Below are 57,671 nucleotides of genomic sequence, written 5' to 3' on the forward strand. Positions count from 1 at the left end.
TCTCGGTCTCCAGGGCAGCCAGCTTCGGTGCCCAGAAGTGGCGGAACTGGTCCAGCCAACTGTCCACCGAGCGCAGGGATTCGACGTCCACCGAGTACAGGCGCCGCGTACTCTCGGCGCGTACGTTCGCCAGCCCGCTCTCCCTCAGTACACGCAGGTGTTGGGAGACGGCGGGTTGGCTGATCCCGAACTCCTCGCGTACCACCGAGGTCAGCTCACCCGAGGTGATCTCTCCCGATGACATCAGCTCCAGGAGGCGCCGTCTGACCGGGTCGCCGAGAACGTCGAAGGCATGCATTCCTTCACTGTATCGCTTTCTGTTTATATAAGACTTACCGCATTCGACGCGGAGTCGGAGCTCGCGTGTCGCGCGGAGCGGGATCGGCAAGCACGGAGCGGACCACCTCTCCCGGCTGCGCGGGCGGTACGGACGAAGACGAGGCGGACCTGCTCGTACTGTGCCGGGGCCAGGTGGACACCAGTGTGGCTCGACGTCATCGAACGCGCCCAGGACGGCGGATCCCATGACTGCGGCGTGGAACTCCGCACCAGGCCGGGCCGCCTGTTCCCCGGCGTTCCACGGCCGCGCTGTCTCGCGCGGGGCCGTCGGAGGCTCCGAACTGGTCGGGGGTGTGGCCGGGGAGTCCGTTGAGGGGCCCGGTCCGCTGGTGCCGCCCCTTCGATGGCGGTTCCGTCTGACCCGGGTCGCGGACGGAGGGCATGCGACAGATCGCCGCGACCTTCGCTCCTGGAGACACCGATGCCCCGGGGCTCCGGAACAGAAGTTGCCCCGTGGGCGGTGAGACGCTCTTGCCGTTCCGCCGATCCATCTGGGTCGACGGTGGCTTCTGGCGGTTCCCCCTTCCTGCTCTCGTCTGGTTGGGAGATATAATTCTCTGTCGCTGTGCTCAGATAGGCGTGTTTTCCGGGGTGCCTCTGCAGACGGAGCGCATGCGGCTCCGGGCCCGGATCTTGAGTCTTCCCTGGATTGGCCTAAAATGTGAATCAAGTTAACTATGTGATCAGTGTTGTTGTCCTGTTTGATAATTCACAGGGTTGCGCGGAAAACCACGGATCAAGGAGATGAGAGGTTTTCCCGACCGTATCCGCGTGAACACGCCGGCCGAGTAGTATCGGCGACATGTCCCACACACGGCGGCACGGACGCGACCAGAACGCACGGAGTCCCTTCGACAACGCTGCGCGGGACTGGCTGCGGTGGCAGGAGACGCCTTGGGGGCGTCTGCGCTACCGGCTCGTGGAGCACTCGCTCGCCACGGCGGCGGAAGGCATCGGTCCCCGATGCCGCGTCCTCGACGTCGGCGGCGGCGACGGCGGCGACAGCCTCCCCCTGGCCGCACGCGGCCACGAGGTCACCATCCTCGACAACGCCCCCGCCCTGTTGTCCCTGGCCGAGCGGAAAGCGGCCGCGGCGGGGCTCGAACACAGGGTGAGGACGATCCGCGCCGACCTGGGCGACCTGGTCGCGGGCGCATCGCCCGCCGGGCTGGGCGCCGACTACGACCTGGTGCTGTGTCACAACGTGGTGCAGTACACCCCCGACACCGCGGACACCATGGGCGCGGTGTCGCGCACCGCGCGCAAGGGGGGGACCGTCTCCCTGCTGGCACCCAACCCGGCCATGGACGTCCTGGCGGCTGCGGTTCGCGACGGCGACCCGGCCGGAGCTCTCGCCCTGCTCGGCGCCGACACGGTACGCTCCCAGACCTTCGGCCGCGACATGCGCAGGGTGGAGCGACGGGAAGCGGAGTCCGCCCTGCTCGAACACGGGTGCGTGGTGACCCGGAGGTTCGGTGTCCGCTGCGTCATCGACCTCCTGCCCGACGACGGGCGCAAACACGACGAGGACTTTCTGGCCGAGTTGGAGCGCCTGGAGCTGGCGCTGTGCGGCCAGGAGGCCTTCCAGCGCACCGCACGCTTCTGGCACCTCCTCGCGGTCCGGGGCTGACCCCGGGTCAGCGGCCTGCGGGTGCCCCGCCCCCACGCCCTGCCGGAGAGGCGGCAAGGAACGCCTCCAACTCGTCGGCGGCGTGTGCGGGGCCGCCTGCGCGGATCTCGTCGCGCAGGGTTTGGACCCTTGCGAGGACCCCCTCGTCACCGGCGGTCCGTTCCGCTTGTTCCCGGACGTCCCCGGCCGCGGCTCCCCCCATCGGGAGCACCGTCCCAAGCGAGAGTTCGTCCACGCGCCGGACCATCGGCAGGACGTCCGGCGAGTGCGGTACGCAGACGACGGGGCACCCCCGGGAAAAGGACTCCATGAGTGTTCCCATCCCGCCGTGGGTCACGCAGATCCGGGCGTGCTCCAGAACGGCCGAGTGGGGCACCCAGGAGTGGACCTCGACGTTGTGCGGCAGCGGGCCGATCTCCTCCGGCGACATGAGGCCCCCCAGGGTGATGACGACGTGCCAGGGAGAACCCTCGAACGACCTCACGCACGCGCGGAAGAACTCCGGGCCGAGGTTGAAGGTCCTGCCCAGGGAGACGAGCGCGACCGGGGGGTCGCCCTCGGGAGGACTCCAGCCTCCGGTGGACGGTCCCGCGCCGAGGCAGGGGCCGACGAAGGAGAACCGTTGGTCGAAACCCTCGCCGTGGGCCTGGAAGGACCTCGGCAGGAACACCAGGTTGAAGTCCTCCACCCGGTTCCAGCACGCGTCCACCGAGAGGCCGGTGCCCGCTTGGGACAGCAGGTCGGCCAGGCGGGCACGGAAACGGGGCATCGTCAGCGGGTCGTCGAACCCCGCCGCGTCGACCAGGTCGCGCGAGAACGAGTACCGCTCGTCGGAGGCGAAGGCCGCACTCGTCCTGACGGTCGGCACCCCCCATCGCTCCGCCAGGATCCGACCGGTGACGACGGGGAAGTCCCCGTAGACGACGGCCTCCGGCCGCTCCCGGCTGTAGGCGGCCTCGACACCCGTGAGCAGGGCGAGGTTCTCCTCCAGGTACAACAGGTGCGCCGCGGCGCCGTCCTCGTCGCGGGCGAAGACCTCGGCGGTGTCCACCGACGCGATCGGCGACTTGTAGGGCACCACTTCGGCGCCCGCGGCCGTGATTCGCCCGGCGGAGTCCGGTGTGCCGGTGTGGGTGACCCGGTGTCCGCGCCGCACCAGCTCCGCGACCAGGGGAAGGGACGGGTTGACGTGACCGTCTTCGGCGACGTTGACAAACAGGATGTGGCTCATGGGTCCTCGCTCTCGGAGCGGTCAGGGGCGGATCGGGGTCATTCGAGCCAGGCGTCGGGGGCCGGGCCGCCGCGCCCGACCGGGGGGAAGAGTTCGTCGAGCCGCTCCAGCACGTCGGCCCCCAGGGGGTCGGCGAGGGCGTTCAGGGCGCCGTCCACGTGTCCGGGCGTGCGCGGACCGATCACCACGGACGTCACACCGGGCCTTGACAGGGTCCATGCCAGCCCCACCTCCGCGGGGTCGCGCCCCAGCTCCGCGCAGAGGTCCTCGAACTCCTCGACCGCGGCGCGGTGCGAGGGCAGCGCGGCCTCGGCCCGGCCCTGGGCCGACTTGACCGCGGTTCCCTCGGCCCTCTTGCGCAGGGCCCCGCTGAGCAGACCGCCGTGCAGCGGTGACCAGACAAGGACGCCGATCCCGTATGCCGACGCGGCGGGAACCGTCTCCAGTTCCGGGTGGCGCACGAGGAGGTTGTACAGGCACTGCTCCGAGGCCAGGCCGAGGTAACCCCGCCGCCGCGCGGCCTCCTGGGCCGAGACCAGGCCCCACCCGCTGAAGTTGGACGCCCCTACGTAGCGGATCTTTCCCTGCGCGGTGAGCGTCTCCATCGCCTGCCAGACCTCGTCCCAGGGGACGCCCGGGTCCATCCGGTGCATCTGGTAGAGGTCGATCCAGTCGGTGCGCAGGCGGCGGAGCGAGGCGTCGCAGGCGGAGATGATGTGGCGGGCGGACAGGCCCCGGTCGTTCGGCCCCGTGCCCAGGGGGTTGCCAACCTTCGTGGCCAACACGACCGCGTCCCGGCGGGAGGGGCTTGCGCCCAGCCAGCGGCCGATCACCTCCTCGGTGGAGCCCTTGTACAGGCGCCAGCCGTACATGTCGGCGGTGTCGATGAAGTCGACGCCTTGGGCGAGGGCGTGGTCCATCAGCGCTCTGGCCTCGGGCTCCTCGACCCTGCCGCCGAAGTTGACCGTGCCGAGGCAGAGGCGGCTGATCCTCAGGCCGGTCCGTCCTAGGCGGGTGCGCGAAGTGTCCGGGTGCGGCATCCCTGTGCTCCTCGGGTCGTGGTCCCTGGCCCGGGCGTGTGGGCTCTGCGAGCAAGGCCAAGATTCCATAGCGCTGTCTTATATTCAAGCGCCGTGCTCGTATGTCCAGTAACTCTTGCGGCAATCGCTCCATTAGCTTTAAAATAATATTTCGAAATTAGGATCCTTGGGTAGGTGCTGGCGCCGTGTGGACGGCCGTGGAGGGGAGCCGGGATGATTCCGTTGTTCAAGGTCGCGATGTCGGAGGAGGCTCCCGACCGCGTCGCGGAGGTGCTGCGCTGCGGCCAGCTCGAACACGGGCCGCGCGTGGCGGAGTTCGAGGCCGCCCTGGCCGAACGCCTGGGGAACCCGCTGGTCACCGCAGTGAACTGCGGGACCTCCGGACTCCACCTCGCCCTGAGCCTGGTCACCGGGCAGGGCGGCGGCGGTGGCGCGCACGACGACACCGGTGAGGTCCTTGCCAGCCCGCTGACCTTCGAGGGCACGAACTGGCCGATCCTCGCCAACGGCCTGCGCATCCGCTGGGTCGACGTCGACCCGGACACGCTGAACATGGACCTGGACGACCTGGAGCGCAAGATCTCCCCCGACACCAGGGCGATCATGGTCGTGCACTGGCTCGGCTACCCGGTGGACCTCGACCGGCTTCGCGGGGTCGTGGACCGGGCCGAGCAGCGCCTGGGCTTCCGCCCCCCGGTGATCGAGGACTGTGCCCAAGCCTGGGGCGCGACCTACCGCGGACTTCCGCTGGGCAACCACGGGAACACGTGCGTCTACAGCTTCCAGGCGATCAAACTCCTCACCTGCGGCGGCGGCGGACTCGTGGTCCTCTCGGAAGAGGAGCTGCACCGCCGCGCCGTGCTCCGCCGGTGGTTCGGCATCGACCGCGCCGCCGATCGCGTTCGCGGGGACTACGACGTACCGGAGTGGGGGTTCAGGTTCCCCATGAACGACACCGCGGCGGCGGTGGGTATGTCCAACCTGGACATCGTCGACCCCCTCCTGGCCAGGCACCGGGAGAACGCCGCCCACTTCGACAAGGAACTCGCGGGCGTCCCCGGAGTGGAACTCACCGAACGCGCCGACGACCGCGAACCCTCGTTCTGGGCCTACCCCCTCAAGGTCGACGACCGTGACGCGTTCACCTCCAAGATGACCGAGAGCGGGATCATGACCAGCCTGATCTCCCGCCGCAACGACGAACACACCTGCGTGGCCCCCTACCGGAGCGAACTCCCCGGTCTGGAGAGCGTCCACGACCGGATCATCTACGTTCCGGTCGGCTGGTGGCTCACCGAAGAGGACCGGGACCACATCGTGGACACCATCCGGTCGGGCTGGTGAGCCCCGCCTCCGCTGCGCCACCACCCTCCCCCACGAGCAAAGGAACCGGCTGTATGCGCGTGCTCTTCTCCTCCTCACCCGGCCTCGGTCACTTCTTCCCCCTCGTCCAGTTGGCCTGGGCCTTCCGAGCGGAGGGCCACGAGGTGATCGTGGCCATCGCGGAGCACGCGGAGAGGGCGGCGGCCGCAGGGCTCGAGGTGGTCGACGTGGCCCCCGACTACAGCGCCGTGGCGGTCTTCGAACAGGTGGCCGCCGAGCATCCGGACTTCGCTGCCCGGATGGCCGCGCGGACCGAGGCCCCGATCGAGGACTGGGCGATCCAGATCGCCGCGGTCAACCGGCCCATGGTCGAACGCACCATGGCGCTCGCGGACCAGTGGCGTCCCGACCTGGTGGTGTACGACCAGGGAGCGACGGTGGGCCTGCTCGCCGCCGCGCGCCGCGGTGTCCCGGCCGTCCAGCGCAACCAGAGCGCCTGGCGCACCGGCGGCATGCACGAGGCGATCGGTGCTGAACTGGCGGACCTGTGCGACAGGTACGACGTGCGGGTGCCCCGACCCGACATCACCGTGGAGTCCTTCCCTCCGAGCATGCTCAAGGGCGTGCCCGAGGAGGGCTGGCCCATGCGCTGGGTCCCCTACGGCGGTGGCGGTGTCCTCGGCGACCGGCTGCCGACGGCCCCCGAGCGCCCGCGTGTCGCGATCACCATGGGCACCATCGAGCTCCAGACCTTCGGCCTCGGCATGCTCGAGCCGCTGGTCAGCGCGGCCGCGGAGGTGCCGGCCGACTTCGTGCTCGCTCTCGGCGACATCGATGTCACCGCGCTCGGAGCCCTGCCGCCCAACGTCGCCTCCGTGGGGTGGACCCCCCTGCACGCCCTCCTGCGGGACTGCTCCGCGGTCGTCCAGCACGGCGGCGGCGGCACCACGCTCACCGCCATCGACGCCGGCGTCCCGCAGCTGCTGGCCCCCGACCCCAGGGACCGCCTGCAGTACACCGCCTGCAACGCGGTGCGGGACCGGGGTATCGGCCTGGTCAGCACGCCCGAGGAGGTCAGCCCGGGCCTGCTCCGCCAGCTCGTCGACGACGCTTCGCTGCGCACCGCCACGGCCGAGGTCCGGGACGAGGTCCGTTCCCTGCCGACCCCGGCGGCCGTCCAGCGCAGAATCGTCGAGTCCTTGTTCTAGACGTATCCGGTTGACCAGAAACAGAGCGAGGCGGAAGGCGGCCCATGCGGTTCTTGCCCGAATACCGTAGTCCAAGGGTGGCGGTGGTGGGATTCGGCTACGTCGGTTGCTGTCTCGGCGTGGCTCTCGCCGGGAACGGGATCCCCGTCGTGGGAATCGAGAGCTCCCCAGCGCTCGTCGACGGACTCAGAGCGGGCCGTTGCCCCGTGCCCGAACCCGGCGTCATCGACGCCTTCACCGAGCTCGCCGGGTCACCGGACCTGACCTTCACCAGCGACTACGACGCCCTCTTGGACGTCGACGTGGTGGTGATCACCGTCGGGACCCCCATCGACGAGCACGGGGCGCTCGTGACCGAACAGCTGGAACGCGTGTGCGAACAGATCGCGCCCAGGCTCCGGCCAGGGCGGCTGGTGATCGTCAAGAGCACGGTGGTACCCGGAACCACCAGGACCCTGGTGGCACCACTGCTGGAACAGGACGGCCTCGCCCAGGAACGTGACTTCGGCCTGGTCTGCTGCCCGGAACGGCTCGCCGAGGGCGAGGCCCTGGTCCAACTGGGCGAACTACCGGTCGTGGTCGGGGGCGGAGGCCCGGAGGGCGTGGCCGCCGCGGCCCGGTTCTGGGAGGACGCCCTGTCGGTGCCCACACGGATCCTGCCCAGCAGTGACGCCGCCGAGACCGTCAAACTCGCCACCAACTGGTGGATCGACGCCAACGTGGCGATGGCCAACGAACTGGCGCGCTTCTGCGCCGCCTTCGGCATCGACGTCACCGACGTCATCGGAGCCTCGAACTCCCTGCCCAAGGGCCAGGGCAACGTGAACATCCTCCAGCCCGGAATCGGTGTGGGCGGGTCGTGCCTGACCAAGGACCCGTGGATGGCCTGGCGCGCGGCGATGGACCGGGGCGTACGGCTGCGGACCATCGACACCGCCCGAGGGGTGAACGACGAGATGCCCGCCTACGCCGCCGAGACCATCCTCGAGGAGATCGTCAAACTGGGCCGGGACCCCGCGGCGGCTGAGATCGCCGTACTCGGTGTCGCCTTCAAGGGCGGTACGGGCGACCTGCGCGGCACCCCCGTCAAGGGGGTGGTGCACCACCTGCGCAGCGCGGGTGCGCGGGTGCGGATGTACGACCCCCTGGCCGACCCGCGCCAGGTGCGCGCCGAACTCGGCGGGACGGTGGCCGACTCACTGGAGGAGGCGGTCCGCGGCACCGACGCGGTGGCCTTCCTCGCCGGGCACCCCCAGGTCCGCGCAGTCTCCCCGGAGCAGCTGGGCCAGCTGGTCCCGGCTCCCGCCCTGGTCTTCGACGGGCGCTCCCACTTCACGGCGGAGGAGGTCGCGAGGCTCCGCGAACTCGGGTTCCGCTACCGGGGGGTGGGCAGGTGAGCCGGCGCACGACCCTGGTGACCGGCGGGTTCGGTTTCATCGGCGGGCACCTGGTGGAGCGGCTGCTCCGGCGGGGGGACGACGTCGTGGTGGTCGACCCGGCACCCGCACCTCCGGATCTGGGTGGCCGAAGGGCCGCCGTACGCCACGTCAGGGCCGACGTCCGCGCCGCGGACGCCCTCCGAGGCATCGACGTCCGGGGGGTCGCCGAGGTCTACCACCTCTCCTCGGTGGTGGGTGTGGACCAGTACCTCACGGACCCGCTCGACGTCATCGACACCTCTGTCCTGGGTACCCGCAACGCGCTCGACCTGGCCAGGAGAGCCGGCGCCAAGTTGGTCCTGGCCAGCACCAGCGAGGTCTACGGCAGGAACCCGGCCACCCCCTGGGACGAGAACGCCGACCGGGTGCTGGGCAGTACCTCCGCGGACCGGTGGTGCTACTCCTCCAGCAAGGCGGTGGCCGAACACCTCGCCGTGGCCTACGCGCGCCGGTACGGCTCCCGCCTGTCGATCGTCCGCTACTTCAACGTCTACGGACCCCGACAGCGCCCCGCCTACGTGATCAGCAGGACCGTGCACCGCCTGACGCGCGGACTGCGGCCGATCCTCTACGACGGCGGTGCGCAGACCAGGTGTTTCACCTACGTCGACGACGCCGTGGAGGCGACCCTGCTGGCCGGGGAGAGCCGGGCCGCCGACGGGCACACCCTCAACATCGGAAGCGACCAGGAGCTGACCATGGCCGAGGCCGTCCGAGCCGTCGCCGCAGCGATGGGGAGCGACGCGGAGCCGCGTGTACTCGACACCCGGGCCCGTGTCGGTGCCGTCTACGAGGACGTCGGACGCCGGGTGCCGGACGTGTCCGAGGCACGGCGGATCCTGGGGTGGCGCTGGAGCGTCCCCTTCGAGGAGGGGGTCGCCAGGACGGTCGCGTGGGCGCGCGCCAACCCGTGGTGGTCGCGGCTGCCCGAGGGCGGTATCGCCCTGGAGCCGGCGTCCGCCCCGACCGGGGAAAGGCGGGTGGGTTAGATGGGCGCCGCACCGGTCCGCGGCGGTACGCTGCGCTACTTCGGGCCCGGGGGCATGGACCACGTGGACCCCGCCTGCGCTTACTACGCCTTCTCCCACCAGATCATCCGGCTGTTCGCCCGGCAGTTGTTCAGCTACCCCACGGCGCTGGACGAGTCCGCCCTCTCCCCGGCGCCCGACGTGGCACGGGAGATGCCCACGGTGGGGAACGGGGGCGTGAGCGAGGACGGGCTCACGTACACCATTCGACTGCGCCCGGGGGTGCTCTGGGACACCGAACCGGCGCGGGAGGTGACGGCGGCCGACTTCGTGCGCGGTCTGAAGAGACTCTGCAACCCCGTCACGGGGGCGGGCGCCCTCACCTACTTCACCAGCACCGTCGACGGTATGGCGGAGTTCGCTCAGGGGTACCGCGAGGCGGTGGCCGACGCACCGGCCAGCGCGGCCCCGCTCGCCCGCTACCAGGAAGGGCACGACATCCGCGGTCTGCGCGCGGTAGACGCCAGGACCCTGGTCATCGAGCTCCGTCAGCCCGCGAACGACCTCGTCAACATCCTGGCGACGACCTTCGCCTCCGCGGCCCCCGCCGAGTACGACGCCTTTCTCCCCGACAGCCCCGAGTTCATCGCGGGGATCCGCTCCAACGGCCCCTACCGGCTGGCTTCCTACCTCGGGGGGGACCACCTCCTGATGGAGCGCAACCCGGCCTGGAGGCAGGAGGCCGACCCCATCAGGCACCAGTACGTCGACGGTATCGACGTACGCATCCGCAGGGTGTCCGACGACGAGGTGCGCCGGGCGGTCCGGGCGGGCCGCGCAGACCTCTCCTGGGGCGCCCCCGTGATCAACCCCGACCGCGTGGTACCCGACGCCGACCGCCGCGTGGGATACGCCATGAACCCCTACCTGGTCTTCAACATGCGCGGCTCGAACGCGGGGGGCGCCCTGCGCGACCCCCTGGTACGCCGGGCCATCGCGCACGCGATCAACAAGGCGGCCCTGGTGCGCCTGTTCGACGACATGGACCTGGGCACGGTCACCCAGACCGCCCACACCGCGATTCCCCCGGGCAACATCGGGCACCGCGCCCACGAGCCCCACGAGGCCCCCGACGACCGGGGCTCACCCGACCGGGCCCGCGCACTGCTCGCGGAGTCCGGTCGCGGCCGGTTCACCCTGCGCCTCCTCTACCGTGAGGAGACTCCCCACCGGGACATCGGGGAACACCTCGCCGCCGATCTCGCCGCCGTGGGGATCGACACCGAGCTCCGGATGATCCGCCACGCCGACGAGTACTACCGCATCCTCCAGGACCCGTCCCGCGCGGAGGCGGGGGAGTGGGACCTGACCGCGCCGGCCTGGACGCCGGACTGGTTCGGCAACAACGGCCGGACGTGTGTACAGCCGCTCTTCCAGTCGCACTTCGCTGTGGGTACGGCCAACTACGGCGGCTACCGCGACGAGGAGGTGGACCGGCTCATCGAGGAGGCGCTCCGCGCCCCTTCGCCCGAACGGGCCGAGGAGCTCTGGCACCGGGTGGACCGCAAGGTCGTCGAGGACGCCGCCATCGTGCCGATCCTGGTATGTGAGCCGACCATCCCGCACATCATGAGCGACCGCGTACGCGGAGCGGTCCCACTCCCGCACGTGGACCGCTGGTACGACGCGAGTCACATCTGGCTGGACCCCCCGGACGGATCCGCACCGTCACCCGGCTGAACCCCGCGCCCCGGTCGATCGGTTCGCTGACAGTGCCCGACGGGAGCGCTCCGACGCCTGGGGCCGGGACCTCCTCGAGATACCGGACGCGGGGCCGGGCCCGCGGGCCCGGCCCCGACGGCCCCGTGGTCAAGGGGAGTCCGCCCCGATGAGCCGCACAGTGGCGAGATCGTAGGAGAACCCGAGCGCGGGCAGCTCGACGGCGTCCCGCACGCGCGCTCCGCGCAGGCGCGCCGCCCAGGGCGCCTGGAAGAGCAGCGGGAGGAAGGGGAGGTCCTCGAGAACGCGCTCCTCCACCTGCGACCAGGCCGCGTTCCGGGTCCCGGGGTCCTCCACCGCCCGCAGCGCCCGGTCCACGAGAGCGTCCACCTCGGGGTTGGCGTACCCGCCCGGGTTCGGGCCGCCCAGCACCTCACCGGAGCACAGGGGCTGGAGGAACGCCCTGGCGTTCTCGTGGAACCAGGCCGGCGACCAGGAGAGCGCGACGAGGTCCCAGCTCCGGTCCTCCGCAGCCCCGTCCCCCGACAGCACGCGCCGCAGGGCCGCGGGGGCGAGGCCGCGCAGGGTGACGGAGACACCCGCTTTCTCCATGTCGGCGGCGTACGAGCGCGCCATGGCCGTCTCGGTCCGCCCCGACGGATGGAGCACGGTCAGTTCCAGGTCCCCGTCCACTCCGGCCTCGGCCAGCAGGGCGCGTGCGGCGCTCGGGTCACCGCCGCGGGCCGGGCCCGACGCGGAGTCCCGGGCCGCGTCGTTGCCCGGCGGTACGAGCGAGTCCGCCACCCGGACGGAGTTCCCGGCGCCCGAGGCGACGGCGATCCCGGCCAGTGCCTCCCGGTCGATGGCGCGGCCCAAGGCCCGTCTGACCCTGACGTCGGACAGGGGGCCGTCCCCAGCCGCGGCCAGGTTGAACGCCAGGTAGGGGTCGAGCGAGTAGCCGAGCCGGTGGCCGGGCTCCGGCTCGGGGGGCGGGTAAGGCCCGGCCAGTTCGACGCCCCACGGGAGGTCGGCGGTGCCGTTGCGGACGCTCTCGGCTATCTCGTCCGGCCCGGAAGGGTCCACGGTGACTTCCACCGCGTCCAGGTTCCGTGCCCGTACGGGATCCGACTCGGCGTTCCAGACCGGGTTGGGCTCCAGCCGCAGTCGCGCGCCCGGTTCGTGGACGGCCACACGGTAGGGGCCGTTGGAACGAGTATGCGCGGACAGTTCCCCGCTTCCGGGGACGAAGGCGTCGTACTCGGCGGGCGCGGGCGCGACACAGGGCATCGCCAGGACGTCGATCAGGTCGAGCGCCGGGCGCACGAGTTCGATCATGAGGGTCTGGTCGTCGAGGGCGAACACGCCGGGGATGTCGTGGGTGTTCTGGAAGTCCGCGAACGCCCGCGCGCCGGCGGCCGGCCCGCGGACCGCTGCGGCGTAGTCCGCGCGGAACGCGGCCATTCCCCGGACGGTGCCGGTGAGGTGGCTGAGCGCCGCTGTGCCCGCGACGGGCGCGCACAGGCGCTTCAGTCCGCGGATGACGTCGTGCGAGGTCACCGCGCGGGCCGGTTCGGTGTCCCAGAGGACGTCGTCGCGCAGGTGGACCACGTAGGACGTCTGGCTCGCCCCCAGCCCCGCGTTGTAGGTGGAGGGCACCGCCGCGGCCAGGTCGGGCACGGGCTCGACGGCCTGCCACTGGTCGCGGTTTCCCACCGGGGCGTAGGTGAACAGCTGGCGCGTCCACAGGCGCCGGAGCTGGTCCGCCGGGGACCGCTCCGCGACCGCGGCGTCCAGCGGCTCGATGTCGGCGGGGCCCCGCAGGCGGAGCGTACCGCCGCCTCGCGCGTCGTCGTTCATGTCCGTCCTCCCCCTCAAGAGATCTCGCGCGCCAGCGCGGCCATGGTCGTGACGGCCCGGTCGATCTCGTCGTGGTCGTTGAACAGGTGAGTGCACAGGCGTGCGGCGTAGTGCTGGTGGGGTGAGCCGGGGACGTCGAACTCCGTCCACCTGATCCAGATCCGGTGCTCCTGTTCCAGCCGGTCCACGAAGGCGGTGAACTTCTTGATGTTCCAGGCGTCCTCGGGCGCGGGGAACGGGTTGAAGGCGATCAGGGGCGAGCGCAGGCCCGGGTCGGCGGAGGGGGAGTAGAGGGCGTCCCAGCCGAAGCTCTCCACCAGCCTGCCCCGAGCGTGTTCGGCCAGGTCCCGTACCCGCTCCTCGATACGGTCCCGGCCGATCTCGTCCCACATCTCGCAGGCCCTGGCCAGAGCGGCCCCCTTGGCGATGCTGGCGCTTCCCGCGCTCTGGAGGTAGTCGCCCATGTTGTAGCTCGCCACCGAGGTCGTCGTCCTCGGCGGCGGTGCCCCGATCATCGGGTACCACGTGGAGATGAGGGGCCAGAAGGTCGGCAGGGGCAGCGGGTTGTGCTCGGGGTGCACCTTGTTGCGTACGTAGAGCAGCCCCGTCCCCAGGGGGCCGCACTGGAACTTCGATCCGGAACAGGAGATGAAGTCGGCGCCGTAGGCGCGCAGATCGCAGTCGAGCATCCCCGGTACCAGCGCTCCGTCGACCACGGTGACCAGGCCGTGGCGGTGGGCCAGCTCGCACAGCGCGCGGACCGGCATCATTGTGCCGGTGAACAGGGTGATCGCGGCGAACGCCAACACCTTGGTCCGGGGGGTGATCTGTTCCTCGAAGAGCCGGACGATCTCCTCGGCGCGCACGTCGGGTCCCGAGGGGGGCGTGATCATACGGATCGTCAGCCCGTGCCGGTTCCGCACCAGGTTGAAGTTGGACAGCACCGAATAGCACTCGTGGCTGGTGGTGACGACCTCGTCCCCGCTCTTCAGGTCCAGCCCCTGGATGACCCTGGCGACGCCCTCCGTGGCGTTGTGGCAGATGACCATCTCGTCCTCGTCCACGCCGAAGGCACGGCCGATGCTGGCTCGGTGCTCCGTGTACATGGCGGGCGGGTAGACGTTCATGAGACCGCCGGTCCACTCCCGGGTCACCCGGTCGTTGACCTCCAGAACGTCGTAGGGCATCGCTCCGACGGTTCCGGTGTTGAGGTGGGTGCTGTCGCGGTCGAGCGCGAACAGGTCGCGGATCTCGTCCCAGGACGCCGTGCGTAGCCCTCCACTGGGCCGTGGCGCGCTCGGGGGCGGGGCCGACCGGGACGGATGAGTACGGGAAACCAAGGTCTCTCCCTCTGGGATCGTGGGGACACGGTGGTATCGGCCCGTGCGGCGGGTGGTGCTGGCCCCGGGGCCCTGTGCGCCCCGGACTCAGTCGCGCGGACGCAGCGAGCTGAGGGCCAGGAGCAGGCTCCGGGCCTCGATGTTGACGTGGTGGGTGTGGTGGAGGAGTTCGCTGAGCTGCTGTGCCGTCATCCAGGCATAGCCCGGCGGGAGGTCCTGGGGCAGGGGCGTCGTGGGTTCCACGATCAGGTGGCGCGTGGTCGCGTGGTGGAAGCGCCCGCCCTCCTCGGACTGCTCTACGTCGTAGCGCACGCGTGTCCTGGCCGGGTCCAGGACCAGGTCGAGGAAGGCGGGGCGCCGGTCGGGAGGCAGTACCGCCAGATTGGCGGGGTCGCACTGGACCGTGGGGCCGATCTCGGCTGAGTCCAGGTATCCGGCCCTCAGATCGGCGCGGGTGAGCAGGTGCAGTGTTCCCGCGATCCGCTGGACGACGAACGCCGTCAGTCCGGTTCCCCGAGGGGCCAGCAGCGGTTGGCTCCAACTCGAAACCTCCCTGGTGGTGGCCTCGATGTCCACCCCCAGGATCGAGAAGAACCGCCCTGACTCGTGGCGGATCTCGTCGTCGGTGCGCTCCCACCCGGTCACCGAGCCGAGAGGGATCGGACGCGCGCTCAGGGACTGGCGGGCCTTCTGCCCGGAGATCCACGCCCTGATGCCCGCCGAGGAGTGGACGGACTCCTGCTCAGCGGCTCTGAAGGAGCCCTCCACCGCCCCCGCGAACCCCGTGTTCCCACGGGGGCCCTCGCCCCGGGCGGCGGAGGAGGGCAGGCAGGACAGCACGGTCCGGGTGTCCATGTTCACCAGGTGGGGGCGGTGTAGGGCGTCGAGCACGTCCCCGAGCGTCAGCCAGGTGAAGTCCTCGCCCTCGGTGACCTCCGCCGTCGTCTCCACCACCACGTTGCGGTTGCGTTTGCCGAGGAACCAGGACCCCTGCTCGGATTGGAGCACGTCCACGAGTACGCGGGCCCGGCCGGGTTCGGTGAAGTACTCCAGGTGGCGCGGGCGGGCACCGCGGTGAAGGCGCAGGTAGTTGCTCGAAGTGGCCTGGACGGTGGGGGAGAGTTGAACCGTGGTGGTGTTGCCGGGTTCCATCTTGGCCTGCATGAGAAAGCGCAGGACCCCGTCCACCTCCTTGGCCAGGATCCCGAGGATGGCGACGTCGGCCTGGTGGATGATCGGCTGCTGCCAGTGCGTCGGGGAGGTTTCCTCAGCGCGCACGTCCAGGCCCCGGACGCTGAAGTATCCGCCGCTGCTGTGCACGAGGTCGCCCGAACCCGGGGCGAACCCCCAGCCTCGGAGACGGTCGAACGGGACGCGTTCGACCCTGAAGGAGCCGCTGTCGCGCCTGGCCGCCAACCATGAGCCGACACCCCCCCGGGGGGAGCTCCTGACCTGTGCCGATACGGCCAACCGTTCGGACAGGGCTTCCCTCGCCTCGGTATTGGTCCGCACGCGCTCTCCCGCTGGGTCGGCTGCCTCCGAGTCCGGCGGACGGAGCGGGCAGCGATCACTTCGGCACAAAATACTTAAAATACATATACCTTTTTGATGGCGATGAACACAAGGGAGGTGCTCGGGGCGGTCGGTCGGGACGCCTCATCGCGCGGGCACGCCCTCGACCACGGACATGACGGTGGAGGTGCCCATCACCCTGGACAGGCGCAGCCCCGCCGCTTCGAAGAGCGGTTCGAGTTCGGCCGCGCTGCGTTCCCGGCCGGTCAGGGCCGCCAGCATCATGAGGTCCATCGCCTTGCCCTGGTGCTCGGTGCTGTCCTGGGGGACGACGGCGTCCACTACCAGGACCCGCCCGCCGGGCTCGAGCGCCCTGCGGCAGTTCTCCAGGATGCGCACGCTCTGTTCGTCGTCCCAGTTGTGCAGGATGCGTTTGAGCAGATGGACGTCTGCGGTCGGTACCCCGGTGAAGAAGTCCCCCTCTTCCGTACGCCAGCGTCCGCGCAGGTCCTCGGCGGCCCGGAGGCGGCCGGTGTCCACGGCGCCCGGCCGGTCGAACAGCACGCCCTTGAGCCCCGGGTGCTCGCGCAGGGCGCTGGCCAGCAGGCTGCCGTTGCGTCCGCCCAGGTCGGCGACGGTTCCGTGGGCGGGGAGCTCGCACCCTCGCACCACCAGTTCGTTCTCCGCGTCGGACACCGTGGCCATGCCCTCGTAGTACAGCTCGTCCAGCGCCGGGTCGGAGTCGAGGTAGGCGGGCAGGGTGAGCCCGAACAACCGCGCGAACTCGGGCCGATCCTGCAGCACGCTCTCCGGAAGGCGGTGCGTCATGGTCCAGAACATCGTGTCGGTGAACATCAGGACGCCGGGGGCGGCGGGGACGGCGGAGTCGCTGCGCAGCGCGCGTCCCCGCTCCCCCAGGGAGAAGCGGTCCCCGGAATGCTCGTCGAACACCCCCCGGGAGGCGAGCAGCCGCAGGACGCGCCGCAGGGCGTCAGGGCGCGCCCCGGTCGCCTCCGCGAGCGGCCCGAGCTCCATCGGGGTGTCGCCCAGGTGGTCCGCGACGCCGATCGCCGCCGCCGTGCGCAGTGCCGCGGAGTAGGTGTAGGTCATCGCCTCTTCGTAGAGGAAGAGAGCCGAGGAGTGGTCGTCCATGATCCTTCTCCCGTCGTGTGGGCGGTCGCCCCGGTTCGTGGTTGACTTCGGCGACGCGCTTAATGACTATACCTATATAAAGTTCTCTTCTTCTGGTTCGTTCGTCGAAGAACGGCACGCGGAGAGCCCCTCCCCTGCCCGGTCCCGCGGCCAGGAGTCCGACCACGAACGGAGTGGACGCCATGACTCCACAGCACACCGACGACGGTTCGGTCGTCTCCTCCCTGCCCGTGCCCGGTACCTACCTGTGCGGCCTGACCTGGGACGGTGAACGGTTCTGGCACTCCGACCAGCGGGCCGGTGAGCTGTACGCCCTGGACCCGGACGACGGCGGGGTCCTGGAGCGGTACCCCTGTCCCGGTGCCCGCGCGGACCTCACCCACTTCGACGGCCTGCTCTCCCAGGTGGGCGAGCGCCCCAAGCGGCTGCTGCTCATCGACCCGGACACTGGCGGGATCGAGGGCCGCAAAGCCGTCCGGCCCTCCAACGGACGCCTGTGCGGCACCGAGGCGGGGCCGGAGGGGCTCTGGATGTGCCTGCGCAGGCCCCCTGTCGTGCAGCTGCGGGACCTGGCCACCATGACGGTCCAGCGCGAGTTCCCGGTCGAGGGCAACCCCTCCGGCCTCACCTACGCAGGGGGCGTCGTCTTCTACAGCGACTACGAGGAGGAGGTGATCCGCGGGTACGACGTGCGCACGGAGCGCAAGGTCTTCAGTGCGCCCGCCAAGGGGCACCCCACGGGGATGGCATGGGACGGGCGGCTGCTCTGGTACTGCGACTTCCCGGGCCGCGCCCTCCGCGCGATCCTTCCCGAGATCCTGCGCGAGGGGAGCGGGACGTGAGCGGCGCCGAGCGGCTGGAGGGGCGGCCGGTGCTCCTCCTCGTGGGCGTCGTCTTCGAGCACTACCGGGGTTACCTGCTGCGCAGCGTCGCGGAGATGGCCGACGTATGGCTTCTCGCCGAGTCCGAGACCACATGGGAGGACGACCACCTCCTCGGGAGCACCGTGGTCGACACCTCCGCCCCCGACGCACTGCTCGCCGCCGCCCTCGACGTGGCCGCGCGCCACCCGGTCCGGGGGGTGCTGTGCTGGGATGAGCTGAAGATGGAGAACAGTGCGCGCGTCGCGGCCGAACTCGGTCTCCCCGGCGTGCCGCCGGACGTGATCGACCGGTGTCGTGACAAGCACAGGACCCGGACGATCCTCGCCGCGGCGGGTGTGCCCCAGCCCCGGTCCGTACTGGTCCTGTCCGCCGAGCACGCGGTGCGCGAGGCGTCGCGGATCGGTTTCCCCGTCGTGCTCAAACCGCGGGCGCTTGGGGCCAGCCTCGGTGTGGTGCGCGCCGACTCCCCGCGGGAGGTGGAGTCCGCCTACGCCCACGCGCGCGCCGCCCACGTGCCCATCGCCCGCTACTACGACGCCGGCGTCCTCGTCGAGGAGTGTGTGGAGGGCGGGGAGGTCAGCGTCGACTCGGCCTGCGGTGACGGGCACGTCCGCCCGCTTTTCGTCGCCCGCAAGCAGAGCGGCTTCGCCCCGTACTTCGAGGAGGTCGGGCACGTGGTGGACGGGTCCGACCCCCTGATCTCCGACCCCGGGCTGCTCGACGCGCTCCTGCGTGCCCACCGGGCCCTGGGCTTCACCACCGGTACCACCCACACCGAACTGCGCCGCGGAGCCGACGGGTGGAAGGTGATCGAGGTCAACTGCCGCCTGGGGGGAGACCTGATCCCCTTCCTCGGCAGGGCCGCCACCGGGATCGACGCGGCGAAGACCGCGGCGTCGATCGCCCTCGGCCTGGCTCCGGAACCGGTCATCACCCACCGCAGGGTCGCCGGGGTGCGCTTCCTCTATCCCGACCGCGCGCTCACGGTGGACCGGGTGGAGATCAGCAGGTCCGAGCTGCCCTCGCCGATAGCGGTGGCCGATGCGACCGTCGAGCGCGGGGACCGGGTGGCGCCACCGCCTGAAGGGCATGTGTGGGGCCGCTACGGGCTGGCCATCGCCGTGGCGGAGTCACGGAGCGCCTGTCTCCACGCGCTCCGGGGCGTGCAACCCGCCTTCACGCTGCACGCCATGCAGGAGACGCCGGACCGGGTCGGCTGAGGCGGTCCGGTCCTGAGGGCGGCCATGGCGGTGGCCGCCTGTTTCGGGCTGTCTTGGGAAGGCCCTCACCTCGGGGTGAGAACTGTCTTCCGTTGCACGGGAGTCGTTGACGAGAACTTTAAAAAAATATAGTTTCTGAGATCGATGCTCCCTGCCGCTCATCGGCGGCGCATCGAGTTGGAGGTCCTCAATGGCCATGGAAAACTACGAATCGCTGGATCTGGCCCCCAAGCCGATCCGACCGCACATCCTGGCTGCCGCGACCATCGTCTACGGCGATGACTACTACGGCGGCAAGCGGGAGACCATCAACCTCTCCGGCTTCGTCCAGATGAACAAGTGGCCCATGCCGGGCTTCGAGCACCGGGTGGACGCCAAGGGGCACGCCGAGTTCGACACGGAGCTGATCAGCGCTCCCGAGGTGGGTATCAAGGGGTTCAGCTACGAGTTGAACGACCGGATCCAGATCCTGTCGAACCCCCTTCTGCCCAACACGGGGCACGTGCGGCAGATCGCGCCGGGCACCAACTTCCCGGCCGAGTTCCACATCCGCCGCTTCGGCATCCTGGAGACCAGCAGCATGCGGCTGGTGCACCGTAACGTCATCGACATCTACGGCGTCGTCGACTCGGTTCCGCCCTTCCAGAAGCCCCTGAACCGCCCCTACCTGGGTTACCCGCGCGGTGACCAGCCCATGGAGCTGGTGCAGTCCCCGGGTGTCGTCCGCGGCACCACCCTGCCCGAGGCCTGGTACCCGTCGACCGACGACAACCAGCCGATCGGCACCACCCCCACGGTGTTCTTCGCCGACAGCCCCGCGGCCTGCATGTCGATGCTGATCGACCCCTCGATGATCATGCAGGTCTCGATGGAGGGTCAGCTGGAGCTGGAGGTCAACGGCCGCACCGTCACCGTCGAGGTGACCGGTGACCACAAGCTGGCCGCAGGTGCGGAGATCCTCCTGTTCGGCCCTGAGAAGCACGACGAGGGCCGCGGCGTCATCGCTCAGCTCGCCAGGACCGCTCTGGTGGGACACTGCGAGGAGCTCGGTGGCAGGGTCATGCTGCGGGCCAGCTGGCCGCGGCCGTCCGGGGGCACCCTGGGCGACGGTACCGAGGACAGCCTCAGCAGCGTTCGCTACCCGGGTGACCTGCATCTCGACGCCGAGTTCGAGGTCGTCACGCCGCACGGCGTGCTGTACGCCGCGAACCCGGTCCACGTCGCCGGACGCCTGTCGGACCTGGACCCGGAGGGCACGGAGCTGTCCATGGTCGGTTCCGACGCCGCCCTTGTGACCACCGAGGACGAGGCCAGGGCCCGCCTGACCGGGCTCCGGCTCGTCATGCGGGAGGCTGTCGTCGGCGAACACGCCGCCGTCAACCTCTGACCTCACCCACCCCCACCCTCTCCCGCGCGCCTCGGCACGGCGCGCGGGAGAGGCCCGCTCACAGGAGGCGCCGTGGACAGCCGGACACTGCTGATGCACCAGGTGATGCTCTCCGACGGAAGGCGCCTGGACGCCTACGACCGGGCCCTGCGCGAGGAGATCACCCCGGGAGACGTCGTCGCCGACCTCGGCGCGGGCACGCTCGCCCTGAGCATGCTGGCCCTCCGACACGGGGCGGAACACGTGTTCGCCGTGGAGGGCGACCCCGAGACCGCAGCGCTCGCCGAGCGCATCGCCGAGAGCAACGGACTCCGAAACCAGATCACCGTCGTCCGGGGCGACGCCCGCTCCGTGCGCCTGCCCGTACCGGCCGACGTGGTGGTGGGCGAGCTCATGGGCAACCTCGGCCCGGAGGAGGAGATGCCCGAGACCTTCGCCAGGTTCGCCGAGGCCAACCTCGCCAAGGGGGGCCGGTGCGTACCCCGTACCCTCACCACGGAGCTCACGGCGATCCAGTTCGACGGCGAGGGCTGGGGCATCTGGTCGGACGGCTTCCTCGGCCACAGTCTGGCGGTGGTCCAGGAACACGCCGCACCGGCGGCCCAGCTCCACTTCTTTCAGCGGGACCCCTCCCTGTTGAGCGATCCCGTCTCCGTGGCCGCCTCCACCCTGGGGTCCAAGGGCCCCTCGACCCTCGGGGAGGTTCACGAACTGAGGGTCGTCCGCCCCGGCAGGCTCCACGCCATCATGGGGTCCTTCACCGCGGGGTTCACCCCCGACCTGTCCCTGGCGAACTTCCCCTCCTACCCGGGCTGTAACTGGGGTGTCTGGGTCTGGCCCCTGCGCCATACCGCTGTCTCCGAGGGCGATGTCCTCAGGGTCCGGCTGCACCGGCCCGACGCGGTCCGCGACGTCATGGAGTGGCGGATGGACTGCCGGATCGTCCGGGGGAGGCCGACGCGATGACCATTCTGGCGGGTATCGTCCGCGACCTCCCCGTGAACGCGCTCACCCCCTGCGGTCTGACCTGGTTCGGTCAGTTCCTCTGGTTCTCGGAGGGCTTCACCCGGCGTATCAGCGCGGTCGACCCCTATACGGGCGAGGTCGTGCACCAGATCTCCTGCGACGACATGAGCACCGACCTCACCACGCTGCGTGGAGCGCTGCTCCAGGTCGTCGGGGATGACGACCGGTTGCGGCTGCTGGACCCCGGCAACGGCGCCACCCTCGACGAGGCGCCCAACCCCCGTCCGGGCCACTCCATCACCGGGCTCGAAGCGGGCCGTGATGGCATCTGGCTGAGCTACGGGGATCTCGGTGTCCTGGACTTTCGCTCACTGGACGACCTCGCCCTGTGGGAAACGGTCGAGGTGGGCGGGCATCCGACCGGCGTGACGGTCTCCGACGGCTTCGTCGCCTACGCAGACCACCAAAGGTCGCGGCTCACCCTTCTGGACGTAGAGGGGCACCACCGGCGCCTCACCGTCTCGGTGTGGGGGAGGCCGAGCGCTCTCACCTGGGACGGGAGGCTGCACTGGTACTGCGACGACGACACGCTTCAGCTGCGGGCGGTCGAACTTCCGGGCTTCCGGAGGTCGCCCGGCCACGAAGTGCGAAGCTGAGGGAGCCCTGTGCCTCGAAAACTCCAGTACCTGAGCCGGGCCGCGCGAGTGGTCTCCACCCTGGCCGTGGCACTGCCCGCGGCGGCGGTCGAGGGAGCGGCGGTGGCCGCGGTCGCCGGCCGTGCCCGCGGTCGCAGCCGCTTCCACCGTCGTGTGACCGGACTGCTGATGCGGTTGGGACCCGCCTTCGTCAAGGTCGGCCAGGTGCTCGGTACCCGCAGGGACGTGTTGTCGCCGGGGCTGTGCGACGAGCTCTCCCGCCTGCAGGACGACGTCGCCCCCCTGGACGAGGCGCGCAGCGAACGCCTCCTGCGCGAGATCTACGGTGAGGAGATGCGGGACCTGTTCCGATGGATCGACTTCCGTCCGGTTGCCGGGGGCAGTATCGCGTGCGTCTACCGGGCCGACAGCGAGTCCCGGGGCGCGGTGGCGCTCAAGGTCCTCAGGCCGGGGGTCCCCGAGGTGATGGAACGCGACCTGTGGCTGATACGCCGGGGCACCGCCCTGGCCGCTCGGCTGCCGTTCCTCCACGGGATGCCGGTCGTGCAGGTCGTGGGCCAGGTCGCCGACGCGGTCCTGGGCCAACTCGACTTCCCGCGTGAGGCGGAGTCCCTCCGACGGCTGCGCGGCAACCTCTCCGCGGTACGGCGTGTGAGCGCGCCGAGGGTCCACGAGGAACTGTGCCGACCCCGTTGCATCGCGATGGAGTTCGTGTCCGGCCTCGACACCCGAACCCCCCGGTCGTGCTCGCCCGCGCTGCGCAAGGGGTTCGCCGAGTCCGGTCTGACCGCCGTCTACCGGATGCTCTTCGTGGACGGGTTCGTCCACTGCGACCTGCACCGGGGCAACATGTACTTCACCGAGGCGGGGCAGGTGGTCCTTCTCGACGCCGGGTTCAGCGTCCAGCTCTCCGACCGGCTACGACGACTCTTCGCCGAGTTCTTCATGAACATGGCCGTCGGGCGCGGCACGCGCTGCGCCGAGATCGTCATCGAGAGCTCCACCGGGCTGAGTCCTGAAGCGGACCTGGAGAACTTCACCGTGCGCATGGCGGACCTGGTGCACCGCAGCCACGGACTCTCGGCCGAGGAGTTCAGTCTCATCGCCTTCGCGACCGAGATGTTCGACCTGCAACGCAGGCACGGGGTGCACGCCGCTGCTGAGCTCGTCTTCCCCCTGCTCTCCCTCCTGGTGATCGAGGGGACGATCCGCGAGCTCCACCCCGGGATCGACTTCCAGGAGACGGCCAAGCCCATGCTGAACAAGGGGCTCTTCTCCGCCTGAGACCCGCGACCGGGCCCGCTCCGAAAGGCGGGCCCAAGGGGCCTCGCAACACCTCGTCGAGCACACGAGTGCGAGCGGGCGCCCGTTCGGTGCCCGAGTGACGTGCCCCGGGTCCAGTGGGCCGTGCACCGGCGGAACGACTCGCGCGGGTGCACGGGCAGCGTCTGGACCGGGGCGCTCAGGGCGCCTGCGACCACCACTGGGACCCGGGGGCGTCCTCAGGGCCGGGTCCCGCCGGGGACAGCGGCGTACTCCCCGCGCAGGGTACTGGCCAGTGCGGCGATGTGCGCGGACGACGTCCCACAGCAGCCGCCCACGAGGTCGAGCCCGAACTCGTCGGTCCAGCGCATCATGGTCTCCGCGAAGGCTGACGGCTCCGTCGACGACGCCAGGGGCCCCGCCGCAGAGGAGCCCGGACGCCGGTCCTCGATGTTCGGATAGGCGCCGAGCGGGCCCGGGTACGACGCACGCAGGACGCGCAGCGCCTCCTCGGTCCGCTCCAGGGCGGTGCAGTTGACGCTGACCATCTCCGCCCCGGACGCCACGACCGCCCGTGCCGCCTCGGCCAGGGGCTCCCCGGACAGCAGGGTCGCGCCGTCTCCGCACACGAACCCCACCCATGGAGCGCCGCCCACAGCGACGACCTCCTCGACCGCGATCCGGGCCTCCCTGACGGTATTCATCGTTTCCACCAGGAAGATCTCCACTCCGCAGCGCCGGAGTTCGGTGGCCAGCCAGCGGTGCTCCTCGCGCAGGACCGCGTCGTCGGAGGGGACCGCGTCGGGCTGGTAGCAGTCCTCGACCGGCCCGACTGAGGCGATGACGTCCGTCCCCGGAAAGCGTTCCGCGGCGCTCCCGGCGGTTCCCAGGGCGGCGTGCACCATCCACGCCCTCCCCGACCCCGGGTCCAGTCCCAGCCTGTCCAGCGCCCGCAGGTTGCACCGGAAGGTGTTGGCGGTGAGCAAGTCCGCGCCGGCCTCGAGGAAGCCCTGGTGGACCCTCCACAGGCGCTCGCGCCTGGAGCCGATCAACAGGGACCGGTTGGTCCACCACGGGGCCTCCACGGGCTCGCCGATGCGCGCGAGCTCGGTCGCCAGCCCGCCGTCGAGCAGCCGTGGCGCGCGCGGGCGCCGAGGACCGTTCATGCCCTCTCCCTTCACCTCGCCGGGGCGGTACGCCGGACGGTGTCGGGCGCCCCGTCGGCCGGAGTCGCGGATTTCCCCGAAACCCGACCCGAAAAGTTTAAAAATATATATCATCGACCCTAGCATGAGGGGGTTTGTGCGGCCAAGAGGAGAGCCGAGTCCGCTTTGTTCCTCTTGTCAACAAGGGGCCAGAGGTTCGAGGCTCGGGTTCGTGGTTGGCCTTGACGCCCTACGAGGACATAGTCCGATATTGGAAAGGGAAGTGCAATGGAGCAGGAGTTCACCGGGTCCTCCGTGAACGAGGAGGACGGTCTCGTCCTGTGGCCGTCGACTGCCGACCCCGCCTACGCCTCCGCGCGCCGTTCCCTGCTGCGCCGGGAACGTGAACTCTCCGACCTCGCCGAGAGCGTGGCCGCGGAGCGCCGCGCCCTGCCGGAGGGCGCGGTCGTGGACGAGTACGTCTTCCGGGAGCTGCCCGCAGGACCGGCGTGGCGGCAGGGCCCCGCCGACGTCACGTTGGCTGACGCCTTCGGCGCGCACGGGGTGCTGGTGGTCTACCACCTGATGTTCGAACCGGGGAGCGGGCAGGCGTGTCCCATGTGCTCGATGTGGGTCGACGGCTTCCGGGGGGTGGCCGCGCACCTGGAGAGGCACACGGCGTTCGCGGTCGTGGCCAAGGCCGGCGCGGAGGAGCTGCGGGCCTGGGGCGCGCACCGGGGGTGGGGCGGCCTGCGGCTGCTCTCCAGTCTGGAGAACACCTTCAACCAGGACTTCGGGGTGGAGACCGGGGAGGGCGAGCAGGCCCCGGGGGTGTCGGTCTTCGTTCGAGAGGCGGGTGTGGTGCGCCACCACTACAGCGCGCGCCCGGAACTCTCGCCGACGCGCTCCGAACGGGGCATCGACCTGCTTTCTCCGGTCTGGCAGGTACTCGACCTGCTTCCAGCGGGGCGCGGCGGGTGGTACGCGGAGAACTCCTACGTCGACGGGGTGTGAGGTGCCGCGGTCGGGTCAGGCGGTCTCGTTCCGGTCCGAGCGGGTCATGTGCTCGGTGTCGAGTGGGTCGCGGGCCTCCTCCTCGGGATCCTGTCCCGCGAGCGGCCCGCGCTCCAGCTCGGACCCCAGTGAGTCGAGCCGCCGGTTCCAGAACTTCCGATAGCGGTCCAGCCACAGGTCGACGTCCTCGAGGGGGGACGGGTCCACCGCGTACCGGCGCCGGGCCCCCTCGGCGAGGACGGTCACGAGGCCGTTCTCCCGCAGGACCCTCAAGTGCTGGGAGACCGCGGGCTGGGAGATCCCGAACTCCTCCTGGATCACCGTGCCGACCTGGCCGGCGGTTCGTTCGCCGTCGGCGAGAAGTTCGAGAATGCGGCGGCGGACGGGGTCACCGAGTATGTCGAAAGCGCGCACACTCCAATATTAGCGTTCTGCTTATATAAGTCAAAGCTGATTTTTTATTTCCGGGGCCGACCGCCGCCCCCGGGCCCGGGGGCGGCGGTGCGGTCCGCCGCCGTCGCGAACTCCTCGACGGCGTCGGCCGCCCGACGGGCGCCACCCGCACCGAGGATGTCCGCACGGGCCTCGGCGGCCCGGTGCGCCGCCTTTGCGTCGGCGGCCAGGGCACGGACGGCGCGGGCGATGCCTGGGGGGTTCGTCTCACCCGGGTCCAGGCGGTGGCCGAGTCCCAGGTCGACCACCTGGTCGGCTGAGGGGCGGGCCTCCGCCGCGAAGTGGGGCGCCACGAGCGGGGGGCGGCCGTGGCGGAGCGAGTCCATGACCGCGCCCGTCGTGCCCTGGGTCAGCAGGACCGTCGTGTGCGGCAGGACCTCGTCGAAGGGGAGCCAGGGGTGAACCTCGGTGCGCTCGGGGAGCTCACCCAGTGCCGAGGGGTCGAGGAACTGGCCGATCACCAGGACCACGTGCCACTCGGAGTCGGCGAAGGCCTCAGCGCACGCGCGGAAGAACTCGGGCTGCTCGTTGAACTGGTTGCCCAGGGAGACGAGCAGGACAGGCGCCCCGTCCTCGGGCGGCCGCCAGCCGGCCGTCTCCGCGAGGGGCGGTGAGGAGGGGCCGACGAAGACGAAGCGATCGTCGAACGTCTCCTCGGCGATCTGGAACGACCGGGGGAGGAACACGATGTTGAGGTCCTCGACCTCGTCCCAGAACGACCTGATCGAGCGGTGCTCGTCTCCGAACTCCGCGAAGACCTCCCGGATCTCCGGTGCGAATCCGGTCACCTCCGCCGGGTGGCGGAACCCGTTGACCCGCCACAGCGCCTCGTAGATGGAGTAGTGCTCGTTCGCGGCGAAGATCGGCGACAGGCGCACAGCGGGTCGGCGCCACTTCTCCGCGAGCAGTCGGCCCGCGATGAAGGGAAAGACGTCGTAGACCACCAGGTCCGGGGGATCGTCGTCGAACGCGGCTTCCGCGGCGCGCAGGATCGCGAGGTTCTCCCGCAGGTGCAGCGAGTGCATCCGGGCCTCGGCGTCGTCCTGCTCGACCAGGTCTGGAACGTGGAGGTCGTCGAAGACCGACTGGTAGGGGACGAGCGTCGCCCCGGCCGACTCCACGGCGTCGGTGAACATCGCGCCGGTCACGTAGGTGATCCTGTGGCCCCGGTCGGTCAGCTCCCTGACCAGGTCGAGTGTCGGATGGACGTGGCCGTGTCCCTGGACGCTGAGGCACAGGATGTGAAGTGGTCGCATGGCTTCCCTCGGCGGTGGTGTGGTCTGGCGGGGACCACCTCAAGATAACTATAAATATATGAAGTTAATAGGGGTGTACATGGTTCGTGCCGCACGCCTTCGGGCGATCAGAGCTGCAAGATTGACTTATATAAGTAAGCGCTTCTATGATTGCCGTCAGCTGCGGAGCGCGAGATCCCGGCTCCGTTCGCGGGGTCGGCTTCCCGGTGAGTCGGCACCAGCGTGTTCAGCGTGGGTGCCGCGGTCGGCCGCATCGCACCACCACCCCAGAGGAGGACGACCATGACTTCGGACTCGGGTCCCGCCATCGAGACGGTGGACCTGAAGAAGGGCTTCGCTTCCACGCGGGCCGTCGACGGACTCGACCTGAACGTCCCACGCGGCTCCGTCTACGGCCTGCTAGGACCCAACGGCTCCGGAAAGACCACCACGATTCGCCTGCTCAGTACGCTGATCAGGCCGGACTCCGGTGTCGCGCGAGTCCTGGGACACGACGTCGTGGCCGAGGCCGACACCGTGCGCTCCAGGCTCAGCCTGACCGGGCAGTCGACCACCGTGGACGAGGAGCTGACCGGCCGGGAGAACCTCGTTCTGGCCGGACTGCTGCGCGGCCTGCGGCGCGGTGCCGCCCGGGAGCGAGCCGAACAGCTCCTGTACGCGTTCGACCTGACTGAGGCCGCGGAGCGCCTGCTGCGCACCTACTCCGGCGGAGAACGGCGCCGTATCGACATCGCGGCCAGCATCGTGGTCACTCCGGACCTGCTCTTCCTGGACGAGCCGACCACCGGACTCGACCCGCGCAGCCGCAACCAGGTGTGGGACATCATCCGCGTGATGGTCGAGACGGGGACGACGGTCCTGCTCACCACGCAGTACCTGGAGGAGGCCGACTGCCTGGCGCGCAACATCGCCCTCATCGACCGGGGCCGGGTGGTGGCCCGGGGAACGCCGAAGCAGATCAGGGAGGCCGCGGGCAACGTCACGCTGCGCCTGGGGCTGCGCGACCCGCAGCGCCGGGACGATGCCGAGGAGCTCCTGCTGCGCGACTTCGGGGCCCGGTCCTCCTGGGATCCGGAGGCGGGCCGCCTGTCGGTGGCCATCGCCGAACCAGAACGCGCGGCGGAGGCCGTCTCCCGGCTCTCCCAGCAGGGGGTCGAGGTGAGCGAGTTCGCCGCCGACCGGCCGAGCCTGGACGAGGCTTTCCTCGCGATGACCGGGAACAAGGCCACGATCACCGAACGAGAGGAAGAGGAGGCGGTCCGATGAGCGCCCCCGTCACACCCGTCAGCGACGGCGAGTCCACCGCCCTGCACCGGGCGCTGGTGGGTTCGGAGCGCCCGAGCCGGCCGGGGCCGCTGGCCGCGTCACTGGCCTTCGGCTGGCGGGCGCTGTTGAAGATCAAGCACGTTCCCGACCAGCTCAGTGACGCGATCATCTTCCCGATCATGTTCACGCTGCTGTTCACGTACCTGTTCGGCGGCGCGATGTCGGGGTCCCCCGCGCAGTACCTGCAGTACTTCCTGCCGGGTGTCGTGGTCCTGGCCGTGGCGCTCACGAGCATGTACACCGGGATCACGCTCAACCAGGACATCCACAAGGGAACCTTCGACCGGTTCCGTTCACTGCCCATCTGGAGGCCGGCGGTCCTGGTCGGCTCGATGCTCGGCGACGTCGTCCGTTACGCCGTCGCCTCGGTCGTCCCCCTGCTCCTGGGGCTGCTCCTTGGCTTTCGGCCCGAGGGCGGCTTGCTGGGGGTGCTCCTGGCGCTGCTCTTCATCCAGCTCTTCACCTTCAGCCTGGCCTGGGTCTGGACACTGTTCGGCGTCATGATGCGCACGCCGACCGCGGTCCAGGGCGCGACCTTCCCGCTCCAGTTCCTCCTGGTCTTCGGCAGCAACATCCTGGTCGATCCGGACACCATGCCCTCGTGGCTGGGCGCGGTCGTCTCGGCCAACCCCGTCAGCCACGCGACGACCGTGGTCCGGGGCCTCATGCACGGCTCCGTGACACCGGGGGAGCTGCTCGGGGGGTTCGTCGCCTGCGCGGCCCTGATCCTGCTGTTCGCGCCGCTCACGATGTTCTTCTACAACCGGAAGCAGCGGTAAGCGCACATATGTGCTTGATAGAGCGATAGCAAGTTGAGACGTTGTGGCCGGTGGTACGGTCCTGCCGGGCCACGTACGACCACCGGACTCCCGTCCCCGTGCCCGGGAACGCTCCCGGCGCGGACGAAGGAGGAGCGATGCCCGCGTCCCCAGAGGTCGAGGCATTCGGGCCGGAGCACGCCGAAGTCTACGAGCGCGTGTACCGGGCCCGCGGCAAGGACTGGGAGGCCGAGGCACGGGACGTGGCCCGCAGGGTCGGGTGTGTCCTCCCCGGTGCCTCCTCCTTGCTCGACGTCGGCTGTGGCACGGGTGCGCACCTTCAGGCGCTCGCCGGGCAGTTCGACCGGGTCGAGGGGTTGGAGATCTCCCCGGCCATGCGCGAGTACGCCCATCGTCGGCTGCCGTCGGTGCCGATCCATCCCGGGGACATGCGCGACTTCGAGCTCGGTCGATCCTTCGACGTGGTCACCTGCCTCTTCACCTCGGTGAACTACGTCAAAGACGTCTCGGAACTCCACCGGGCCGTTCGCCGTATGGCTGACCACCTGGTGGTGGGCGGTGTGCTCGTCGTCGAGCCCTGGTGGTTTCCCGAGCGCTTCCTCGAGGGGCACGTCGCCGGGGACCTCGTCCGGGGGGCTGGTCGGATCATCGCTCGCGTCTCCCACTCCCGCAGGGAGGGGCGGGCCACCCGTCTGGAGGCCCACTGGACCGTTGCCGAGCCCTCGGGTGTCACCACGTTCACCGAGGTCGAGCATCTGATGATGTTCACCGAAGCCGAGTACCGGTCGGCGTTCGCGCGGTCCGGGTGCGACGTCGAGTACCACGGGGGGTGGCTGACCGGGCGCGGGCTGTTCGTCGGGGTCAGGAGGTGAACGTTCCGGTACGCACGGTCTTCGGGAGAGGCTGAGGCGTCCCGGACGTGCATAGATTAGAGTTGACTTATATAAGCGCTTGATGCACAATGCCGACAACGGGGAGGCCGCCGTCGCAGGCGGCGCTCCGACGGAAAGGAGTGAGGACAGCCATGACCGAGACCAAGAGCGCGCCCGCCGAGACCTATCGTGAGGTCGGTCGGCGTACGATCGCCGCGGGCGAGGCCCACACCGCGCTGATTCGCCGGACCTTCGCTGCGCCCGTGCAGGACGTCTGGGATGCCTGTACCGATCCCAAGCGCATCAACAGGTGGTTCATGGAGCCGGCCGGCGACCTCCGGGCCGGCGGGAACTTCGCCTTGGAGGGCAACGCCAGTGGCAGCATCCTGAAGTGCGAGGCTCCCCGACGCCTCGCGCTCACCTGGGAGTACGGGGACGATCCGGCGGCCTACGTGGAGCTGCGCCTGTCCGAGGCCGAGGGCGGCGGCACGGTCCTGGAGCTGGAGCACGCCTCGGTGAGCGAGTCCTTCCTGGTCAACAATCCGGAGACCGGGGACTGGGGGGTGGGAGTCGGCTGGGAGATGCCGCTCGACTTCCTGGAGGGCTACCTCAAGGGTGAGACGCCGGACGCCCCGACCTCGGAGTGGTTCGAGTTCACTCCCGAGCTGGAGAAGCGCGCGGCCGAGCGGGGGGCCCTCTGGGCCAGGGCCGTCGAGGTCGCCCTTTCGCGCTCCGTCAAGAACGCCTGACCTCCGGCGTCTGGGGTCTTCGGCCCCGGTCTTCGGCCCCGAGGGGCCGAAGACCGGGGCCGAAGCGTGTCCGGGGTCGACGGAGGTGTGGCGGACAGCTCATTTGCTATATATAATTATAGTAATTTTCCGTGTTGTCCTACGGTATGGGGTAGGTCGAATGGGCGAGATGGTGCAGGTGCCGGGAGGAACGTTCCCGATGGGCTCGCCTCCGTGGGTCCTCGACTGGTTGGAGCGCGAGAGCCAGCCCTTCCCCAGCGAGTGGTTCGGTGACGAGACGCCCCAACTGACGCGGACCCTGCGGCCCTACTGGATCGACCGGTGCCCCGTGACCGTCGACGAGTTCGCGGAGTTCGTCCGGGAGACCGGCTACCGCACCCTGGCCGAGCGCACGGGCCGGGGCATGGTCTACGGCGCCGACTACTGGGAGGAACGGGTCGGGGCCTGCTGGCACAGCCCGGCGGGCGAGGGGCGGGTCGAGGGATACGGCGCCCATCCGGTCGTCCACGTCTCCTTCGAGGACGCGTGCAGTTACGCGGCCTGGGCCGGGAAACGGCTCCCGACCGAGGCGGAGTGGGAGTTCGCCGCACGGGGCCCCGACTTCCGCCTCTGGCCCTGGGGTAACGACTGGCGTCGGGAGAACGCCAACACCGCCGAGTACCACGCCGGTCGCCTCCACTCTCCGGGACAGTGGCGGCGGTGGTGGGAATCGGTCCGTTCCGAGGTCGGTCCGCTACCGCGGACGACGGCCGTCGGAGCGTTCGGACCGGTGGGCGACAGTTACTTCGGCTGCTCGGACATGGCCGGCAACGTCTATGAGTGGAACTCGACTGTCGCCCACCTCTACGACGAGACGGCGGAGTGCGACGCCACACTGCGCATGATCGTGGGGCGCTACCACGTGATTCGAGGTGGTTCGTGGATGAACTTCCGTTATCAGGCGCGGTGCGCCGAGCGGATGTACGGAGACCCGGACGGATGGTCCAACTTCGCGACGGGGTTCCGGTGCGCCCGGGACGCGTAAGGAAGGGAGCGGCAATGGTCACGATCGTGCTGTCATCGGCTTGGGCCCAGGGCGGGCAGACGAGGTTCGAGGCGAGGGAGGGCGTGCTGAACGACGTCCTGAAGGAGTTCGCCGCCGACCAGCCCAGCTACCGCCACCGGCTGCTGGGCAGGGACGGTGAGCCGTTGGGCTACTTCAACGTCTACCTGGGCGACGAGTTCGTGCCCCGCGGCCGTAGGGCCCTGGCCCAGGTGCGGCCTGGCACGACCGTCACTATCGTTCCGCCCCTGGCCGGCGGCTGACCCCGGCCCTGCCCTCAAGGCGCGCGCGCACCCGCGCGATGTCGGCGAGCATCCGCTCCCGCTGGTCCTGCCCGCAGAACGCGGCACGCACTCCGGTCTCGGCCAGATCCACTATTCGGGAGGGGGAGAGGTCCCACCGCCGGGCGCAGAGCCGGTACTCGTTCTCCAGGTCGGTACCGAACATGGCCGGATCGTCGCTTCCCAGCGTCACCGGGACCCCCGCGTCGAGGAGCACCGGCAGTGGGTGGGAGTCCAGGGAGTCAGCGGCCCCGGTGCGCAGGTTCGAGGTCGGGCACACCTCCAGGGTCACGTTCCGTTCGACGAGGAGTTCCAGCAGTGCGGGGTCGTCGGCAGCCCGGATCCCGTGGCCGATCCGTTCCGCGCCCAGGTCCTGCACCGCCGACCTCACCTCACGGGCCGTGGTCGTCTCCCCGGCGTGCGGCACGCTGTGCAGTCCGTGGGCCCTGGCCCTGTCGAAGGCCTCACGGAATACGGCGCGGGGAGCTACGGCCTCGGGGCCGCCCAACCCGAAGCCCACCGTTCCCTCCGGCCGGTACCGGACCGTCCAGTCCACGGTGGCGAGGGCCCCTTCCGGGCCGTGGTCACCGGAGACGTCGAAGATCCAGTTCACCGTGACCCGGTGCCGCTCGGCGACCAGGGCCCGGCCCCGGCTCAGGGCTCCGGCGAGCGCGTCGGGCCGCAGCCCTCGGCGCAGGTGGGAGAGCGGCGTAACGGTCACCTCCGCGTAGCAGACGCCGTGCCCGGCCAGGTAACGGCCGAGGCCGCAGACGAGGTCCTCCACATCAGCGGCACTGGTGACCAGCGAGTTGACCGCTGTGTAGACCTCGATGAAGTGAGCGAACCCCGTGAAGGCGAAGTACTGGCGGACACCGTCGGCGTCGGTGGGCACCTCGTGTCCGCGACGGCGGGCGGCCAGGCGCGCCACGGTCTCCGGTGTCGCGGCTCCCAGCAGGTGCAGGTGGAGGTCCACCTTGGGCAGGGCGGTCAGGAGGGCGTCGAGGCCGAAGGCTTCCCCGGCGTGTGTCGGCTGCGGCAAGCATGGCCCCCCGAGTTGAACTACGTGTCTAGAATTCGCTATACACTATAGTAGTAAAAGAGTCGTGTGGTCGTGGGACGGTCATGTCCGCCGGATGGAGGTTTCCGGGTGCGGTTCGACTTCGAAGCGGTCGCTGAGAACTATTTGCGGCGACGCTTCCCGGGGGACCACAACGACCTGCGGGGGTTTCCGCGGACACGGCTCGACTGGGACGAGGAGTACTGCCGGAGGGTGGCTGAGCACTTCCACCGCGCTCCCGTGGGGCCCCCGCCCCCCTGGCTGCTGCGCTGCTACCGCAGCCTCCAGCGGGAGAGCCTGGCACAGTTCCGAGCGATGACCGGCGCCGGTCTCCGAGTCAGGCCGTTGCGGGACTCGGACGAGCCCTACCAGGGATCAGGGCACCTGCGGCGCAGCGTCCTCTCCACCGGGGTACTCCGGGTCTACCTGACCAGCTCCGGCCACGGTCCCGGCGAGGACCACCGGGCCCACCCGATGCGGGAGCTCTCACCGGTGCGGATCGACGGTGTGCGGTTCACCCACAACGACGTCTTCCGAGCCGTCCACGACGTCTTCGGGCACGTGATGCACGGAAACAGCTTCGGCCCCAAAGGGGAGTTCCGCGCCTCCTACCTCCATATGCGGATGTATCCGGAACAGGTGCGCCCGGTGCTGTTCGCCGAGCAGGTGGCACAGATCTGCTGGTTCTACTACGGGCCCCATCTGGCCGACGCCCGGGGACGGTTGCCGAGAATCGGCGAGACCGGATACCTTCCGCCGTCGGAGCGCCCCTATCCGGAGCAGAAGGTCGTCGCGCTCGACCCCGGGCTCCTGCGGGGCTTCCTCGCCCTTTTCCGGCGGAGCCCGCAGCGCTGAGGCGATCCCGCGGAGGTACGGCCGACCCGGGTCAGACCGAGGCGGTCGCGGTCGACAACGGGAAGTCGGCGACCCGGAGCGCGGGCATGGCCGTCCGTACGGAGCAGCCGCCCCATTCCCTCGGCAGGGTTCTGGTGGTCCGGCCCACCTCCGTTACCCGCTTCAACATCCCCACCGGACTCTCGTCGAACCGGAAGTTGCCCACCGTCCCGGTGATCTCGCCGTCCTCCACCAGGTACACCCCGTCCCGGGTGAGGCCGGTCAGCCGCAGCGAGGCGGCGTCCACCTGGCGCAGGTACCACAGGCTGGTCACGAGCAGGCCGCGCCGGGTGGACCCCACCATGCGGGCCAGCGGCGGGGCGTCCGCCGGACCCTCCAGCCGCAGGTTGTCGATCCTCGGGGTGGCCGGGACCCCGGCCGCCAGGGCTGACCTGCGGTCGTGCACGAGGGCGTTCAGTACGCCGTCCGCGAGCCACTGCGTCGTCCCCAGCCCGAGCCCGCTGTCGAAGACCGACGCGGCACCGTCGGCTCCCCGGGCCACCACGAAGGGTACCGACTCCAGGCCAGGCAGGCCGGGGTCGCTGCTGAGGGACAGCGGCTGGGAGGTGAGCCGTTCACCGAGCCGGGTTGCTCCTCCGGGTCGGCCGAAGACGGTACGGCCGTGCAGCGCGTCATCCGCGTCCAGCTCTCCGTACACGTGCAGCATCAGGTCCGCGACACACGAAGGGGACAGGATGACCTCGTAGCGTCCAGGTGGGAGCTCGGCGCGGCGGGCGCGGCGCGGACGCGCGCTCAGACGGTCGTCCATGGCCGTGACCCACCCCTCGGGAAAGGGTGATTCCGGGGTGATGGTCGCGCTGTCACCGATCCAGGAGGTCGCAGGGTCGTCGGTGCCGCGTGTGGTGAGGTCCATGAGAGCGGTGGGCCGTGTGTGCCGAAGCCGTACCCCCGTGGAGGAGGCCAGGTAGGTCGTCCGCACGTGCCGCTCGGCGTAACCGTGGAGCAGGAGCTTCCGCGCACGGGCCCTTGCGAAGGCGGAGCGCAGCTCATCGGGTACGGTACCGAGCGGCTCCTCGGGCTGGCACGGCGCGGGGGAGCTCCAGCCGGTGGCGGACCCGGCCGGGGCCTCGTGCCGGCGGGGTACGGCGGGGGCGCCCTCGACGACCGGATTCCGTCGGCAGGCGTGCCACGCCTCCGCCGCGATCCGGGAGGTGTCCACGTCGTGTACGCCGCTGTGGGAGACGACCCCGGCCGCGGTCCCCTCCCGGGTCTCCCGCATGGCGATGACGGTCGTGCGCCCTCCCTCGGCGCTTCCGCTGGCGGTCACGGTGTTGCCCGCCCATCGCAGGTGGGTCTCGCCGGTCTGGTCCACTATGACGACGCACGCGTCAGCACGGCAGTCCGCCAAGACCCTCTCGGCGGTTTCCTGCGGGGTACGGTCGGCCACTTCTCCTCCTTGTGCTCTGGCTCCTCGAACTCGCGGACCGCACGCGAAGTCAGACGGAACGCCGCACGTCCACGCCTTCGAACAGGGCGCTGGGGCAGCCGTGGCTGACCGCTGCCGACTGCATCGGCTGCCCTTTGGCGCACAGGTCGGCCCCGAAGAGTCTGTAGGTCTGCGGGCCCCCGAGGGCCGAAAGCGCAGCCCAGAAGTCCTGGGTGGTCCCCCGGTAGGCGACGTCGCCCACCGGTTCCGCGATCTTTCCGCCGCGGACGCGGTAACAGCGTTGCGCGGTGAACTGGAAGTCGCGGCGCTGCATGTCGATCGACCAGCCCGCTGCCCCCACGACGTAGATGCCGCTGTCCACTCCGGCGATCAGGTCCGGGGTCGAGGGGCCCTCCGGGGCGGGCCCGAGCGAGACGTTCGGCATGCGCTGAAGCGGGGAGTGCGCCGCCGATTCCGCGTACGAGCAACCGTTGGACCGCGGTAGGCCGACGGCCCGTGCGCCCTTGCGGTCGAGCTGGAGTCCGACCAGTACGCCTTCCTCCACCAAGGGCCATTCCTGCGCCGCCACACCCTCGTCGTCGAACCCGACCGTGGCCAGTCCGCTGCGCGCCGTACGGTCCGCCCGGACGTTCATCAGGTCCGACCCGTAGCGCAGGGTGCCCAGATCCGAGGGGGAGACGAAGGAGGTGCCCGCGTACCCGGCCTCATGTCCGAGGATCCGGTCGAGCTCGGTGGCGTGGCCCACGGACTCGTGCAGGGTGAGCCAGAGGTTGGAGGGGTCGATGACCAGGTCGTAGCGGCCCGGCTCGACCGGCGACTGGTGCAGCTTGTCGTGCAGGTGCCCGGGCAGTTCGGAGAGTTCGGCCTCCCAGTCCCAGTCGGTACCGGAGAGGTATTCCCACCCCTGTCCGCTGGGGCCCCCGAGTGTGCGCAGGCTGGCGGCCCGGCCCGTGCGAGGATGCGTTCCCACCGCCACGAGCATGGGATGCGTCCGCACGCGCCGCTGCATCGTCTCGGTCCCGGCCGAATCGGTGTAGAACTTGTTCTCCTCCGTGATCGCGAGCATCGCCCACACATGGGAGACGGTGGGGGAGGAGAGCAGGCGCCGGCTCCAGTCGGCCAGCAGCGCCGTGCGCTCCCCGGACGGGATGTCGAAGGGGTTCACCGCGTAGGGGGAGCGCCAGGTCTCTCGGTGTACCGGCTCGTCGACCGGGTCCGCCCCGCCCCGGCCCGTCCTCGCGGCCGCCTTCGCCAGGCTCATCGCGCGTTCCGCGCACAGCGCTGCGTTCCGCGGGCCGGGGGCGGTGCGGGAAGCGAAGCCGGTCCCTCCCCCGTGCAGGACGTGCACCGCCACCGCGGTCTCCGTGGAGTCGGAGCTGTTCGACGGTGCTCCGTCACGGAGGAAGACCGCCGAACGGCGGGTTCGCTCGACGCGTACGGACGTGTGGTCGGCGCCCAGTCGCGCCGCGCGCGCCAGGGCGGCATCCGCCGTCTCCCGAGGGCGGAGGCGGAGAAGCTCCTGATCCACTGAGCCTGGCACGTACCCCTCCCGGGTTGTGTCGCCGTCAGCGCAGAACCTAGCGATCCCCCGGAGGTCGCGCGAGGGGTCGCCGGGCCCCGGTCAGGTGATCGCGGACCTCTCCCCAGGTAGCGCGTATGGCGGGCCGACCAAGGTGCGCAAGAATGAAGTAGTATGTGATTAGAAAGTGAAATCACTATGAGTTTAAGGTGGTCTCCGATGTCTCGAACGCGCCGTAGGTACAACCAGTACTGTGGCCTGGCTTCGGCGCTGGACGTCATCGGGGAGCGCTGGACCCTGCTCGTCGTGCGTGAGCTCCTGCTGGGCCCCGCCCGGTACCGGGACTTGCTGGAGTCCCTGCCCGGCATCGGCACCAACCTCCTGGCCGAACGGCTCAAGTTCCTCACGGAGAGCGGTGTGGTGCGGCGGGCGGAGGGCGCCAACGAGCGCGGTTACGAGCTCACCGCGCACGGTGAGCTGCTGCGCGAACCCGTGCTCCAGCTCGCCCGCTGGGGCCTGAGCCACCTCGACCCCCCCGACACGGGTCAAGAGGTGCGGCCCCACTGGGGTTTTCTGGCGGTCCAGTCCATGATCGACCAGTCGCGTGTCGGGCCGTTCGACGAGAGTTACGAGTTCCGGGTGGACGGGGCCGACTTCCACATCCGTGTGGAGGGGGGCAGGGCCACCACCCATCACGGCCGTTGTGAGTCGCCGACCATGCTCGCGGTCACCGATGCGCGGACCTTCGTCGAGATCGGCTCCGGCAACCTCAGCCCGATCATGGCCGTGGTCGGTGGCCGGCTTTCGTTGGAAGGCGACCAGGAGTGCGTCCAGCGGGTCATGGAACTGCTCGGCCTGGTCGGGAGCGAGGATCCGCGGGGACAGGTGCGCGAGTCGGTCTGAGCGCCGGCGCCCGGTATCCGACGCGCCACCTGGCGTCCTGGGTTGCTTTGTCCCTTTTTCTTCAATGTGCTTTAAAAACAGATTCTCTTATGCCATCGTGTTGGCAGTGTCCCCGTGACTGTCGACGTGGAGGATGGTGGCTGCGGCGTGGCTGGCGCGTTCCGAAAGGCCCAGGCAAGGTCAGGTGTCGACCCGAGTCTCCCGATGGGGTGTGTTTTCGCCTCCTCTGCGGGGGTGCTCGTCGGGCCCCTGGGATGGCATCAAGTTAACTATAGTTATATAAACTACCTTGGCTTCTTCTCGGGTGACGGAACCTCCTCCGGGGCGGAGGTGGCACGATGAGCCGACTCGTCCCCACGGGCACCCGGAGCACGGTGGGCCAGGCGGTCCGGAGCCGGTTTCCCATCCTGTCCACCCGCCCGGGCGGTGCCGCCCTCACCTACCTGGACAACGCGGCCACTACGCAGAAGCCCGACACCGTGCTGGACGCGATCGTCGGCTACTACTCCCGTGACAACAGCAACATCGGCCGCGGTCACTACCGGCTCAGCCTGAACGCGACCGAACTGTACGAGGGCGCCCGTGAACGCGTGCGCGCCGCCCTGGGAGCCCGCCACGCGGACGAGGTGGTGTTCACCCAGGGGACGACAGCGGCGACGAATCTGCTGGCCGACACCTTCGGTGCCAAGGTCGTCGGCGCCGGGGACCAGGTCTTGGTCAGTGCTATGGAGCACAACTCCAACCTGCTTCCGTGGCGCAGGCTCTGCGAGCGCAGCGGCGCGGAACTGGTTGTCGTCCCCGTCGGACCGGACGGCCGCGTCGCGGCGGCGGACTTCCGTGCCGCCCTGGGGCCGCGCGTGCGACTGGCGGCTATCGCCCACGTCTCGAACGTGCTCGGCACCGTCAACCCCGTCCGCGAGATGATCGCCGACGCCCACAGGGACGGCGTTCCCATCGTGGTCGACGGAGCGCAGGCCGTCCCGCACCGTGCGGTCGACGTGGGCGAACTCGACGCCGACTTCTACTGCTTCTCCGGGCACAAGGTCTACGGGCCGACGGGTACCGGGGTCCTCTACGGAAGACGGGAGCTCCTGGCCGAGCTGCCGCCCTACCAGGTGGGCGGGGGGACCGTGAAGGGCGTCGAGCACGACGCGCCCGTCCGTTACGTGCCGACTCCGTCCGTTCTGGAGGCGGGAACCCCGGACGTGGCGGGCGCGATCGGCCTCGTCGCGGCTCTTGACTTCGTCAGCGGCCTCGGCTGGGACGCCGTGCGCCGACACGACGCCGAACTGGTCCGCCACGCCGTTCGGTCCCTGGAGGGCGTCGACCGGGTACGGGTCGTCGGGGACCCGGCGGCCGACCCCAGCGGTATCGTCTCCTTCCTGGTCGAGGGGGTCCACCCCTACGACGTCGGCGGACACCTCGACCGACACGGGATCGCGGTCCGCAGCGGGGTGCACTGCGCCAGCACGTTCCTCGACGACCTGGGTCTGCTCGGCACGGTCCGTGTCTCCTTCGGGGTCTACAACACGGTGGAGGAGGTCGACCTCCTCGCCCGGGCACTGGAAACGGTCAGTCCCGGTGAGTGGACCAGACACCACCCAGACAGCCGGTTTCTCTGAGATGCGGTTCGACACCCGGCTGGTCCAAAGCGGACGGGACCCCGACGGAACCGGGGCCACAGTGCCACCCATCCACGTTTCCACGACCTACGACCTGCGTCACCAGGACCCACCGCGCTACTTCTACGCCCGCGGGGAGAACCCCACCCGGGAGGCGCTGGAACACACACTCGCCTCACTGGAGGAGGCGCCCTTCGCCACCGTGTACTCCTCCGGGCAGGCAGCGGGGGACGCCGTGCTCTCGGTCGTCCCCCGGGGCGGCCGAGTGGTCGCCTCCGACGACGTCTACGGCGGCACTCGCGCCCTGTTCGCCCTCCTGGGCCGCAGGGGGATCACCGTAGACCATGTGGACCTCACCGATCCGGACGCCCTGCGCACGGCCCTGGAACGGGGACCGGACCTGGTGTGGATCGAGGCTCCGACCAACCCGCTGCTGAAGATCGCCGACCTGGCCGAGGTGTGCCCGCGGGCCCGCGCGGCGGGGGCGGTCGTCGTGGTGGACAACACGCTTGCCAGCCCCGTGCTCCAGCGACCGCTCGACCTGGGGGCCGATGTGAGCCTGTACAGCACGACCAAGTCGATCGCGGGTCACAGTGACGCGCTCGGCGGCGCCCTCGTGTACCGGGACGCCGAACTGCACGAGCGGCTGCTCTCCTACCGGACCGCCGTCGGCAACGTTCCCGGACCGCACGACTGCTACCTGGTGCACCGGGGGCTGAAGACGCTCTCCCTGCGGGTGGTCCGACAGGTGTCCAACGCGCGTGCGGTGGCCGAGGCACTGCGGGACTCGGGCCTCACCGGGGCCGTCCGGTACCCGGGACTCCCCGAGCACCCGCAGCACGAGGTGGCCGAGAGACAGATGTCCGGGCCCGGTTCCATCCTCGCCTTCGAGTGCCCGGTCGAACCGGATCGGCTCTTCAGCCGATTGAGGTTCCACTCCTGCGCGGTGAGTCTGGGCGGGGTCGCGTCGCTCATCCAGTGCCCTGCGCGGTCCACGCACGCGGGGATACCCCGCGGTACGCGGTTGGAGCTCGGGATCACCGACGGCCTCGTCCGGGTGTCGGCGGGGATCGAGGACGCCGCGGACCTGGTCGAGGACCTGTTGACGGCACTGCGCGCCACGGTGTGACCGGGGCGCGCCACGACGCTGAGGGGTGAGGTGTGTGGAGGCTAACAGGAGGCCGGAGACCGGAGCGGGAGGGGAAGCGGCCCTCCCCCCGATCACGGACCGGCGCGAAGCCGATCGGGCGAGGCGGGTCGGCGTATGAGGATCCTCGTCACTGGGGCGGCCGGATTCATCGGTTCGAACTACGTTCGGCGCCTGCTGGCGCCCCCCTCACCGGACCCATGGCCCGGGCCGAGTCGGGTCACCGTGCTGGACAAGCTCACCTACGCCGGGAACACGGCCAACCTCGAAGCGGTGGAGGCCGCACCCGGGTTCACCTTCGTGCGGGGTGACACCACGGACGCCGTCGTGGTCCGGGAGCTCGTCCGCTCGCACGACGCGATCGTCCACTTCGCGGCCGAGTCGCACGTCGACCGGTCCATCCTCGCGGCACGGGATTTCGTCGAGGCCAATGTCCTGGGTACCCAGACACTGCTCGACGCCTGCCGCGAGTACGGAGTCGGCCCCTTCGTCCAGGTCTCCACCGACGAGGTCTACGGCTCGGTGGATTCGGGTTCCTGCACGGAGGAGTCCCCGCTGCGCCCCAGCTCGCCCTACGCCGCGTCCAAGGCGGCGGCGGATCTGCTGGCGCTCTCCTACAGCCGGACACACGGCCTGGACGTGCGGATCCTCCGCAGCTGCAACGCCTACGGCCCCTACCAGTTCCCGGAGAAGCTGGTCGCACGGTCCGTCACCCGCCTCCTGGAGGGCGGAGAGGTGCCTCTCTACGGCGACGGCGCGCACGTGCGCGAGTGGATCCACGTGGACGACCTGTGCGACGCGGTGCAGCGCGTCCTCCTGCGTGGCCGCGGCGGGCAGGTCTACAACGTCGGCGGCACGGAGCTGACCAACAGGGAGACGGTCGGCGTCCTGCTCGCTGCCTGCGGGAAGGGCTGGGAACGGGTCCGTCACGTGGAGGACCGCAAGGGGCACGACCGCCGCTACTCGGTGGACTGGGCCAAGATCCGTTCGGAACTGGACTTTCGGCCGACCGTCGATCTGGCGCGCGGTATGGCCGACACGGTCGACTGGTACCGGACCCACCGCCGTTGGTGGCGGGACTCCGTGGGCGCCGCCCCCGTCTGACCCGGGGCCCGCACGCCCCCCGTTCTCCCGTAACGTCCGCTGCGCCCCAGGAGGTATCACATGTCCGTGCACGACCCCGATCCGCACCGCCTCAAAAGCGAACAGCGTGCCACCTGGGACGCCATCAGTCCGGGATGGGAGGTCGTGTTCGACACCTTCGAACAGGGCGCGGCCCGGGTGACGGACCACCTCCTGGACCTTGGCGGTGTCCGGCCGGGTCAGCGGGTGCTTGATGTTGCCACGGGCCTGGGGGAACCCGCGTTGACGGCCGCCGAGGCGGTCGGCCCGGACGGGAGCGTTCTCGGTGTCGACATCTCTCCGGAGATGCTGGAGGTCGCGGCTCGCAGGGCCGCCGGCCGGAGCAACGTCGGATTCGCCGTGGCGGACCTGGAGGACATCGACCACGGGCCGGCCTCCTTCGACGTGCTTCTCAGCCGGTGGGGGCTGTCGTTCGCGGTGGACCGCGTGGGCATGATGCGCGCGCTCGCCCGGCTGCTCGTGCCCGGCGGACGCCTGGCCGCCGCCGTCTGGGGGCCGCCGGGGTCGGCGCCGATGATGTCGTTCGGCTACGGGGTGATCGGCCGCCTCCTCGAACTCCCGCCGCCCCCACCCGGCGCTCCCGGGCCGTTCACCATGGCCGATCCGGATCGGTCAGCCGCCGAACTGCGGGAGGCGGGGTTCGGCGAGGTGACGGTCACCGAGATCGTGGTGCCGTTCCGTTTGGCGACGGGCGCGGACTACGCGGAGTTCACCCGTTCCGTGGCACCGCCCGCGCTGATGGCGCGCGTACGCGACAGGTACGGTACCGAGGACGCCCCCGAGGTCTGGCGGGCGGTCGCCGAGGAAGCCGAGGCCGCCTACGCTGCCGCTGACGGCCTCACGCTGCCCTCGACGACGTACTGCCTGCGCGCGGTGACACGGGTTTCCTAGGGCCTGTTTGGCAAGTCAGAGCCATTCGTTGATGGCGGCGATCTGGACGGTGGCCTCGTGGCGAAGCGCGAGCTTGTCATAGCGCGTGGCCACCGCCCGGGAGCGTCTGAGCCGGTTGGTCCCGCACTCCACCGCGTGACGGGCCCGGTAATCGACCTTGTCGAAGGCCGGCGGGCGCCCGCCCCGCCTCCCTTTGCGCTTGCGGTTACGCATCCGGTCCACGGGCTCGGGAATCGTGTGCGCGATCTTGCGTCTACGCAGGTAGGAACGGATCTTCTTCGAGCTGTAGGTCTTGTCCGCGCGCACCCGCACCGGCCTGGTGTGCGCGGGCCCGCTCCGCCGATGTCCGGCCACCCGGATACCCTCCACCACCGGCTCGAACTGCGGTGCATCCCCCCGCTGCCCGCTGGTGAGAACCACCGACATCGGCTTTTGGCCCTGTTCGCAGGCCAGATGGGTCTTCGTGCTCAAACCCCCGCGCGAGCGGCCCAGCCCGTGATCGTCGGGCTCGACCGTTTCGTGATCTTGGCCTTCCCCTTCTGTTCGCGGCCCCGGCGGCGTGCTGGTGGGCACGCACCACGGTGGAGTCCACGTTGATGTCCCAGGTGATCAGTCCCGCTGGGTCGGCTCTTGGGCGCAGGCCGGTAAGCATCTGGGTCCAGGTGCCGTTGCGGCTCCAGCGGTGGAAGAGGCCGTAGACGCTCTGCCAGGGCCCGTAGCGTTCGGGTACGTCTCGCCAGGGAGCGCCGACCCGTACCCGCCAGCGGATGCCGTTGATCAGTCGGCTTTTGGAGCGTGAGGGCGGGCGGCCGGTGGTGGGGTGGGCAGGAGTGGTTCGAGCAGTGCCCATTGGGTGTCGGTGAGGTCACCGCGTCCGGGGCCGGGTAGGGTCACAGCGAAGCCTTCGGTGGGCTTGGTCTTCTTGGTCGTTGACTCGTCTACCGAAGGCTTCGCCTATGTGCGGGGTGACACGCCTGGTGTTACCGGATCGGTGCTTTTGCCCCTGATCGCACCAGTTGCCAAACAGGCCCCAGCGGGTCCGGCGCGCGGCCCGCGCACCCCGTCAGCGGTGGACGAGGCCGCGCGCCGCGGCACGCACGACGTACTCGCTGTAGGGAGACGGCCCGATCTCCCTGGCGAGGGCAAGGCAGCCTTCCACGTCGATGTATCCCTCGCGGAGGGCGATCTCCTCCAGACAGGCGACGCGTACCCCCTCCCGGCGCGCGGTCTCCCGCACCAGCAGGGCCGCCTCCAACAGGGAGTCCTCGGTCCCCGCGTCCATCCACAGCACGTCGGGGCCCAGGTCCACGAGCCGTGCCCGGCCCTGTTGGAGGTAGGCCAGGTTGACGTCGGTGATCTCCAGTTCCCCCCGGTCGGAGGGCTTGACCCCGGCGGCGATGTCCAGGACGTCGTTGTCGTAGAGGTAGAGCCCGGTGACCGCCAGGTGGGAACGGGGGCGTGCGGGTTTCTCCTCGATGGACCGGAGCACGCCCCGGGGGTCCACCTCCGCCACCCCGTAGCGGTGGGGGTCCGGTACCCGGTGACCGAAGAGGACGCACCCGTCCAGGTCCTCGGCTGACTCCCGGAGCCGCTGGGGCAGGCTGGGGCCGTGGAACAGGTTGTCGCCCAGAACGAGCGCGACGTCGTCCGAGCCCACGAAGCCGGCGCCGATGGTGAACGCCTCCGCCAGCCCGTTCGGTTCCGCCTGCGCGGCGTAGGAGATGTCGATCCCGAGCCGGTGCCCGTCGCCGAGCAGGAGCTGGTACCGGGGCAGGTCGTGCGGTGTCGACACCAGCAGGATCTCACGCACGCCCATCTCCATGAGCGTCGCGAGCGGATAGTGGATCATGGGCTTGTCGTAGACGGGGAGCAGGTGCTTGGAGATCGACTTGGTCAGAGGGGAGAGCCTGCTGCCGTTGCCTCCCGCGAGGACGATGCCTTTCATCGGGACTCCTTCGTGGATATCCCGGCGTGCAGGCCGGGAGGAAACGAAGCTCCTGCGGAGCGGGGCAAGGGAAGACGGGTCGCCTCGAGGGTGATTCGACGTCGGCGGCCACCGGCCAGCGCTCGGCACCCATACCGGAGCCGATACGACGTGAGGCCCGGTACGGTCGGCGGCGCCGCGTTTACCGCGCGCGGTCGTCCGCCGCGCCGCCGGTGGTGCCGAAGTACGAGACCGCCCGGTACTGGCGTGAACTCGTCGTGGCCGGCTGGCCCCTCCCCTCCTCGGAACCGTCCTCGGCGCGCGGGGCGCCCCAGGGGAGACCGCTTCCGCACGTCCGTACCCGGACGCGCGGGAGCGGCATCACCCATGACCGCGGCGCGGACGCGGCGATCAGCATCGAGGCGGCCGGGTCGGCCGCGTCTGCCGGGCCCCCGCTGCGCGGTTCCGGCGAAGCCCGCACAGTAGGGGCGGGAGCTGGCGTGAGACCTCAACGGGAGTCCTCCCGAACCGGGCAGTCGGTGATGAAGCAGCAAACCTGACCAGCGATGGTCGGAAGCCCCTCCCCGGGGAGGGGGAGAAGTCAACCCGGCCAGCGGAGGTAGGCGGGGGCGGGGCGCCCCGGCAGGAGTCGGAACTCACCGCGGTCGAGCCCCAGCGTCTCCCGGACGGCGAGGTTCTCACCGGGCCACTTGGGGTGGTCGAGCTCGTCGAAGGCGAGTACGCTGCCCCGGGTCAGGTAGGGCCGGACGCACTCCAGCGCGGCCCGGCTCGGCTCGTAGACGTCCAGGTCGAAGTAGGCGAGGGCGATCACGGTGTGGGGGTTGTCCGCCAGATAGCGGGGCAGGGTCTCCCTGACATCGCCCTCGACGACGATCGTGCGGTCGCGGACGTGCCGGAGGTGGTCGGCCTCCTCGTGGGCCGCGATCACCGCTCGCAGATGGTCGGGGTAGTCCGGGGGCAGGGCGAACCTCCCGACCACGGCGCTCGGACTCACCTCGTCCACGGGTGAGACGTCGGGGAACCCGGTGAAGGTGTCGAAACCGACCACTCTGCGGAAGGGGTTGTAGGGCTCGTACACGCTCCTCAGCGCGGTGAACGCCGCGAGGTGTCGACCGTGCCGCACACCGAACTCCATGATGACCCCCGGGACGTCGAGGACCATCCGGTAGAGGGCGTCCATGGAGAGCAGGTCGGCCAGCTGCTGCCTGCGAAGGTAGAGGGGGAGGGCGTCGACCAGTTCCTCCGGGGGGATCGGGGTCTCGGCCAGGAGCCGGGCCAGTTCGCGCCGGGTCTCCAGCTCCGGTTCGGAATCGTGGGGGAAAACCCGGAGGTCCCTGCCGTCCGCTTTCTTCAAGGGTGTCCTGCCTTCCTGTTCGGAGCCGCGCCGGGGGCTTCCGCGGAATCGTCGGATTCGGGGTCTCACCACGTCACAGGGAGTCTTTCGAGGCCGTAGATGTTCGACTCGCTTCGGAAGGCGACCTCGCTCGGGGGGGCCGCCGTCCGCAGTGAGGGCATACGCCGGACGAGGGTGCCCAGGACGATCTGGAGTTCGGCGCGGGCCAGGTTCTGCCCCAGGCAGTGGTGCCGACCGTGTCCGAAGGACAGGTGTCCGCGTCCACGGCGGCCGATGTCGAGTTCGTCGGGGCGCTCGAAAACCTCCGGGTCGCGGTTGGCGGTCTGGATCACTGGTACGAGGCCGTCGCCGTTCGCGATCCGGGTCCCCGCGATATCGAGGTCGTCCGAGGCGACACGGGCCGTGGCGGCCTCGACGATGCTGCAATAGCGCAACAGTTCCTCCACCGCCCCGGGAAGGAGTTCCGGCTCGGCTGCCAGCAGGGCGAACTGATCGGGGTGCTCCAACAGGGCCAGCGTGCCCAACGAGATCATGCTGGAGGTGGTGATGTGCCCGGCGACGAGCAGGACGAAAGCGGTGCTGGTCACCCCGTCGGTATCAGGGCGGTTGGCAGTCTGGGCGAGCAGGCGGCTGAGGAGGTCGTCGCCGGGGTGGCGCTCCTTGCGCGCCACGACCTCCTCCAGGTACGAGCGGACTGAGCGCGCCGCTCGGGCCCGCTCCGTATCACGGGCGCTCCGGTCCATCATCAGTGCGCTGGCGGGTTCGAAACACGCGTGTTCGGAATAGGGGACGCCCAGAATCTCGCAGATCACCATCGACGGCACGGGCAGCGCCAGATGCCGTACCAGGTCCAGGGGCCCGCCGGAGCGCAGCATACGGTCCACACAGGTGTCCGTGATCTCCTGGATGCGCGGTCGCAGCCGTGATACCCGGCGCATCGTGAACTCCGCGGTGAGCGTGCGCCGGGTGCGTGTGTGCTCCGGTGGATCCTGCCAGTTCAGAGGAGCTCTGAAGTAGGAGTCGCGGCGTACCTGCTCGCGGGCGGGGGCGAACCGGGGAAAGCCCGGCGCCCGGCGGTTCGCACTGGTGTGTCGGTGGCCGAGGACGGCACGTACGTCCTCGTACGTGGTCACCATCCAGGCATCGTTCCCGCCCAGCATCCTGACCGGGGCGAGGGGGCGTTCGCGCCGACGCCGCGTATAGGCCTCCGGTGGGTCGAAGGGACAGGTCCTCGGCGCGGGGAACAGCAACTCGGAGTCGTCGGGGGTGTCTACCTCTGAAGAGGACGGCATCATCAGGGCTCCCACGTCGGGGGACTATCGTCAGAGTGTTCTGATTAAGTTGCTTTTAATATAGCTAACACGAAGTCCGGTCGGAGTGGAACCCTGTGCTGTGGTGACTTTTCCCTTGAAATGTGGCAGGTGTTGTCGGATCTCCGATGGCTGCCGGGGTCACGACTCCGCTAATGACTATATGCAAATGAAGTCAATATGAGTTGCTGTTAGGCCTCCGAGTCGGTACCCGACTGCGCCGCGCGGTACCTTCGCGGCACGGCGCAGTCGGGCCTTGCGGCATGCCTCGGCTCAGCCGAGGACGACCGGCAGCCGGGAACGGCCGCTGGCGACGATCGAGGGCGCCTCGGCGACCTCCTCGCCCTCGGCCAGACGGATGTCCGGGAACCGGGAGAACAGCGCCTCCAGGGCGGTGCCGCCCTCCAGCCGGGCCAGCCCCGCGCCCAGGCAGAAGTGCGGTCCGTGCGAGAAGGCCAGGTGCCCCTTCTGCTCCCGCTTCAGGTCGAAGACGTGGGCGTCCGCGCCGTGCTGGCCCGGGTCCCGGCCGGCGGCGCCGAAGCCCACCAGCAGGGCCTCGCCCTTGGGCACGTGCACCCCGGCCAGGGTGAGGTCCTCGGCGGTGTAGCGCAGCGGCAGGTACTGGATACTGGCGTCCCAGCGCAGCGTCTCCTCCACCACGTCCGCCCAGGACGCCTCGCCGCTCCGGACCAGCGCGAGCTGCTCCGGGTGGGTGAGCAGGGCGTGCGCGGCGTTGCCGATGAGGTTCATCGTGGTCTCGTAGCCGGCGCCGATCATCAGGATGAGGGTCCACACGAGTTCGCTCTGCGAGAGCCTCTCGTCGCCCTCGGCGCGTGCCGCCAGCAGGGCGCTGGTCAGGTCGTCGCCGGGGTTCTTCGCCTTCTCCTCGGCCAGGGAGCCCAGGAAGGTCTGCATGTCGGCGTTGGTCTGGGCCGCCACCTCCGGGGTGGTGGTCGCGTCGAAGACCCGGTTGATCAGCGTGTGCAGGGCGTCGCGGTGCTCGGGGGCGACCCCGAACAGCTCGGAGATCACCGTCATCGGCAGGGGCAGCGCCAGCGCCGCCTTGAGGTCGACCGGTCCCGGCCCGGCCGCCTCGGCGGCGTCCAGCAGCTCCGCGGTGATCTCCTGCACGCGCGGGCGCAGGACCTCCACCCGGCGGGGCGTGAACGCCTGGGAGACCAGGGTGCGCAGGCGGCGGTGCCGGTCCCCGTCCGCGGTGAGCATGTTGTCCGGGGCGACCCAGGAGATGAGCGGCCAGTCCATCGGGATCTCGCCCTGGGCCCAGGGGCGCCAGTGGCGCGCCTCCTTGCGCACGTCGGGGTGGGCGAGGGCCTCCATGATCACGTCGTGTCCGGTCAGCGCCCGAACAACCACGCCACCAGTGATTTCAACTTCGACGACGGGGCCTCGGCCGCGGAGTTCGGCTGTCTGCCGGTGGAGGTCGTAGGGGTGGAGGACGGGGATGTCTGCTGCCATGGCGGGGTGCTGCCTTTCGGGGAGTCGGGGGTGAAGGTGACCGGGAGCTGGGCCAGTGCCAGGGCGAAGGGGGCGGGGCGCCGCTGGAGGGTGTCCTGGGTCGTCCGCAGGCCGGGGAGCCGCTTGGTCAGGGTCTCGACCCCGACCTGGGCGATGGCGTAGGCGAACCCCTGGGCCGGGCAGCGGTGCGGGCCCACCCCGAACGCCAGGTGGGCGCGGTTGCCCTGTTCGAGGTCCGGGCCGCCCCCGGACATGGCGGCGTGCGCGGCCGCGTAACCGAGCAGGATCGGCTCACCCGCCCTGATCAGGGTCCCGGAGCTGGTCCGCACGTCCTTCACCGGGTACAGGACGGGGTAGTTGTTCACCGGGGGGTCGCGCCAGAGCACCTGGTCGATCGCCTCGCTGACCCCCACCCGGGCGCCCCGGAACGCCTGGCGGACCTCGTCGTCCACCAGGAGCGTGCGCGTGGTGCCGGAGATGAGGTTGGCGGTGGGCTCGGCCCCGGCCCCGATCGTCACGACGAGCTGGGCCAGCAGCTCCTCGTCGGTCAGACCCGCACGGTGCTGGAGCATCCACGAGGTGATGTCGTCCCCGGGCGCGGCGTGCTTGGCGGAGATCGCGTCGGACAGGGCGCGCTCGTACTCGCTGTTGGCCTTGGCGGCGTCGACGCCGTCCCACAGGTCGCTGAGGGAGTTCAGCACGCGCTGGCCGACGTCGGGGGAGAAGCCGAAGAGGTCGCACAGCACCAGCAGCGGCAGCAGGCGCGCGTACTCGGAGACGAGTTCGGCGCGGCCCCGCGTGCAGAAGGCGTCGATGAGGGTGTCGGCGTGCTGGCGGGTGATGTCCCCGACCCGGCTCTCGGGGACCCGGCCCAGCGAGTCGACCACGGCGCGCTTGAGGCGGGCGTGCTCGTCGCCGTCGGCGTACAGGAGGTTGGGGCGGTGGCCCATCATCGCCAGTGCCGGGGCGTCGTCGGGTATTCGGCCCTCGCGCCAGTCGAGCCACAGGCGCGAGTCGCGGCGGAAGGTGCGGGTGTCCCGGCACCAGGCGGTGATCAGCGTGTAGTCGGCGACCACCCAGGCCCTGATCCCCGGGAAGATCTCTGCGGGGAAGACGGGTCCGTGGTCTCGGACCATCTGCTGGTTGACCGCGTGCGGGTCGGTCTGGAAGTCAGCGGAGTGGAGTTCGGCGTACGGGCAGCGGGGGGCCACGGGCATCCTGTCATGGGGAGGTTACGGGGCGCTCAGTCTAGTGACACACCAAGGGTTTCCGACACCTGGGGCCACACCTGGAACTCCTGCCCCGTGGGGCTTCCCGTGTCTCGGAGCCGGTGCCGGGGCACTGTCCGGGCCGGGCCCCGGAGGCGGAACAGGCCGCTGACCTGTGCGGGCGTGCGGACAGGGCGGTTGCGGGCCTCGCCCGGCCGCGGGGTCGCCGCGGTCAGGTGCGGGGCGGCGGGCTCAGGGCGACGGGGCCGGGAAGGGCGTCGAAGGCGGCCACCAGTTCGGCGACCAGCGTCTCGCCGTCCCCGGTCCGGTAGTGCACCTCGCACCATGTGGGGCTCGAACTGGTGCAGATCGCCACTGGTCGCTTGAGCTCCCATGCTTCACGATGGTGGAGTCCGCACGCCGTCGCCTGGAGTCGCCATGTCCTCTGCCCCGTCCTCCCCGGATCCAGCCGCAGCCGAGCACCTCGACGTCCTGATCGTCGGCGCCGGGATCTCCGGGATCGGAGCCGGTCGCTACCTCAAGTCCGAACTCCCCTCGAAGTCCTTCGCGATCCTGGAGGCGCGGGCGGCCTCCGGCGGCACCTGGGACCTGTTCCGCTATCCGGGTGTCCGGTCCGACTCGGACCTGCACACCTTCGGATACGAGTTCAAGCCGTGGCGGGACGAGGAGTCCATCGCCTCAGCGCCGCGGATCCTGGACTATCTGCGCGAGACCGTGGCCGAGAACGGCCTGGACCGCCACATCCGGTACCACCGCAAGGTGGTCTCGGTGTCCTGGTCGAGTGAGCAGGCGCGGTGGACCGTCCTGACCGAGCGCACCGACAGCGGCGAGCAGGCGACTCTGACCTGCTCGTGGCTGTTCGCGGCCGGCGGCTACTACCGCTACGACCAGGGGTTCACCCCGAACTTCGAGGGTCGGGAACGCTTCCGCGGCACGATCGTGCACCCGCAGCACTGGCCCGAGGACCTCGACTACGCGGGCAAGCGCGTGGTGGTCATCGGCAGCGGCGCCACCGCCGTCACCCTGCTGCCCGCGATGGCCGAGACCACCGCGCACGTGACGATGTTGCAGCGCACCCCCTCCTACATCATGGCGGTGCCCAAGAAGGACGCCGTCGCCAACGCCCTGCGCGGGCTCTTCGGGTCGGAGCGCGCCTACGCGTTGACCCGGCGCAAGAACATCGCCCAGCAGCGCCTCATCTGGTCCCTGTGCCAGCGCTACCCCAAGGCCGCGCGCCGGTTCATTCGCTGGGCCAACACCAGGCAGCTGCCCGAGGGCTATCCGGTCGACGAGCACTTCAACCCGCCTTACGACCCCTGGGACCAGCGCCTGTGCGCGGTGCCCGACGGGGACCTGTTCAAGGCCATCCGGGAGGGGAGGGCCTCGGTCGTCACCGACCGGATCAGCACGTTCACCGAGAACGGGGTGCTCCTCGAATCCGGCCGCGAGCTGGAAGCCGACGTCATCGTCACCGCCACCGGCCTGAACGTGCAGGCGTTCGGCGGGATCGGGATCACCGTGGACGGCGAGCAGGTCCGCCTGCCCGACACCGTCGCCTACAAGGGCATGATGCTCTCCGGGGTGCCCAACCTGGCCTTCTCGATCGGCTACACCAACAGCTCCTGGACGCTGAAGGTCGGCCTGCTGTGCGAGCACTTCTGCCGCCTGCTGGCGCACATGGACGCCCACGGCCACGACGTGGCCCGACCCGAGGTCTCCGACCCGGCGATGCCGACCCGGCCCCTCCTCGACTTCGACGCGGGCTATGTCAAGCGGGCGATCGACCAGCTGCCCCGCCAAGGAGACCGGATGCCGTGGCTGACCTCGATGGACTACCGCTCGGACGTCAAACTGCTGCGCGCCGACAGCGTCCTTGACCCGGAACTGCACTTCAGCCGGGCCGGGGCCGCGCGCACCGACGCCGCGCACGCCGGGACGGCGGCCACCCGGTGAGCGCCGAACACACCGTGAGCACCGAGCACACCGAGAACGAAGCCGCTGACCCGGCGCTCGCGCCCGCGGAGGCGTCCGGCGACCGGTTCGCGGACCTGCCCGGCGGGATCCGGATCTGTTACCGCGTCGACGGCCCCGCGGACGGGACCCCGCTCCTGCTCGTCGCGGGCCTGGCCCTGGACCTGACCTCCTGGCCCCAGCGCATGGTTCAGGGGTTCGCGGACCGCGGCTTCCGGGTGATCCGGTTCGACAACCGCGACGCGGGCCGCTCCACCCGGATGGCCGCACCGCCGCCGGGGCGGCTGCGCCAGCTGCTGGCCCGGCCCCGGACGGACGCCTACGACCTCACCGACATGGCCGCCGACACCCGCGGCCTCCTCGACCACCTCGGCGTCGACCGCGTCCACCTGGTCGGCATGTCCATGGGCGGCATGATCGCGCAGACCCTCGCTGCCCGGCACCCCGACCGTGCCGCCACCCTGACCTCCATCTTCTCCACCACGGGTAACCGCAGGGTGGGCCAGCCCGCGACCTCGACCCTGGTCCGGATGGCCAGGCCCGCGGCCCGCACCGCCGCGGAGTCGGTGGAACGGCACCTGTCCCTGCTCGCGCACATCGGGTCCGCGGTGTACCCGCCCGACGAGCAGCTGGAGCGGACCTGGGCGCGCGCCGTCTGGGACCGCCGCGGCGGTCCCCGCAGCGGCGCGGAGGTGGCCCGTCAGATCGGCGCCATCCAGGCGTCCGGCGACCGCACCGCGCAGGTGCGCCGGATCACCGCGCCCACGCTGGTCGTCCACGGGGACGCCGACCCCATGGTCCACCCCAGCGGCGGCCGCGCCACGGCCCGGGCGATCCCCGGGGCCCGGCACGTCCTCGTCCCGGGCATGCGCCACCATCTGGCCCCCGGGGTCCTCGACCATCTGGTCGACCTCACCACCGGCCTCGCCCGCACAGAGCGGGCCAAGAGCGAGAGCCGCGAGAGCTGAGCCCGCGGTACCTCTCCGCTGGCCGCTGAACGACCCCCTAACAACCCCCTTCCCCGTCTTCCCCCCGTCGAAGGAAACCCCGTCATGAAGAACCTCGCCGACAAGGTCGCCGCGGTCACCGGAGCCGGATCCGGGATCGGGCGCGGACTCGCGCTGGCCCTCGCCGCTCAGGGCTGTCACCTCGCCCTCTCCGACGTGGACGAGGCGGGCCTGAGGGAGACCGCCGCCCTGCTCTCCGACTCCGGGGCCAGCATCACGACCACCGTGCTCGACGTCGCCGACGAGGCGGGCGTGTACGCCTGGGCCGACCGGGTCGTCGCCGACCACGGCCGGGTCGACCTCGTCTTCAACAACGCCGGGGTGGCCCTGTCCGGAACCGTCGGCGGGATCGGCCTGGACAGCTACCGATGGATCATGGACATCAACTTCTGGGGCGTGGTCTACGGGACCAAGGCCTTCCTGCCCCACCTGGAGGCCTCGGGGGAGGGGCACGTCGTCAACACCTCCAGCGTCTTCGGGCTGAGTGCCCAGCCCCTGATGAGCGGGTACAACGCCAGCAAGTTCGCGGTGCGCGGGTTCACCGAGTCCCTGCGCCAGGACCTGAAGGCGGCGGGCTCGGCGGTCTCGGCGACCTGCGTGCACCCGGGCGGGATCAGGACCAACATCGCCAGGACGGCCCGCCACGACGACGGCGTCCGCGAACTCACCGGCAAGAGCGGTGAGGAGGCCGGGCAGGAGTTCGAGAAGCTCTTGGTCACCTCGCCGGAGAAGGCGGCCGCGGCCATCCTGCGCGGGGTGCGCCGGGACCGGCCCCGCGTGCTCATCGGCGCCGACGCCCGTCTCCTCGACGCCCTCGTCCGCGTCCTGCCCACCGGTTACCAGCGCGTCTTCACCGCCGCGGTGCGCTCACGTCGTAGCAGGGGCTGATCGGCATGGGCGGGTCATCATGGCCGAAACGCCTCATCCGAGCGGCCTGTGAGGTATAAAATCCACCGGTGAAAGACGACTGGGAACCACCCTCACCACGGGCGCGCGAAGTCATCCGCAAGGGTGCCGAACAGGCGCTGGACCCTCAGGAGGAATGGCTCGACGAGCTGTTCGACGCGGTCCGGCACGCCAGCGGCACGTCCCCCGCGCACGTGGACCCGGTGCTGGAGGACGGCGCCCGCCGGGCCAACCTCTCCAACCTCCTGCACTGGGCCGCCGCCAACATCCAGCGTCCGGGGGCCCGGGTCAGCGCCAACCTGAGCCCTGAGCTGCTGGAGTCCGTCCGGGACATGGTCCGCCGTGACCTGGACGAGAAGGCCCTCGACATCTGGCGGCTGGGCCAGAACGTCGCCTGGCGCCGCTGGATGGAGATCTGCTTCGGCCTCACCTGCGACGCCGAGGTCCTGCACGAGGTGCTCGCCCTCACCTCGCGGTCGATCTACACCTTCATCGACGACACCATCGACGCCGTCAGCGAGGTCATGCGCCAGGAGCGGCGGGAACTCGGCCAGGGCACCCACTCCGAACGGCTGACCACCGTGTCCCTGATCCTCGAAGGCGCACCGGTCTCCCGTTCCAGCGCCGAACCACGCCTGGGCTACCACCTGACCGGCAGCCACCTGGCCGCCATCATCTGGGGAAACGACGTCACCGGCGACCAGCTCGAACAGGCCGCCGAGCTGGTCCTGGCCGCCGCCGGAACACCGCGGCGCCTCACCGTACTGGCCACCGGCTCGTCGATGTGGCTGTGGCTCCCGGTCTCCACCGCACCGCGCACCGAGGACCTGGAGTCGGGGCTCGCCGCCGTCCCCGCGGTCCGGGTCGCCCTCGGCCGCCCACGGGCGGACCTGGACGGTTTCCGGCAGAGCCACCTGGAGGCCGCGGCCGTCCAACGCATGATGGCCCGCCTGAGTACCTCCCGCCGTGCGGGCGGTTACACGGACGCCCAGCTGGTGGCGCTGCTCAGCCAGGACGTCGGCCGGGCGGACGAGTTCGTCGCGGACACCCTCGGCGAGCTGGCACGCGCCGACCCCGTCCTGCACCTGACCCTGCGCACCTACCTCGACCAGCAGTGCAACGCCGCCCGGGTGGCCGAGCGCCTGTACACCCACCGCAACACCGTGGTCCGGCGGCTCGCCCGCTGCGACGAGCTGCTGCCGCGCCCGCTCGCCCACGATCCGGTCAGCGTCGGCGCGGCCCTGCACCTGCTGTCCTGGAGCGGACCGAAGGAGTGATGGCCCGAGGCTGTGCGGGGCCTTGTCGAAACGGGTACGGGCGCTTCTGTCCACCGGTTTTGCACCCGGTCGCCTGGCACTGAGCAATCAATCGGGCGCTGAGCAATGCTGAGCAAGGGGGCCGACCCGCCCCCTCAGATGGGAGGCGGGTCGGTGCGGGAGGTCAGGGCGGAAGAATTCTTTCGCCGACATTCTTCCGCCCGGCCGAGTGCGACGAACCCTTCGCACCCGGCCGGTCAGTACGGGGACCGCAGACCGGCCAGATAGTGCCGGTGTTTCCTGAGACGGAACCGGTAGGTCAGGGCCAGGAACGCGTACACCGTGCCCAGGCTCATGACGGCCCCGCCGAGGGTGCCCAGCCAGAGTGAGAACACCGAGAAGGCACCCGCGGCGGTTATTGACAGGGGCGCGGTCAGCACGGTCACCACGGTGCGGGCGCCCGACCGTCGTTCCGCGACGGCCGCCGAGAGCACCCCGACCATCGCAGGGCCCCAGCACACCGCACTCAACAGGAGACCGGGAAGGCGTCGCGCGCGGAGCGGCCACCGGCGACGCGCGTCCGCGGTCAACCACGGAAGGAGCGTCAGGGCAACCACAAGCGACACCGCGGTGGTGGTGACCACGAAGGTCTCCGCCTGTGCGGGGACGAACATCAGGAAGGCAGCGGAGAGCAGCCAATGGCGCGACGGGGCCGTGTGCGGCACTTGAACGGGGACGATCTGGGGAGGCCCGTCGGCCCTCTCCACGGCCGCGAAATCCCCGGAGGGCTCGTTCACAACCATGGGGCGCAGGTGTCCGCGCGCTTGCGTGGTCTCGCACCACCCCGGGTCCGGTTCCCCGTCCGGAGTCAGACCGCGTTCGAGCACGGTGCGCCAGTGGTCAACGCTCTCACCGCGCGCCACCCGGCGGCGGGCCAGGCACTCCAGGACGGTGCCGTGACCGGCGGCGGTCACGGCCAGGGCCTCCCGCTCGGCCTCTCCGTGGTCTCCCCGTTCCTCCGCCAGGCGGACGCGGGAGTCCAGCAGCGCGACCGGTGCTCGGACGTCGAGTGAACCGCCATCGGCCGCGGCCCGTGCGGCGGAGAAGCGTTCCGGGCCGGTGACACGGGTGTCGGACAGCTCGTGGAGCAGGGCGGCGTTGTCCCGGTCCCCTTCGAGCTCCAACTCCTCGGCCTCGGTGGACAGGTCGACGTGACACCGGCGTTCGCGCAGCCAACGGGCCGCGACCACGGCCAGATCGGGGCGAGCGGACTCCAGAAGCGGGCCCACCGGGGACGTATTTCCAGATATGAACCGAGTGTCATCGTAAAGCCTCTTGGTCAGGGACTCGACGATGCCGTCGGCCAGGTGCAACGCGTCCGCTCGCACCAGGTGAACCAAGACGCGCTGGGCGTGGCGCCTCGTGTCCATGGAGTACGAGCGCTCTTGGGAGTGCCGGAGGGAGTTCTCCACGCCCTCTGAGGGACGGGAACGGGCGTAGGCGTCGGTCGAGTGGGCGGCCTCCGCGCCAAGACGTCCGAGCAGGGCGCGGACCCGCTCGTGGTCCCCGGAGGCGAGGTGCGCCCGCACCAGGACGGGAACCGCCCCCGAACCACTGATGCGCAGCGAAAGCTCCTCCAGTTCCTCCGCCGAGGCCCGGTCCCCCCGGATCCGGTACAGATGGGAGGTCCAGGTCAGGAGAGCCCCCAGGCGCTGACGGCCTTGGAGCCGTCCCAGTGTCCGAAAGTGGACCATCCGGCTGTGCTCTCCCGTGGGCTGGTCAACGGCCCACATCTCCCCGGGGGTCAGACCGGGCACGGACGCCGTCTGCTCCGCGAGGTGCCGGGCCAGGGTGAGGGGTGTCCCATGCCTCAGGTGGTGGAGCAGCTCCCGGTCCTCGCGCTCGGCGTGCGTGCGTTCGTCCCTGTCCCACAGGCCACTGGGGAAGTCGAAGAGCTTCAGGTCACTGATGAGCTCGTTGTCGTCGAGCTCAACCGCGTGTGGCCGCAGAACTCGGGCCCGCTCGCTGTCGCCCGCAGCCTCGGCCGACCAGGCCAGGAGGGACAGCAATGACCTGCCCCACCCCGAGGTCTCCGAGTCCCGCATCCGCTCCGCGGCGTCGACCCCTTCCGGTTCGGTCAGCAGGCAACCGATGACCTCCTCCAACGCCGCCTGATGATTCGGGTGAGCGGAGAGGACGGCGACCGCCTCCGCGCGCAGGCCCCGTTCGTTGAGGAGTTCCGCGAGGTCGAACGAGGCCTGCGGGTCCTCTTCCTGTTCGGTGGCGCGGCGCGCCAGGCGTTCGGCGGTGGCCGTGTCACTCCGGCGCCGCAGATGCCGGATGAGGATGCTCTGTCGGCTCCGATGGTCGAATTCCCACTCGACGTTCTCAGAGAAGGCGAGACGTTCGGCCCCCTCCAAGTCCCCACGACGCAGGCGGAGACGGAGTGCGAGCTCCGTGGCCTTGAAGTCGTCGAAGTGTTCCAGGAGCCGTGTGACCGGTTCGGTCCGGCCGGAGAGCGCCAGCGCCTCCATTTCCATGCCCAGATCCCGCCAGTCGGCACCGGCCCGGGCGGCGAGTTC

The 57,671-nt window shown here is 70.4% G+C and carries 48 protein-coding genes and 1 pseudogene (2 of these 49 running past the window's edge); 29 read left to right on the forward strand and 20 right to left on the reverse strand.

Annotated elements, in window-relative coordinates; genetic code table 11:
* On the reverse strand, positions 1 to 298 hold the 5' portion of the coding sequence (locus AC0VYD_RS09845) for an ArsR/SmtB family transcription factor (protein WP_475479568.1). Its footprint begins 44 nt before the window's first position; 298 of the gene's 342 nt are visible here — the first part of the coding sequence; it begins with the start codon at positions 296 to 298; its stop codon lies off the left edge, out of view.
* An 843-nt stretch (positions 299 to 1,141) separates the two neighbouring features.
* On the opposite strand from AC0VYD_RS09845, the gene AC0VYD_RS09850 reads away from it, so the two are divergent.
* Entirely contained in the window at positions 1,142 to 1,969 is an 828-nt protein-coding gene (locus AC0VYD_RS09850) for a methyltransferase domain-containing protein (RefSeq protein ID WP_475479569.1), read from the forward strand.
* A 7-nt stretch (positions 1,970 to 1,976) separates the two neighbouring features.
* On the opposite strand, the gene AC0VYD_RS09855 is transcribed toward AC0VYD_RS09850, so the two are convergent.
* Entirely contained in the window at positions 1,977 to 3,200 is a 1,224-nt protein-coding gene (locus AC0VYD_RS09855) for a macrolide family glycosyltransferase (protein ID WP_475479570.1), read from the reverse strand.
* Between the two features lie 38 nt (positions 3,201 to 3,238).
* Positions 3,239 to 4,240 (reverse strand): aldo/keto reductase, encoded by a 1,002-nt coding sequence (locus AC0VYD_RS09860; RefSeq protein WP_475479571.1) that lies wholly within the window; start codon positions 4,238 to 4,240, stop codon positions 3,239 to 3,241.
* A gap of 213 nt (positions 4,241 to 4,453) precedes the next feature.
* Here AC0VYD_RS09860 and AC0VYD_RS09865 point away from each other — a divergent pair, with 213 nt between their 5' ends.
* Genes AC0VYD_RS09865 through AC0VYD_RS09885 form a run of 5 tightly spaced genes read left to right on the forward strand, consistent with a single transcriptional unit; the run spans position 4,454 to position 10,918 of the window.
* The gene (locus AC0VYD_RS09865) at positions 4,454 to 5,584 is read left to right on the forward strand and encodes a DegT/DnrJ/EryC1/StrS family aminotransferase (RefSeq protein WP_475479572.1); all 1,131 of its coding nucleotides are present in this window, start codon (positions 4,454 to 4,456) and stop codon (positions 5,582 to 5,584) included.
* 53 nt (positions 5,585 to 5,637) lie between these two features.
* Entirely contained in the window at positions 5,638 to 6,771 is a 1,134-nt protein-coding gene (locus AC0VYD_RS09870; RefSeq protein ID WP_475479573.1) for a nucleotide disphospho-sugar-binding domain-containing protein, read from the forward strand.
* Between the two features lie 44 nt (positions 6,772 to 6,815).
* The gene (locus tag AC0VYD_RS09875; RefSeq protein WP_475479574.1) at positions 6,816 to 8,168 is read left to right on the forward strand and encodes a nucleotide sugar dehydrogenase; all 1,353 of its coding nucleotides are present in this window, start codon (positions 6,816 to 6,818) and stop codon (positions 8,166 to 8,168) included.
* Positions 8,165 to 9,199, forward strand: a complete 1,035-nt coding sequence (locus AC0VYD_RS09880) for an NAD-dependent epimerase/dehydratase family protein (protein ID WP_475479575.1) — start codon at positions 8,165 to 8,167, stop codon at positions 9,197 to 9,199. The genes AC0VYD_RS09875 and AC0VYD_RS09880 overlap by 4 nt, the downstream gene beginning before the upstream one ends.
* Complete coding sequence (locus AC0VYD_RS09885; protein ID WP_475479576.1) at positions 9,200 to 10,918, forward strand: ABC transporter substrate-binding protein; 1,719 nt, start codon at positions 9,200 to 9,202, stop codon at positions 10,916 to 10,918.
* Between the two features lie 129 nt (positions 10,919 to 11,047).
* Here AC0VYD_RS09885 and AC0VYD_RS09890 read toward each other — a convergent pair whose 3' ends face one another.
* The 4 genes from AC0VYD_RS09890 to AC0VYD_RS09905 form a co-directional block, all read right to left on the reverse strand.
* Positions 11,048 to 12,754 carry an ABC transporter substrate-binding protein gene (locus AC0VYD_RS09890; protein WP_475479577.1) on the reverse strand — a complete coding sequence of 569 codons (1,707 nt, stop codon included), beginning with the start codon at positions 12,752 to 12,754 and terminating at the stop codon, positions 11,048 to 11,050.
* A gap of 14 nt (positions 12,755 to 12,768) precedes the next feature.
* The gene (locus tag AC0VYD_RS09895; protein ID WP_475479578.1) at positions 12,769 to 14,094 is read right to left on the reverse strand and encodes an aminotransferase class V-fold PLP-dependent enzyme; all 1,326 of its coding nucleotides are present in this window, start codon (positions 14,092 to 14,094) and stop codon (positions 12,769 to 12,771) included.
* Positions 14,095 to 14,181: 87 nt separating this feature from the next.
* Positions 14,182 to 15,510 (reverse strand): NDP-hexose 2,3-dehydratase family protein, encoded by a 1,329-nt coding sequence (locus AC0VYD_RS09900; protein WP_475479579.1) that lies wholly within the window; start codon positions 15,508 to 15,510, stop codon positions 14,182 to 14,184.
* A gap of 240 nt (positions 15,511 to 15,750) precedes the next feature.
* Positions 15,751 to 16,758 carry a methyltransferase gene (locus AC0VYD_RS09905; protein WP_475479580.1) on the reverse strand — a complete coding sequence of 336 codons (1,008 nt, stop codon included), beginning with the start codon at positions 16,756 to 16,758 and terminating at the stop codon, positions 15,751 to 15,753.
* Positions 16,759 to 16,940: 182 nt separating this feature from the next.
* Between AC0VYD_RS09905 and AC0VYD_RS09910 the strand changes: the two genes are divergently transcribed.
* The 6 genes from AC0VYD_RS09910 to AC0VYD_RS09935 all read left to right on the forward strand — a co-directional run bounded on the left by AC0VYD_RS09910 (position 16,941) and on the right by AC0VYD_RS09935 (position 23,155).
* Positions 16,941 to 17,600, forward strand: a complete 660-nt coding sequence (locus AC0VYD_RS09910; protein ID WP_475479581.1) for an NHL repeat-containing protein — start codon at positions 16,941 to 16,943, stop codon at positions 17,598 to 17,600.
* On the forward strand, positions 17,597 to 18,862 hold the full coding sequence (locus AC0VYD_RS09915) for an ATP-grasp domain-containing protein (protein WP_475479582.1): 1,266 nt from the start codon (positions 17,597 to 17,599) through the stop codon (positions 18,860 to 18,862). The genes AC0VYD_RS09910 and AC0VYD_RS09915 overlap by 4 nt, the downstream gene beginning before the upstream one ends.
* Positions 18,863 to 19,052: 190 nt before the next feature.
* Positions 19,053 to 20,249, forward strand: coding sequence for a DUF6004 family protein (locus tag AC0VYD_RS09920; protein ID WP_475479583.1), 1,197 nt, complete (start codon positions 19,053 to 19,055; stop codon positions 20,247 to 20,249).
* A gap of 72 nt (positions 20,250 to 20,321) precedes the next feature.
* Complete coding sequence (locus tag AC0VYD_RS09925; RefSeq protein WP_475479584.1) at positions 20,322 to 21,215, forward strand: methyltransferase domain-containing protein; 894 nt, start codon at positions 20,322 to 20,324, stop codon at positions 21,213 to 21,215.
* Positions 21,212 to 21,871: a YncE family protein gene (locus AC0VYD_RS09930; RefSeq protein ID WP_475479585.1), complete on the forward strand. Its 660-nt coding sequence runs from the start codon at positions 21,212 to 21,214 to the stop codon at positions 21,869 to 21,871. Before AC0VYD_RS09925 ends, AC0VYD_RS09930 begins: the two co-directional genes overlap by 4 nt.
* A 9-nt stretch (positions 21,872 to 21,880) precedes the next feature.
* Positions 21,881 to 23,155: an ABC1 kinase family protein gene (locus AC0VYD_RS09935; protein WP_475479586.1), complete on the forward strand. Its 1,275-nt coding sequence runs from the start codon at positions 21,881 to 21,883 to the stop codon at positions 23,153 to 23,155.
* Positions 23,156 to 23,373: 218 nt separating this feature from the next.
* Here AC0VYD_RS09935 and AC0VYD_RS09940 read toward each other — a convergent pair whose 3' ends face one another.
* On the reverse strand, positions 23,374 to 24,300 hold the full coding sequence (locus tag AC0VYD_RS09940) for a homocysteine S-methyltransferase family protein (RefSeq protein ID WP_475479587.1): 927 nt from the start codon (positions 24,298 to 24,300) through the stop codon (positions 23,374 to 23,376).
* 267 nt (positions 24,301 to 24,567) lie between these two features.
* Here AC0VYD_RS09940 and AC0VYD_RS09945 point away from each other — a divergent pair, with 267 nt between their 5' ends.
* Positions 24,568 to 25,293, forward strand: coding sequence for a DUF899 family protein (locus AC0VYD_RS09945; protein ID WP_475479588.1), 726 nt, complete (start codon positions 24,568 to 24,570; stop codon positions 25,291 to 25,293).
* 15 nt (positions 25,294 to 25,308) lie between these two features.
* Here the strand turns inward: AC0VYD_RS09945 and AC0VYD_RS09950 are convergent, their stop codons facing one another.
* On the reverse strand, positions 25,309 to 25,707 hold the full coding sequence (locus AC0VYD_RS09950) for an ArsR/SmtB family transcription factor (protein WP_475479589.1): 399 nt from the start codon (positions 25,705 to 25,707) through the stop codon (positions 25,309 to 25,311).
* A 44-nt stretch (positions 25,708 to 25,751) separates the two neighbouring features.
* Positions 25,752 to 27,002: a macrolide family glycosyltransferase gene (locus AC0VYD_RS09955; protein WP_475479590.1), complete on the reverse strand. Its 1,251-nt coding sequence runs from the start codon at positions 27,000 to 27,002 to the stop codon at positions 25,752 to 25,754.
* A 282-nt stretch (positions 27,003 to 27,284) separates the two neighbouring features.
* Here AC0VYD_RS09955 and AC0VYD_RS09960 point away from each other — a divergent pair, with 282 nt between their 5' ends.
* From AC0VYD_RS09960 to AC0VYD_RS09985, 6 genes are all read left to right on the forward strand, one after another.
* Positions 27,285 to 28,268, forward strand: coding sequence for an ATP-binding cassette domain-containing protein (locus tag AC0VYD_RS09960; protein ID WP_475479591.1), 984 nt, complete (start codon positions 27,285 to 27,287; stop codon positions 28,266 to 28,268).
* Complete coding sequence (locus tag AC0VYD_RS09965) at positions 28,265 to 29,107, forward strand: ABC transporter permease (protein WP_475479592.1); 843 nt, start codon at positions 28,265 to 28,267, stop codon at positions 29,105 to 29,107. Before AC0VYD_RS09960 ends, AC0VYD_RS09965 begins: the two co-directional genes overlap by 4 nt.
* Before the next feature lie 137 nt (positions 29,108 to 29,244).
* Positions 29,245 to 29,979 (forward strand): class I SAM-dependent methyltransferase, encoded by a 735-nt coding sequence (locus tag AC0VYD_RS09970; protein WP_475479593.1) that lies wholly within the window; start codon positions 29,245 to 29,247, stop codon positions 29,977 to 29,979.
* A 152-nt stretch (positions 29,980 to 30,131) separates the two neighbouring features.
* On the forward strand, positions 30,132 to 30,728 hold the full coding sequence (locus AC0VYD_RS09975; protein WP_475479594.1) for an SRPBCC family protein: 597 nt from the start codon (positions 30,132 to 30,134) through the stop codon (positions 30,726 to 30,728).
* Between the two features lie 169 nt (positions 30,729 to 30,897).
* Complete coding sequence (locus AC0VYD_RS09980) at positions 30,898 to 31,752, forward strand: formylglycine-generating enzyme family protein (protein ID WP_475480232.1); 855 nt, start codon at positions 30,898 to 30,900, stop codon at positions 31,750 to 31,752.
* 14 nt (positions 31,753 to 31,766) lie between these two features.
* A complete protein-coding gene (locus AC0VYD_RS09985) occupies positions 31,767 to 32,033 on the forward strand; it encodes a MoaD/ThiS family protein (RefSeq protein ID WP_475479595.1) in 267 nt (88 codons plus the stop codon).
* On the opposite strand, the gene add is transcribed toward AC0VYD_RS09985, so the two are convergent.
* Positions 32,005 to 33,090, reverse strand: a complete 1,086-nt coding sequence (add, locus tag AC0VYD_RS09990) for an adenosine deaminase (RefSeq protein ID WP_475479596.1) — start codon at positions 33,088 to 33,090, stop codon at positions 32,005 to 32,007. The genes AC0VYD_RS09985 and add overlap by 29 nt on opposite strands.
* 108 nt (positions 33,091 to 33,198) lie before the next feature.
* On the opposite strand from add, the gene AC0VYD_RS09995 reads away from it, so the two are divergent.
* The gene (locus AC0VYD_RS09995) at positions 33,199 to 33,963 is read left to right on the forward strand and encodes a hypothetical protein (RefSeq protein ID WP_475479597.1); all 765 of its coding nucleotides are present in this window, start codon (positions 33,199 to 33,201) and stop codon (positions 33,961 to 33,963) included.
* Between the two features lie 31 nt (positions 33,964 to 33,994).
* Here AC0VYD_RS09995 and AC0VYD_RS10000 read toward each other — a convergent pair whose 3' ends face one another.
* Entirely contained in the window at positions 33,995 to 35,410 is a 1,416-nt protein-coding gene (locus AC0VYD_RS10000; RefSeq protein ID WP_475479598.1) for a metallopeptidase TldD-related protein, read from the reverse strand.
* A 49-nt stretch (positions 35,411 to 35,459) separates the two neighbouring features.
* A complete protein-coding gene (locus AC0VYD_RS10005) occupies positions 35,460 to 36,938 on the reverse strand; it encodes a TldD/PmbA family protein (RefSeq protein ID WP_475479599.1) in 1,479 nt (492 codons plus the stop codon).
* A 210-nt stretch (positions 36,939 to 37,148) separates the two neighbouring features.
* Between AC0VYD_RS10005 and AC0VYD_RS10010 the strand changes: the two genes are divergently transcribed.
* The 5 genes from AC0VYD_RS10010 (at position 37,149) to AC0VYD_RS10030 (ending at position 42,635) form a co-directional block, all read left to right on the forward strand.
* Positions 37,149 to 37,832, forward strand: coding sequence for a winged helix-turn-helix transcriptional regulator (locus tag AC0VYD_RS10010; protein WP_475479600.1), 684 nt, complete (start codon positions 37,149 to 37,151; stop codon positions 37,830 to 37,832).
* A 338-nt stretch (positions 37,833 to 38,170) separates the two neighbouring features.
* On the forward strand, positions 38,171 to 39,454 hold the full coding sequence (locus tag AC0VYD_RS10015; protein WP_475479601.1) for an aminotransferase class V-fold PLP-dependent enzyme: 1,284 nt from the start codon (positions 38,171 to 38,173) through the stop codon (positions 39,452 to 39,454).
* Between the two features lies 1 nt (position 39,455).
* On the forward strand, positions 39,456 to 40,583 hold the full coding sequence (locus tag AC0VYD_RS10020) for a trans-sulfuration enzyme family protein (protein ID WP_475480233.1): 1,128 nt from the start codon (positions 39,456 to 39,458) through the stop codon (positions 40,581 to 40,583).
* A 135-nt stretch (positions 40,584 to 40,718) separates the two neighbouring features.
* Positions 40,719 to 41,705 (forward strand): dTDP-glucose 4,6-dehydratase, encoded by a 987-nt coding sequence (gene rfbB / locus AC0VYD_RS10025; protein ID WP_475479602.1) that lies wholly within the window; start codon positions 40,719 to 40,721, stop codon positions 41,703 to 41,705.
* Positions 41,706 to 41,765: 60 nt separating this feature from the next.
* Positions 41,766 to 42,635, forward strand: a complete 870-nt coding sequence (locus tag AC0VYD_RS10030; protein ID WP_475479603.1) for a class I SAM-dependent methyltransferase — start codon at positions 41,766 to 41,768, stop codon at positions 42,633 to 42,635.
* A 15-nt stretch (positions 42,636 to 42,650) separates the two neighbouring features.
* Here AC0VYD_RS10030 and AC0VYD_RS10035 read toward each other — a convergent pair.
* The 6 genes and pseudogenes from AC0VYD_RS10035 to AC0VYD_RS10060 form a co-directional block, all read right to left on the reverse strand.
* Positions 42,651 to 43,529: pseudogene (locus AC0VYD_RS10035) on the reverse strand (IS5 family transposase).
* 169 nt (positions 43,530 to 43,698) lie between these two features.
* A complete protein-coding gene (locus AC0VYD_RS10040; protein ID WP_475479604.1) occupies positions 43,699 to 44,580 on the reverse strand; it encodes a sugar nucleotidyltransferase in 882 nt (293 codons plus the stop codon).
* 580 nt (positions 44,581 to 45,160) lie between these two features.
* Positions 45,161 to 45,934, reverse strand: a complete 774-nt coding sequence (locus AC0VYD_RS10045) for a class I SAM-dependent methyltransferase (RefSeq protein WP_475479605.1) — start codon at positions 45,932 to 45,934, stop codon at positions 45,161 to 45,163.
* A gap of 65 nt (positions 45,935 to 45,999) precedes the next feature.
* Positions 46,000 to 47,070: a cytochrome P450 gene (locus tag AC0VYD_RS10050; RefSeq protein ID WP_475479606.1), complete on the reverse strand. Its 1,071-nt coding sequence runs from the start codon at positions 47,068 to 47,070 to the stop codon at positions 46,000 to 46,002.
* Between the two features lie 447 nt (positions 47,071 to 47,517).
* On the reverse strand, positions 47,518 to 48,618 hold the full coding sequence (locus tag AC0VYD_RS10055; RefSeq protein WP_475479607.1) for a cytochrome P450 family protein: 1,101 nt from the start codon (positions 48,616 to 48,618) through the stop codon (positions 47,518 to 47,520).
* Complete coding sequence (locus tag AC0VYD_RS10060) at positions 48,600 to 49,931, reverse strand: cytochrome P450 family protein (RefSeq protein ID WP_475479608.1); 1,332 nt, start codon at positions 49,929 to 49,931, stop codon at positions 48,600 to 48,602. The genes AC0VYD_RS10055 and AC0VYD_RS10060 overlap by 19 nt, the downstream gene beginning before the upstream one ends.
* A 435-nt stretch (positions 49,932 to 50,366) precedes the next feature.
* On the opposite strand from AC0VYD_RS10060, the gene AC0VYD_RS10065 reads away from it, so the two are divergent.
* The 4 genes from AC0VYD_RS10065 (at position 50,367) to AC0VYD_RS10080 (ending at position 55,110) form a co-directional block, all read left to right on the forward strand.
* Positions 50,367 to 51,902, forward strand: coding sequence for a flavin-containing monooxygenase (locus tag AC0VYD_RS10065; RefSeq protein WP_475479609.1), 1,536 nt, complete (start codon positions 50,367 to 50,369; stop codon positions 51,900 to 51,902).
* Entirely contained in the window at positions 51,899 to 52,888 is a 990-nt protein-coding gene (locus AC0VYD_RS10070) for an alpha/beta fold hydrolase (RefSeq protein WP_475479610.1), read from the forward strand. Before AC0VYD_RS10065 ends, AC0VYD_RS10070 begins: the two co-directional genes overlap by 4 nt.
* An 84-nt stretch (positions 52,889 to 52,972) precedes the next feature.
* Positions 52,973 to 53,815 (forward strand): SDR family NAD(P)-dependent oxidoreductase, encoded by an 843-nt coding sequence (locus AC0VYD_RS10075; protein WP_475479611.1) that lies wholly within the window; start codon positions 52,973 to 52,975, stop codon positions 53,813 to 53,815.
* Positions 53,816 to 53,883: 68 nt separating this feature from the next.
* Positions 53,884 to 55,110, forward strand: coding sequence for a PucR family transcriptional regulator (locus AC0VYD_RS10080; protein ID WP_475479612.1), 1,227 nt, complete (start codon positions 53,884 to 53,886; stop codon positions 55,108 to 55,110).
* Between the two features lie 236 nt (positions 55,111 to 55,346).
* Here the strand turns inward: AC0VYD_RS10080 and AC0VYD_RS10085 are convergent, their stop codons facing one another.
* A protein-coding gene (locus AC0VYD_RS10085; RefSeq protein WP_475479613.1) for a hypothetical protein crosses the window boundary here: on the reverse strand, positions 55,347 to 57,671 show its 3' portion. 2,007 nt of this gene lie beyond the right edge of the window; the window shows 2,325 of its 4,332 coding nt (coding positions 2,008–4,332); its start codon lies off the right edge, out of view; it ends in the stop codon at positions 55,347 to 55,349.

Source organism: Nocardiopsis sp. iso_40 (assembly GCF_056173285.1).

Bases quoted from the DNA above. Each gene is read 5' to 3' on its own strand.
- AC0VYD_RS09890 (WP_475479577.1), bottom strand. From the start codon at position 12,754: ATGAACGACGACGCGCGAGGCGGCGGTACGCTCCGCCTGCGGGGCCCC.
- rfbB (WP_475479602.1), top strand. From the start codon at position 40,719: ATGAGGATCCTCGTCACTGGGGCGGCCGGATTCATCGGTTCGAACTAC.
- AC0VYD_RS10065 (WP_475479609.1), top strand. From the start codon at position 50,367: ATGTCCTCTGCCCCGTCCTCCCCGGATCCAGCCGCAGCCGAGCACCTC.
- AC0VYD_RS09940 (WP_475479587.1), bottom strand. From the start codon at position 24,300: ATGAACGGTCCTCGGCGCCCGCGCGCGCCACGGCTGCTCGACGGCGGG.
- AC0VYD_RS10030 (WP_475479603.1), top strand. From the start codon at position 41,766: ATGTCCGTGCACGACCCCGATCCGCACCGCCTCAAAAGCGAACAGCGT.
- AC0VYD_RS09875 (WP_475479574.1), top strand. From the start codon at position 6,816: ATGCGGTTCTTGCCCGAATACCGTAGTCCAAGGGTGGCGGTGGTGGGA.
- AC0VYD_RS09985 (WP_475479595.1), top strand. From the start codon at position 31,767: ATGGTCACGATCGTGCTGTCATCGGCTTGGGCCCAGGGCGGGCAGACG.
- AC0VYD_RS10050 (WP_475479606.1), bottom strand. From the start codon at position 47,070: ATGGTGACCACGTACGAGGACGTACGTGCCGTCCTCGGCCACCGACAC.
- AC0VYD_RS09865 (WP_475479572.1), top strand. From the start codon at position 4,454: ATGATTCCGTTGTTCAAGGTCGCGATGTCGGAGGAGGCTCCCGACCGC.
- AC0VYD_RS09920 (WP_475479583.1), top strand. From the start codon at position 19,053: ATGGCCATGGAAAACTACGAATCGCTGGATCTGGCCCCCAAGCCGATC.
- AC0VYD_RS10020 (WP_475480233.1), top strand. From the start codon at position 39,456: ATGCGGTTCGACACCCGGCTGGTCCAAAGCGGACGGGACCCCGACGGA.
- AC0VYD_RS09930 (WP_475479585.1), top strand. From the start codon at position 21,212: ATGACCATTCTGGCGGGTATCGTCCGCGACCTCCCCGTGAACGCGCTC.
- AC0VYD_RS09855 (WP_475479570.1), bottom strand. From the start codon at position 3,200: ATGAGCCACATCCTGTTTGTCAACGTCGCCGAAGACGGTCACGTCAAC.
- AC0VYD_RS09945 (WP_475479588.1), top strand. From the start codon at position 24,568: ATGGAGCAGGAGTTCACCGGGTCCTCCGTGAACGAGGAGGACGGTCTC.
- AC0VYD_RS09960 (WP_475479591.1), top strand. From the start codon at position 27,285: ATGACTTCGGACTCGGGTCCCGCCATCGAGACGGTGGACCTGAAGAAG.
- AC0VYD_RS09910 (WP_475479581.1), top strand. From the start codon at position 16,941: ATGACTCCACAGCACACCGACGACGGTTCGGTCGTCTCCTCCCTGCCC.
- AC0VYD_RS10075 (WP_475479611.1), top strand. From the start codon at position 52,973: ATGAAGAACCTCGCCGACAAGGTCGCCGCGGTCACCGGAGCCGGATCC.
- AC0VYD_RS09955 (WP_475479590.1), bottom strand. From the start codon at position 27,002: ATGCGACCACTTCACATCCTGTGCCTCAGCGTCCAGGGACACGGCCAC.
- AC0VYD_RS10015 (WP_475479601.1), top strand. From the start codon at position 38,171: ATGAGCCGACTCGTCCCCACGGGCACCCGGAGCACGGTGGGCCAGGCG.
- AC0VYD_RS09980 (WP_475480232.1), top strand. From the start codon at position 30,898: ATGGTGCAGGTGCCGGGAGGAACGTTCCCGATGGGCTCGCCTCCGTGG.
- AC0VYD_RS09975 (WP_475479594.1), top strand. From the start codon at position 30,132: ATGACCGAGACCAAGAGCGCGCCCGCCGAGACCTATCGTGAGGTCGGT.
- AC0VYD_RS09965 (WP_475479592.1), top strand. From the start codon at position 28,265: ATGAGCGCCCCCGTCACACCCGTCAGCGACGGCGAGTCCACCGCCCTG.
- AC0VYD_RS10040 (WP_475479604.1), bottom strand. From the start codon at position 44,580: ATGAAAGGCATCGTCCTCGCGGGAGGCAACGGCAGCAGGCTCTCCCCT.
- AC0VYD_RS09870 (WP_475479573.1), top strand. From the start codon at position 5,638: ATGCGCGTGCTCTTCTCCTCCTCACCCGGCCTCGGTCACTTCTTCCCC.
- AC0VYD_RS10010 (WP_475479600.1), top strand. From the start codon at position 37,149: ATGTCTCGAACGCGCCGTAGGTACAACCAGTACTGTGGCCTGGCTTCG.
- AC0VYD_RS09850 (WP_475479569.1), top strand. From the start codon at position 1,142: ATGTCCCACACACGGCGGCACGGACGCGACCAGAACGCACGGAGTCCC.
- AC0VYD_RS09885 (WP_475479576.1), top strand. From the start codon at position 9,200: ATGGGCGCCGCACCGGTCCGCGGCGGTACGCTGCGCTACTTCGGGCCC.
- AC0VYD_RS09970 (WP_475479593.1), top strand. From the start codon at position 29,245: ATGCCCGCGTCCCCAGAGGTCGAGGCATTCGGGCCGGAGCACGCCGAA.
- AC0VYD_RS09860 (WP_475479571.1), bottom strand. From the start codon at position 4,240: ATGCCGCACCCGGACACTTCGCGCACCCGCCTAGGACGGACCGGCCTG.
- AC0VYD_RS09905 (WP_475479580.1), bottom strand. From the start codon at position 16,758: ATGGACGACCACTCCTCGGCTCTCTTCCTCTACGAAGAGGCGATGACC.